The 57,671-nt window shown below is 56.5% G+C and carries 43 protein-coding genes (2 of these 43 cut by a window edge); 27 read left to right on the forward strand and 16 right to left on the reverse strand.

Annotated elements, in window-relative coordinates; genetic code table 11:
* On the reverse strand, positions 1-271 hold the 5' portion of the coding sequence (locus ACFQDM_RS09625; RefSeq protein WP_377378469.1) for a (R)-mandelonitrile lyase. 188 nt of this gene lie to the left of the window's left edge; only the first 271 of its 459 coding nucleotides appear in the window; its start codon is at positions 269-271; its stop codon lies off the left edge, out of view.
* Positions 272-566: 295 nt separating this feature from the next.
* On the opposite strand from ACFQDM_RS09625, the gene ACFQDM_RS09630 reads away from it, so the two are divergent.
* The 16 genes from ACFQDM_RS09630 to ACFQDM_RS09705 all read left to right on the forward strand — a co-directional run bounded on the left by ACFQDM_RS09630 (position 567) and on the right by ACFQDM_RS09705 (position 18,222).
* Positions 567-1,778 carry an NAD(P)-dependent alcohol dehydrogenase gene (locus ACFQDM_RS09630; RefSeq protein WP_377378471.1) on the forward strand — a complete coding sequence of 404 codons (1,212 nt, stop codon included), beginning with the start codon at positions 567-569 and terminating at the stop codon, positions 1,776-1,778.
* Between the two features lie 141 nt (positions 1,779-1,919).
* A complete protein-coding gene (locus tag ACFQDM_RS09635; protein ID WP_377379121.1) occupies positions 1,920-2,270 on the forward strand; it encodes a cyclophilin-like fold protein in 351 nt (116 codons plus the stop codon).
* A gap of 31 nt (positions 2,271-2,301) precedes the next feature.
* Positions 2,302-3,459 (forward strand): Gfo/Idh/MocA family protein, encoded by a 1,158-nt coding sequence (locus tag ACFQDM_RS09640; RefSeq protein WP_377378473.1) that lies wholly within the window; start codon positions 2,302-2,304, stop codon positions 3,457-3,459.
* Positions 3,460-3,477: 18 nt separating this feature from the next.
* On the forward strand, positions 3,478-5,166 hold the full coding sequence (locus ACFQDM_RS09645) for a carboxylesterase/lipase family protein (RefSeq protein ID WP_377378475.1): 1,689 nt from the start codon (positions 3,478-3,480) through the stop codon (positions 5,164-5,166).
* A 57-nt stretch (positions 5,167-5,223) separates the two neighbouring features.
* Positions 5,224-5,637: a (R)-mandelonitrile lyase gene (locus tag ACFQDM_RS09650; RefSeq protein ID WP_377378477.1), complete on the forward strand. Its 414-nt coding sequence runs from the start codon at positions 5,224-5,226 to the stop codon at positions 5,635-5,637.
* A gap of 146 nt (positions 5,638-5,783) precedes the next feature.
* Positions 5,784-6,734, forward strand: coding sequence for an alpha/beta hydrolase (locus ACFQDM_RS09655; protein WP_377378479.1), 951 nt, complete (start codon positions 5,784-5,786; stop codon positions 6,732-6,734).
* A 374-nt stretch (positions 6,735-7,108) separates the two neighbouring features.
* Complete coding sequence (locus tag ACFQDM_RS09660) at positions 7,109-7,351, forward strand: hypothetical protein (protein ID WP_377378481.1); 243 nt, start codon at positions 7,109-7,111, stop codon at positions 7,349-7,351.
* Positions 7,348-7,593, forward strand: a complete 246-nt coding sequence (locus tag ACFQDM_RS09665; protein WP_377378483.1) for a hypothetical protein — start codon at positions 7,348-7,350, stop codon at positions 7,591-7,593. The genes ACFQDM_RS09660 and ACFQDM_RS09665 overlap by 4 nt, the downstream gene beginning before the upstream one ends.
* Before the next feature lie 20 nt (positions 7,594-7,613).
* Positions 7,614-9,317 carry an N-acyl-D-amino-acid deacylase family protein gene (locus ACFQDM_RS09670; RefSeq protein WP_377378484.1) on the forward strand — a complete coding sequence of 568 codons (1,704 nt, stop codon included), beginning with the start codon at positions 7,614-7,616 and terminating at the stop codon, positions 9,315-9,317.
* On the forward strand, positions 9,314-10,276 hold the full coding sequence (locus tag ACFQDM_RS09675; protein ID WP_377378486.1) for an alpha/beta fold hydrolase: 963 nt from the start codon (positions 9,314-9,316) through the stop codon (positions 10,274-10,276). Before ACFQDM_RS09670 ends, ACFQDM_RS09675 begins: the two co-directional genes overlap by 4 nt.
* Positions 10,273-11,790 (forward strand): FAD-dependent oxidoreductase, encoded by a 1,518-nt coding sequence (locus ACFQDM_RS09680; protein WP_377378488.1) that lies wholly within the window; start codon positions 10,273-10,275, stop codon positions 11,788-11,790. Before ACFQDM_RS09675 ends, ACFQDM_RS09680 begins: the two co-directional genes overlap by 4 nt.
* Positions 11,791-11,929: 139 nt before the next feature.
* Positions 11,930-13,762: a DEAD/DEAH box helicase gene (locus ACFQDM_RS09685; RefSeq protein WP_377378490.1), complete on the forward strand. Its 1,833-nt coding sequence runs from the start codon at positions 11,930-11,932 to the stop codon at positions 13,760-13,762.
* Between the two features lie 174 nt (positions 13,763-13,936).
* A complete protein-coding gene (locus ACFQDM_RS09690; RefSeq protein ID WP_377378492.1) occupies positions 13,937-16,273 on the forward strand; it encodes a protein kinase domain-containing protein in 2,337 nt (778 codons plus the stop codon).
* 136 nt (positions 16,274-16,409) lie between these two features.
* Positions 16,410-16,991, forward strand: a complete 582-nt coding sequence (locus tag ACFQDM_RS09695; RefSeq protein WP_377378494.1) for a MotA/TolQ/ExbB proton channel family protein — start codon at positions 16,410-16,412, stop codon at positions 16,989-16,991.
* Positions 16,988-17,428 (forward strand): ExbD/TolR family protein, encoded by a 441-nt coding sequence (locus tag ACFQDM_RS09700; RefSeq protein ID WP_377378496.1) that lies wholly within the window; start codon positions 16,988-16,990, stop codon positions 17,426-17,428. The genes ACFQDM_RS09695 and ACFQDM_RS09700 overlap by 4 nt, the downstream gene beginning before the upstream one ends.
* Complete coding sequence (locus tag ACFQDM_RS09705; protein ID WP_377378498.1) at positions 17,425-18,222, forward strand: TonB family protein; 798 nt, start codon at positions 17,425-17,427, stop codon at positions 18,220-18,222. Before ACFQDM_RS09700 ends, ACFQDM_RS09705 begins: the two co-directional genes overlap by 4 nt.
* A gap of 14 nt (positions 18,223-18,236) precedes the next feature.
* Here the strand turns inward: ACFQDM_RS09705 and ACFQDM_RS09710 are convergent, their stop codons facing one another.
* The 10 genes from ACFQDM_RS09710 to ACFQDM_RS09755 all read right to left on the reverse strand — a co-directional run bounded on the left by ACFQDM_RS09710 (position 18,237) and on the right by ACFQDM_RS09755 (position 35,106).
* Positions 18,237-19,346, reverse strand: a complete 1,110-nt coding sequence (locus tag ACFQDM_RS09710; RefSeq protein ID WP_377378500.1) for a cytochrome-c peroxidase — start codon at positions 19,344-19,346, stop codon at positions 18,237-18,239.
* 47 nt (positions 19,347-19,393) lie between these two features.
* A complete protein-coding gene (locus tag ACFQDM_RS09715; protein ID WP_377378502.1) occupies positions 19,394-21,904 on the reverse strand; it encodes a TonB-dependent receptor plug domain-containing protein in 2,511 nt (836 codons plus the stop codon).
* Positions 21,905-22,105: 201 nt separating this feature from the next.
* Positions 22,106-25,336, reverse strand: coding sequence for an efflux RND transporter permease subunit (locus tag ACFQDM_RS09720; protein ID WP_377378504.1), 3,231 nt, complete (start codon positions 25,334-25,336; stop codon positions 22,106-22,108).
* A 1-nt stretch (position 25,337) separates the two neighbouring features.
* The gene (locus ACFQDM_RS09725; protein ID WP_377378506.1) at positions 25,338-26,627 is read right to left on the reverse strand and encodes an efflux RND transporter periplasmic adaptor subunit; all 1,290 of its coding nucleotides are present in this window, start codon (positions 26,625-26,627) and stop codon (positions 25,338-25,340) included.
* On the reverse strand, positions 26,624-28,105 hold the full coding sequence (locus ACFQDM_RS09730) for an efflux transporter outer membrane subunit (RefSeq protein ID WP_377378508.1): 1,482 nt from the start codon (positions 28,103-28,105) through the stop codon (positions 26,624-26,626). Before ACFQDM_RS09730 ends, ACFQDM_RS09725 begins: the two co-directional genes overlap by 4 nt.
* Positions 28,102-28,584, reverse strand: a complete 483-nt coding sequence (locus tag ACFQDM_RS09735) for a GbsR/MarR family transcriptional regulator (RefSeq protein WP_377378509.1) — start codon at positions 28,582-28,584, stop codon at positions 28,102-28,104. The genes ACFQDM_RS09730 and ACFQDM_RS09735 overlap by 4 nt, the downstream gene beginning before the upstream one ends.
* A 118-nt stretch (positions 28,585-28,702) precedes the next feature.
* A complete protein-coding gene (locus ACFQDM_RS09740) occupies positions 28,703-29,263 on the reverse strand; it encodes an ECF-type sigma factor (protein WP_377378511.1) in 561 nt (186 codons plus the stop codon).
* Positions 29,264-29,471: 208 nt separating this feature from the next.
* Positions 29,472-30,881 carry an efflux transporter outer membrane subunit gene (locus ACFQDM_RS09745; protein ID WP_377378513.1) on the reverse strand — a complete coding sequence of 470 codons (1,410 nt, stop codon included), beginning with the start codon at positions 30,879-30,881 and terminating at the stop codon, positions 29,472-29,474.
* Entirely contained in the window at positions 30,881-33,997 is a 3,117-nt protein-coding gene (locus ACFQDM_RS09750; protein ID WP_377378515.1) for an efflux RND transporter permease subunit, read from the reverse strand. Before ACFQDM_RS09750 ends, ACFQDM_RS09745 begins: the two co-directional genes overlap by 1 nt.
* Positions 33,994-35,106, reverse strand: a complete 1,113-nt coding sequence (locus ACFQDM_RS09755) for an efflux RND transporter periplasmic adaptor subunit (protein ID WP_377378517.1) — start codon at positions 35,104-35,106, stop codon at positions 33,994-33,996. Before ACFQDM_RS09755 ends, ACFQDM_RS09750 begins: the two co-directional genes overlap by 4 nt.
* A 371-nt stretch (positions 35,107-35,477) precedes the next feature.
* Between ACFQDM_RS09755 and ACFQDM_RS09760 the strand changes: the two genes are divergently transcribed.
* The 3 genes from ACFQDM_RS09760 (at position 35,478) to ACFQDM_RS09770 (ending at position 39,548) form a co-directional block, all read left to right on the forward strand.
* Complete coding sequence (locus ACFQDM_RS09760; protein ID WP_377378519.1) at positions 35,478-36,869, forward strand: MmgE/PrpD family protein; 1,392 nt, start codon at positions 35,478-35,480, stop codon at positions 36,867-36,869.
* A 107-nt stretch (positions 36,870-36,976) separates the two neighbouring features.
* Positions 36,977-38,116, forward strand: a complete 1,140-nt coding sequence (locus ACFQDM_RS09765) for a class I SAM-dependent methyltransferase (protein ID WP_377378520.1) — start codon at positions 36,977-36,979, stop codon at positions 38,114-38,116.
* Positions 38,117-38,147: 31 nt separating this feature from the next.
* Complete coding sequence (locus ACFQDM_RS09770) at positions 38,148-39,548, forward strand: MFS transporter (RefSeq protein WP_377378522.1); 1,401 nt, start codon at positions 38,148-38,150, stop codon at positions 39,546-39,548.
* A gap of 101 nt (positions 39,549-39,649) precedes the next feature.
* Here ACFQDM_RS09770 and ACFQDM_RS09775 read toward each other — a convergent pair whose 3' ends face one another.
* Both ACFQDM_RS09775 and ACFQDM_RS09780 read right to left on the reverse strand, forming a co-directional pair.
* Positions 39,650-41,050, reverse strand: coding sequence for an MFS transporter (locus ACFQDM_RS09775; RefSeq protein WP_377378524.1), 1,401 nt, complete (start codon positions 41,048-41,050; stop codon positions 39,650-39,652).
* A 192-nt stretch (positions 41,051-41,242) separates the two neighbouring features.
* Positions 41,243-43,372: a TonB-dependent receptor gene (locus tag ACFQDM_RS09780; protein WP_377378526.1), complete on the reverse strand. Its 2,130-nt coding sequence runs from the start codon at positions 43,370-43,372 to the stop codon at positions 41,243-41,245.
* A 232-nt stretch (positions 43,373-43,604) separates the two neighbouring features.
* On the opposite strand from ACFQDM_RS09780, the gene ACFQDM_RS09785 reads away from it, so the two are divergent.
* The gene (locus tag ACFQDM_RS09785; protein ID WP_377378528.1) at positions 43,605-44,375 is read left to right on the forward strand and encodes an SDR family NAD(P)-dependent oxidoreductase; all 771 of its coding nucleotides are present in this window, start codon (positions 43,605-43,607) and stop codon (positions 44,373-44,375) included.
* Here the strand turns inward: ACFQDM_RS09785 and ACFQDM_RS09790 are convergent.
* Both ACFQDM_RS09790 and ACFQDM_RS09795 read right to left on the reverse strand, forming a co-directional pair.
* Positions 44,372-44,893, reverse strand: coding sequence for a VOC family protein (locus ACFQDM_RS09790; protein WP_377378530.1), 522 nt, complete (start codon positions 44,891-44,893; stop codon positions 44,372-44,374). The two genes, ACFQDM_RS09785 and ACFQDM_RS09790, sit on opposite strands and share 4 nt — an antisense overlap.
* Positions 44,890-45,729 (reverse strand): alpha/beta fold hydrolase, encoded by an 840-nt coding sequence (locus ACFQDM_RS09795; RefSeq protein ID WP_377378532.1) that lies wholly within the window; start codon positions 45,727-45,729, stop codon positions 44,890-44,892. Before ACFQDM_RS09795 ends, ACFQDM_RS09790 begins: the two co-directional genes overlap by 4 nt.
* Before the next feature lie 142 nt (positions 45,730-45,871).
* Between ACFQDM_RS09795 and ACFQDM_RS09800 the strand changes: the two genes are divergently transcribed.
* On the forward strand, positions 45,872-46,591 hold the full coding sequence (locus tag ACFQDM_RS09800) for a hypothetical protein (protein ID WP_377378533.1): 720 nt from the start codon (positions 45,872-45,874) through the stop codon (positions 46,589-46,591).
* On the opposite strand, the gene ACFQDM_RS09805 is transcribed toward ACFQDM_RS09800, so the two are convergent.
* The gene (locus ACFQDM_RS09805) at positions 46,588-48,099 is read right to left on the reverse strand and encodes an aldehyde dehydrogenase family protein (RefSeq protein ID WP_377378535.1); all 1,512 of its coding nucleotides are present in this window, start codon (positions 48,097-48,099) and stop codon (positions 46,588-46,590) included. The two genes, ACFQDM_RS09800 and ACFQDM_RS09805, sit on opposite strands and share 4 nt — an antisense overlap.
* Before the next feature lie 194 nt (positions 48,100-48,293).
* On the opposite strand from ACFQDM_RS09805, the gene ACFQDM_RS09810 reads away from it, so the two are divergent.
* The 6 genes from ACFQDM_RS09810 to ACFQDM_RS09835 all read left to right on the forward strand — a co-directional run.
* Positions 48,294-49,805 carry an aldehyde dehydrogenase family protein gene (locus ACFQDM_RS09810; RefSeq protein WP_377378537.1) on the forward strand — a complete coding sequence of 504 codons (1,512 nt, stop codon included), beginning with the start codon at positions 48,294-48,296 and terminating at the stop codon, positions 49,803-49,805.
* Positions 49,806-49,835: 30 nt separating this feature from the next.
* On the forward strand, positions 49,836-51,002 hold the full coding sequence (locus tag ACFQDM_RS09815; protein ID WP_377378539.1) for an FAD-dependent monooxygenase: 1,167 nt from the start codon (positions 49,836-49,838) through the stop codon (positions 51,000-51,002).
* Positions 51,003-51,022: 20 nt separating this feature from the next.
* A complete protein-coding gene (locus ACFQDM_RS09820; protein ID WP_377378541.1) occupies positions 51,023-52,588 on the forward strand; it encodes an FAD-binding oxidoreductase in 1,566 nt (521 codons plus the stop codon).
* 153 nt (positions 52,589-52,741) lie between these two features.
* Positions 52,742-54,793, forward strand: a complete 2,052-nt coding sequence (locus tag ACFQDM_RS09825; protein ID WP_377378543.1) for a hydantoinase/oxoprolinase family protein — start codon at positions 52,742-52,744, stop codon at positions 54,791-54,793.
* A gap of 5 nt (positions 54,794-54,798) precedes the next feature.
* Positions 54,799-56,667, forward strand: a complete 1,869-nt coding sequence (locus tag ACFQDM_RS09830; RefSeq protein WP_377378545.1) for a hydantoinase B/oxoprolinase family protein — start codon at positions 54,799-54,801, stop codon at positions 56,665-56,667.
* A gap of 145 nt (positions 56,668-56,812) precedes the next feature.
* Positions 56,813-57,671, forward strand: the 5' portion of a protein-coding gene (locus ACFQDM_RS09835) for a 3-isopropylmalate dehydratase large subunit (protein WP_377378547.1). It continues 554 nt past the right edge of the window; the window shows 859 of its 1,413 coding nt (coding positions 1-859); it begins with the start codon at positions 56,813-56,815; its stop codon lies beyond the right edge, outside the window.

Consider the following 57,671-nt stretch of genomic DNA (forward strand, 5'->3'; position numbering starts at 1 on the left):
GTGTCCAGCCTGTACCACTGGTGATCACCAATTGCTGTCCGCCGGGATGTGAGTGCCAGGCCGTCCGTGCGCCGGCCAGAAATGTCACTTCCGACGATCTGATATTGTTCATGTTGGGGCCGAACACGGGTGTCAGAAAAACAGTTCCGGTGAACCGCTCTTCACTGACAAAACGACCTTCACGATCGTCTGCCTTGGTGAGTTCCATGGACTGAGCAACAGCACACGGTACTGTCAGCAGGATGGCGGCGGTTGCAGCGAGTCGTTTCATTCAGCAGACCTTTTGATCGTGTTTGAGCGGTGTTTTTTAAGATCGGACGTGTTCGCGGTGAACGTGGTCAGAATCTAGATAGAAAACGGCTCGCTTCGAGAGTGGCTCCGACAAGCCACCCATGAGCAAAGCTCATGAATGTGGGGCCGCTTCCACGAAGATTTATAAGTCAGGGTCATTAGCGGTGTGCGAGCCAGCACCATTATCAAACCAGGCCATCCAGGAATAATGCGCATGTGGCTGGGATCTCACTCAGCACAAATGGACCAACCTGTTACGGCGGCGGAGCGTGAGCATGTGCAAATCCTGTGATCAAAAATCAGAACGACTAACCCGTGACGGCAAGAGCCGCCGGGATTTTCTTCGCTCGGGCACGATTGCCGCGGCCGCAGCAACGCCGCTGGCAGCTTCCGTCATGAATGGATCAGCGTCCGCGCAAACATCTGGTCCGGCAGACTTGTCGGCGAGCAATGTCCAGGCCTGGGCGGCGTTTGATGAAAATGGCAGCTTCGCGCCTCATACCATTCCACGCCGGGCGGCAGGGGCCAAAGATGTTGTCATCGACATTATGTACAGCTCCATCTGCCATTCGGATATTCACACCTATAAAGGCGACTGGGGGCCTGCAAACTTCCCGCTCGTCCCGGGGCATGAAATCGTTGGCCGCGTTGTCGGCGTTGGCGCCGATGTTGTCAAATTCCGCGAAGGCGATATTGCAGGCGTCGGCACGATCGTCGACAGCTGTGGTGAATGCATGAACTGCAAGGCAGATCGCGAGCAGAACTGTCTGAACGGTACCACATTCACTTATGGCTCACCGGACAAGCATCTGGGCGGCGTGACGTATGGCGGCTATTCCAAAAAGATTGTGGTGGACGAAGACTATGTGCTGCGCATCCCGCCGGGTATGGATCTGGCAGGTGTCGCGCCAATGCTTTGCGCAGGTATCACCACATTCTCGCCCATCGTGCATTGGGACCTGAAACCGGGCGAACGGTTTGGTGTGATCGGTATGGGCGGTCTGGGGCATCTGGCCGTGAAATTCGCCGCAGCCAAAGGCGCTGAAGTCGTCGTCTTCACGACGTCTGAAGACAAGCTCGAAGATGCTAAGGCGTTCGGAGCCAAGGAAGCTTATCTCTGGTCCGACGAGCAAGCCATGGCAAGCCAGATGGCAAGTTTCGACCTGATGCTGGCAACGGTTCCGGTTGCCTTCCAGATGCAGCAGTTTCTGAGCATGCTGAAGCTCGACAAGACGCTCGTGAATGTGGGCGCGCTTTTCCCGATTGAGGGGGCACATGGCATGATGATGGGCTTTGGTCGGCAAAGCCTCGCAGGTTCAATGACAGGCGGTATCGCGGAAACGCAGCGCGTCATTGATTTCGCGGAACGTCATGGCATTTCTGCAGAGTACGAGCTGATCACACCCGATCAGATTGGTGAGGCTTGTAAAAAAGTCGTGAACAAACAAGCTCGCTACCGCTATGTGATTGATATGACGAGCGCATGATACGCGCTCATGCAGCACGGGTTCCGCGCTGACTTATGACAATAATTCATAAGAATAAGGAATTTGCCGGGACTAATCTCCCGGCTTTTTCATGTCCATCTTAACAGCGTCGCAGAGATATCAGGAGCTGACGTGGACAAGATGAAAATTCAGGTCATTCTCGAAAACGCAACATTGCAGGCTGTGATTGATGACACCCGCATCGGGCGTGACTTTCTCAGCCTGTTGCCGCTGGATTTGGAGCTCAGCGACTATCACGGCATGGAGAAAGTTGCTGATCTGCCGCGCCAGCTCGACACAACGGATGCCCCGCGAAGCTACACACCCAAGCCCGGTGACATCACGCTTTATGCGCCCTGGGGCAATATGGCGATTTTCTACAAATCATTTGGAACGACTGCAGGGCTTGTTCGGCTCGGCGCCTTTGATGGCTCTATCGAGCCGCTTCTGAAAGCGGACTCTTACAAGGCCCGCTTTCAGCGAGCTGAATGACATCATTTCTTTGATATGACTGAGGTTTATTATGACGCAGGATAAAATCAGAATTGGCATCATCGGATTGAAACCAGATGAAAGCTGGGCGGGTGTCGCTCATGTTCCATCCTTGAAGCTGTTGTCAGATGATTACGAGATCACAGGTGTCGCGAACAGCAATCTGGAAAGCAGTAAGGCCGCAGCTGAGGCCCTTGGCATACCGAACGCTTTCGACAATGCTGACGCTTTGATCGCATCACCTGACATCGATGCCGTCACTGTAACCATCACGGTTCCTCAGCACATCAAAGTTGTAAGGGCCGCTCTGAATGCTGGAAAGCATGTTTATTGCGAAGCACCGCTTGGCAATGGTCTTGCTGAAGCTGAAGAGATGGCTGATCTCGCGCGCTCGAAAGACCTTGTCGCTGTCGTCGGGCTGCAAGCGCGCGTTTCACCGCCTGTGCTCTATATGCGGAAGTTAATCGCAGAAGGGTTTGTTGGACGCGTGCTGTCATCGAGCCTGTCTGGCTGGGGTGGAAACTGGGGAGCGACGGCGAGCAACATTTCGCGGTTGGGATATCTGCTGGATAAGTCCAACGGCGCGACCATGCTCACCATTCCATTAGGACATACCATTGCCGCCGTCTGCGATGTCCTCGGGGATTTTACTGAAATCTCGGCTATGCTGGATACGCGCGTGAGGAACGTCAAATCGGAAGACGACGGTCAGATTCTTGAGCAAACGGCTCCCGACCAAATTCTGGTGACCGCTCGTCTGGAACAGGATGTGCCGCTGTCGATCCACTATCAAGGTGGCATGCCAAACGGCACCGAAGGGTTTGTCTGGGACATTCATGGTACAGATGGTGACCTTCGGGTTACAGCGCCTTTTGGTCACAGTCAGATGGCGCAATTGTCCCTGTCAGGCGCGAAAGCAGGCGACGGGGAATTGAAACCATTAGAGGTGCCCGAAACATATTGCGAAGGGCTGACCGCCGATCCTGTGCCGGGCAATGTGGCTCGTAACTATGCAAGGATGGCAAAGGACTTTCGCACTGGGAACAGAGCGGCCTCTACATTCGATGATGCCGTCGGTGTGCAAAGAGTCATCGATGCGATCGAGCGTGCCTCAGAAAGTGGTGCGCGGGTCCACCTCGAACCGCGCGATCGTCCACTGCCGTTGAACGCTAAGGATCACCTTGCATAAGAAAGAAGATGTCTGAACATGAATGGAAAACATGACCCCGCGTCTGGCCTCACCGGCATGCCGATGACACGACGCTCCATGCTGGCGATATCTGCCGCTAGTGCTGCTGCGGCTTGTGCCACATCGGAAGCAGTTGGTGGAAGCACACCAATTGCACGGACCGAGAAAGGGAAACTCCAGGGGGAGCGCCTTGGGAATGTGAACCGGTTCCTTGGTATTCGTTATGCGCAACCGATTAACGGAGCCAATCGGTTTGCGCCTCCGAAACCCGTCGATGCATGGTCCGGTGTGCGGGAAGCGCTCCGGTATGCCGACAATGCACCCCAGCAGGCAGCAGATCCAACCGGAGGGTCTCCGGTTACTCCCGCATTTGATCCGCCAGATTATGTTACTTCGGGCGACGATTGTCTTGCTCTGAACGTCTGGGCACCAGCGAATACCGATCGACGATTGCCAGTCATGGTCTGGCTACACGGTGGAGGCTGGACGAGCGGAAGTGGGTCATGTGCGATCTATGATGGGCAGAATCTCGCAAGCCGGGGTGATGTGGTCGTCGTCACCATCAACCATCGTCTGGGGGCCTCGGGCCTTACAGATTTTTCTCGGGTGCTTGGCGGAGCGTTCTCTGACTCGGATAATCTGAGCGTCAAGGACATGATTGCGGCGCTCGAATGGGTGCGTGACAATATTCAGGCCTTTGGTGGCGACCCTGATCTGGTCACAATCTTTGGTGAATCCGGCGGAGGCTGGAAAGTCAACACGCTATTGGGTAGTCCGGCGGCAAAAGGACTGTTCCACCGTGCCATTGTTGAAAGTGGACCTTTAACACGTTTTCATTCGCATGAAGATGCAGACGAGATTGCGCGGTCTGTTCTCGAAAGTCTCGGAATTACGCCCGAAACAGCGGATAAGCTGAACAGCATCTCTTTTGAAGACGTCCTCGCGGCGGAAGCAGCTGTCATGTCAGGAGCACCTATGTCGTTCCAGGCTCCCGGCTTTCCGACAGGTTTCTGGCCGGTCCTGAATGACACTCTGTTGCCAGAACATGTGTATGATCCGGAAGCTGTGGCATCCAGCCTGGATGTGCCGCTAATGGTCGGTCAAACAGGCACTGAATTTACGCTTTTCATGCTGGGAGACAAGGCTGCCTATTCTCAGACCGAAGCTCAGCTTGAGCAACGTGTGGCAGGCATGTTCGGCGCTGAAAATGCGACGAGAATTCTAGCGACCTATCGACGGGATTTTCCTGATTATGATCCGTCCGGTCTCTGGTTTCGGATCTTCTCGGATTACGCAATGGGGGCCCTCAGCTCCGAAGTGCTCGACCAGCGATCCATTTCGGGCGCTGCAGCCGTTTATGCCTACCGGTTCAACTGGCAGACACCTATTGAAGACGGAAAACTCTATTCACCGCACACCATCGAAATTCCTTTTGTCTTTGACAATGTTCGGACTGAAGCGGGTCAGGTTATGACCGGGGGCGGTGCCGAAGCTGCAATGCTGGGCAAGACGGTGTCAGAGGCATGGGTAACATTTGCTCGAACAGGCCGCCCAGGAAATAGCGCGCTGCCGGATTGGCCAGAATACACGACGGAAAGTCGAGCGAGCATGCATCTCAACGTGACCAGCGACGTCAAACCTTACATGGACGCCGATATGGTTGAACTTTTTCACACAATGCTCTGGTCCCGCGCCGGAGTGAACTAACCACGAGCGGCTCGCGATTACGCGCATCGAGTGCTCGCAAACTGAAAGGAATTTGGAATGAAAATCATTCGAAACGGATCAATGGAAGCCCAAAAGGGGCCTGCAGAAACCTTCACCGGCGATGTGCGTCTGGACTGGCAATTTGGCAGTGAAGATCCGGCGCGCGTGTCCGGAGCGATCGTGACGTTCCAGCCCGGTGCCCGGACGGCCTGGCATACGCACCCGCTCGGTCAGGCCCTGATCGTGACATCCGGTGTCGGCTGGACCCAATGCGAAGGTGAAGAACGCGTTGAAGTGCGCGCGGGGGATATCATTCAATGCCCGCCAAACCACAAGCACTGGCATGGTGCGACGTCGACGACGGCCATGACGCATATCGCGATTCAGGAGGTGCTGGATGGCAGCGCGGTGACATGGCTCGAGCACGTCTCGGACGAAGAGTATCTGAGCGGTCCGGTTCGCAAGGACTAGGTCGCTTCCAGCCTTAGCCGCGTTGAGGCGCAGCTGAGGCGGTACCTCTCAAGGAAAACAAAGAACAAGAGCTGGTGCTCTCCTCGGAGAGCACGCGGCACCGCTGTGCGCTTTTTCAGCGTGCATGCATGACAAAGGAAAGAATGATGGCCCAGGACAATTATATTTTCGAGTTGGCTGAAAACGTGACGCGAACGCCGGTCACTTATGAAACCCGCTACGGAATCGAGATCGCAGCGGACCTCTACAAACCGGCTGATTTCGATGAGTCGAAACGTTATCCGGCGCTCATCGTTGGCGCGCCATATGGCGGTGTAAAAGAGCAGGGGCCTGGCGTTTATGCCAATCAGCTTGCACAGAAAGGCTTTGTCGTTTTGACGTTCGACCCGTCCTTCAATGGCAATTCAGGTGGCTATCCACGTCATCTGTCGTCGCCGGATGTGTTTGTCGAAGACTTCATGGCGGCTGTCGATTTCCTGGGTACGCGTGATTTTGTCGAGCGGGAGAAGATTGGTGCGATCGGTATCTGCGGATCGGGTGGATTTGCGCTTTCAGCAGCAAAAGTAGATCCGCGGATCAAGGCGGTTGCAACGACTTCGATGTATGACATCTCCCGTATGCAAAAGCTCGGCATGAACGATTCCATGAGTGATGAAGAGCGCCAGAAATCACTCAAGCAGATTGCAGAGCAGAGATATGCGGACTTTGAGGCCGCATCGCCAGCGTTGACCGGTCGTGGTGCGCCTCTGGACTGGGATGATGACGCGCCCCAGGCTGCGCAGGAATTCGGCAGCTTCTATTCTCGTCCGCGTGGTTATCACCCAAACTCCATTACGCAGTTTACCGTGACCAGCACGCCAAGCTGGATGAATTTTGCTTTGCTGGATGATCTCGATTGGCTGGCCGGACGTCCGATCCTTTTGATTGCGGGTGAGATCGCGCATTCGCTTTATTTCAGCGAGGATGTCTATGAAGCTGCCGCTGAACCCAAGGAATTGTTTGTCATTCCGAAAGCGACCCACGTCGACCTCTATGACAAAACCGACGTCATCCCGTTCGATAAGCTGGTGAACTTCTTCAAGACCGCTTTCGAATAGACCGCAGTTCGCGACACCAACATATTGGGCGGATCCCTGTATCCGCCCTTTTTTATACCCGACGATCCATATTCCGATGACGTGAAGGCTTCGGAAGGCATGCGCTGTTCAGAACCATGCCAGGCCCGTCCTGCATGCCGTCTGATCGACATGGCGACCTTTAGTGAAGGTTTTTTCTCAGGGCGCAACTTGATTGCGCGGGCAATCTTTACTTGATCTGTCTTCAACTGTTTCGAACAGGTGGGTGACAGGGGCTGGCTGATCAGGTCCGTTATTTATTTTTCATTTCATTTCCCTCAGAACACGGCTTGTCAAAAAAACAGAACGTGTTTTAATTAATAAAAACAAGAAAACAATTATAGAGGGAGGAAGCGATGAGCATCGCAGAACTATCGCGTGTGCGAAAATCGATATTGCCACTGGGTGATGACACCTGGGAGAGCATTGCAAAGCGGGAATTCCCGGGCACGGATTCCAAGAAGGCCATTTCAGATCTTCAGAGCTGGAATCTGCATGTCTTCATGCGCGCACCCGCCCCGGAAGGCAGCCCGCGTGCTGGAAATCAGATCCTGCCAAGCGATGTCATTTTCGTCGAAGCGCCACTTGCCACGGCATGAGCGGCGCCGTGATCCAGCACATTCAGGTGGCAGCGGCGCATGATGGTGTCGCCGAGCTGATTGTCACGCTGCAGTTTGAAAATGGCGGTCGGTCTCTCGTGACGCTGGATGACTACGCTACGCACCGCCTGATGGAGTTGAGCGGCGTTGAAAAAGCCGAAGCGCTCGTCGGAACAGGCTGGGAGCATGTTCGAGACGCGCTGGCCGCATCATCTGCCCGCTACATGACAGAAAACATATAAGATTTTGAGGAAACGCCACAATGTATGATCTGATTATCCGAAATGGCACTATTGTTGATGGCTCCGGACTGCCGGCCTATCAGGCCGATGTCGCAGTCCGCGGCGACCGTGTCGCGCGGATTGGCCGTATTGCCGAAACTGGGGCAAAGGAAATTGATGCCGCCGGCAAAGTGGTATCACCGGGCTTCATTGATCCGCATACGCACTTCGATGCGCAGCTGCTCTGGGATGGGTATGCCAAGCCTGCGCTCACGCATGGTGTGACGACCATCATTCCTGGGAATTGCTCGCTTTCTCTGGCGCCCTTGAAAGCGGATCACCGCATGCGCCTGGTTGGCATGTTCAACCAGATTGAGGAAATGCCTTACAAGGCGTTCCGCGAAGGCGTTGTCTGGGATTGGGAGACATTCGCTGAGTACATCACCCGTATTCGCAAAGGTCTCGCGATTAATGTGGCGCCTTTGGTTGGCCACAGCGTGATCCGTCTCTGGGTGATGAATGAGGCGGCTACTGAGCGCACGGCAACCGATGAAGAAATTGCCGAAATGCAGTCTGTGCTGCGCGAATGCCTGGATGCGGGCGCGCTGGGCATGTCGACGAGCTATGTCGATATGGATGAGAAGCTCCAGCCGGTACCAAGCCGTTATGCCGATGCCCGTGAGGTGGAGGCGATGGCGGAAGTTCTGGGTGATTATGGCCGCATGCTTCAGATTGTGCCGGAATTCTATGATCCGGATTTGACGATTGCGCGCCTTGATCAGCTCGCGAAACTGTCGGTGAAATATTCCATCCCGACGACTTTCTCGCCGCTTTTTGTCAACAATGACAATGTGGACGCCGTTGAAAAAGTGATGGCGCGCGTAGACGAGCAGTTCGCTCGCGGCGCTCGCGTCTGGCCGCAGGTGCAGACACGCCCGATTGATATTTCCTTCTGCTTTGCCATTCCGAGCCTGCTCTTCATGCGCTTTCCGGGCTGGTATCACGTCATGCGGTTTGGTTCGATTGACGACATCAAGGCCGCATTCTCTGACAAGGCAAATCGCAAGAAGCTGATTGAGGAAGCCAAGGATTATAATGACCTCTGGCCGACTCTGTTGCTGCGTCTCGCTAAGACAGATGCGAACCAGAAATATGTTGGCAAAACGCTCGCAGAGATTGCCAAAATGCGTGGAACGACACCTGTCGAAGCGATGATCGACATCTCGCTCGAAGAGGATCTCGACGCTCACTTCCTTGCTGCCAATATGGGGCACAATGACAACGAAAAAGTCAGCAATCTGCTGAAGCACCCACGTGTGCATATCGGCGCCAGCGATGGTGGTGCGCACATTCTGTCATTCTCCACTTATGGCGACACAGGCTATCTGTTCGGACACTTCGTCCGTGATCTGAAGAAGATGCGTCTTGAGGATGCTGTGAAAAAGATCACGTCGGATACGGCAGCCATCTGGGGCATTCCGGAGCGTGGACGTCTTGAGCCTGGCTATGTTGCCGACATTACAATCTTTGACCCAGAGACGGTTGATCGCGGTGCTGAGAAGTTCGTCCAGGACGTGCCTGGTGATGGCAGCCGCTATGTGCGCGACTCCCATGGGGTCGATGCGGTCATCGTCAGCGGCGGCATCGCCTGGTCCAGTCAGGGTGGTTATCAGGAGAAGGACACGCGCGGCGCGGTTCTGCCGGGTGAGAAGGAGCACCAGCCTGAGCTGGTGGCAGCTGAATGAGTTGGGAGGGGGTGACGCAGCGGCGTGTCGCCACGAACGGGATTGAGCTCAACATTGCAGAAGCGGGCGAGGGACCGCTTGTGCTGTTGCTGCACGGATTTCCGGAATCCTGGTACTCGTGGCGACACCAGTTCGCGCCGCTTGCGGGTGCTGGCTATCATGTCGTGGCACCGGATATGCGGGGCTATGGCAAGAGCGATAAGCCGCACGAGATCACAGCCTATAATCAGGCAGAAGTCGTCAAGGACGCGATCGGTCTGATTGGCTCGCTAGGTTATGACGAAGCCATTGTGATCGGGCATGACTGGGGCGCGCCAACGGCCTGGGCCTGCGCGCTCAATCATCCGGACAAGGTGCGTGCAGTCGGGTGCCTGTCGGTGCCCTTCATGCCGCGCTCGCCGGTTCAGCCCATGCCAGCCATGCGTGAAATGTTCAAAGGACAGTTCTTCTACCAGCTCTATTTCTTTGATGAGGGCGTGGCTGAAGCCGAATTTGAATCTGATCTGCGCACGAACCTGAAAAAGTTCCTGGTCATGGCTGGTGGTGAAACAGACCTTACGAAGCTGCCTGTGAAAGGGCCGGATGATGACATGTTCTCAGGCCTGCCCAATCCGGACACTTTGCCGGACTGGCTGAGCGAAGAGGATCTGGATTTCTACACGGCTGAATTCAAGCGATCAGGCTTGCGTGGCCCGATCAATTATTACCGCAATCATGACCTTTACTGGGAACTCACCAAGGACGCACCAGAGCATATTGACCAGCCAGCCTTCTTCGCTGCGGGAACGAATGACGGTGTGATCATGATGGCAGGTGAGGCGCTTGAGGCCATGCCGAGCTATGTTCGGGATTTGCGCTCTATGGAGATGATCCCCGGCATCGGTCACTGGACGCAGCAGGAAGCGCCTGAAGCTGTGAACGCCATCATCCTCAAATTTCTGAAGGAGATCGATGGATGAGCGAAGACGTTCTTGTCATTGGTGCAGGGATTGGAGGGCTGTCCACGGCCCTTTCGCTTTCCCCGACGGGGCGGCAGATTACCATTCTCGAACGTGATCAGGCCCCGCCGAGCGATGATCCGGATGTCACCTTTCTGGATTGGCATCGTCAGGGGGCAGGCCATGTGCGCCAGAGCCATGCCTTTCTCGCCCGCTTGCGGACGATCATCAAAACCTCTCACCCAAGGCTGCTTGAAGAGCTGAAGGCCTTGGGGGTGCGTGATCTCACCTTCGATATGATGCTGACTGAAGAGCAGCTGGCGCAGTATCAGCCGGAACCCGAAGACGAAGACCTGACCATAATCACCAGTCGTCGTACCACGCTCGAACTGGCCATGCGGCGCTATGTTGAAACACTGGACAATGTGACGATCCGATCAGGCTTTTTCGTGCGCAAGCTCATCACGAAAACCGCGCCTGACGGGGTTGTCGACGTGCTGGGTGTGTCCGGAGAAGAAGGCGGCGAGGCACTCGAGCTCACAGCCGAGACCATTGTTGATGCGAGCGGCAAATCCGGCTTCCTCATAAAACAGCTGATGGATGAGGGCGCTGCGATTTCAGAAGAAAATGAATCGGCGGGCATTTTGTATTTCACCCGCCACTATCGATTATTGCCCGGCATGGAAGAGCCGTCCCGAACGGACAATCCGCCTGGGTCAGGCGATCTTGGCTATATCAAGTTCGGCGTATTCCCGGGCGATAATGGCTGTTTTTCCATTACGATTTCCGTGCCTGAAGTGGAAATAGAGCTTCGCAAGGCCATCATGAACCCTGATGTGTTTCATGACATTACGCTGCAACTGCCAGGTCTTGCGCCATGGACGGATGCGCGTCGATCCGAGCCGCGTGGGAAGGTGCATGGCATGGGAGATCTGATCAGTCGCTGGCGCGACATGGTGATCGATGAGAAGCCAGCGACGCGCAATTACTATCCACTTGGTGACACGCTGATCCGGACCAATCCGCTCTATGGTCGCGGCTGTTCTTTTGCTGCGGTCAGTGCAGACATGTTGCGTGAAACACTGGACGAAACGCGTGACCCGACCGAGCGGCAGATTGCGTATCATGCACGGCTGCGCAAGGAGCTTCGCCCTTATTATATCACCCAGCGTACCCAGGACCGGGCCGCGATCCGACGCGCAGAGCAAGCGCTGACCCCCGGCTACCGTAAGAGCTTTCGCGGCAAGCTGATAGAGAGCTTCTTTGACGATGGCGTCCGCATTGCGCTTCGTTCGGATGTTCGGCTGATGCGTCAGGCCATGCGTGGGTTTCACATGCTGGAACATCCTGACAAATGGCTTGGTAAGCCAGCGAATTTCGCGCGGGTGCTCTACTTCTGGGCGCGTGGCAAGAAACGGAATGCCAAGGCCTATCCGCCTATCGCTGGGCCCGACCGCGCCGAAATGCTGCGTCATCTGGCGGTCAATGAAACCATGGATATGGATCGATTGGCCGCACGCAAACAGGCAGCCTGACGGCTGCTTGTCCTGCGCGTCATCAGATAGTTCTCGCTTCAACTGTTGGAATTATGGCGCAAACAGCGTATGAGGGCGCCCGGAGCCTTATGTGCCGCGGTGTTTGCGTCGAGGTTTTCCAAATTTTCGAGAGAACCAGATGTCTGAAGACACGCGAATTGCGGCGCCATTGGCCACGGCGTTGCAGAAAAAAGGCTTTGATACCCTCACACCCGTGCAGAGCGCGGTCCTTGATCCGGAAATCGGTGAACAGGACTTGCTGGTCTCTGCTCAGACCGGGTCGGGTAAAACGGTTGCCTTTGGCCTTGCCCTTTCCAGCACACTTCTTGATGGCGCGCCTGTGCTGCCGGTCGCTGAAGCGCCGCATGCCCTCATTATTGCGCCGACGCGTGAACTGGCCCTGCAGGTGAAAAAGGAGCTGGAATGGCTCTATGCGCCAGCAGGCGGTCAGGTCGCGTCCTGTATCGGCGGGATGGATATGCGGGACGAACGTCGCGCGCTTGATCGTGGCCCACATATCGTGGTGGGAACGCCGGGGCGTCTTGTCGACCACATTCACCGTGGCTCGCTGGATATGAGCCAGCTCAAGGCGATTGTCCTCGATGAAGCTGACGAGATGCTCAATATGGGCTTTCGTGAGGAGCTGGAAGAAATTCTGGAGTCTGCACCGGAAGAGCGCCGTACACTGCTGTTCTCGGCAACCGTCTCCAAACCGATCGCGCGTCTGGCTGAGAATTACCAGAAAGACGCTTTGCGCCTCAACACGATTACAGAGCGCGAACAGCATGGTGACATCGACTATCAGGCCGTTGTGGTTGCGCCTGACGATGTGGAAAAGGCGATCATCAACCTTCTGCTTCAGCATGATGCGCCAAACGCACTGGTGTTCTGTGCGCGCCGCGAAGGCGTCAACAAGCTCACAGCGCGGCTGAACAATCGCGGCTTTGCTGTCGTTGCCCTGTCTGGCGAGTTCAGCCAGAAAGAGCGCAGTAACGCTCTGATCGCCATGCGGGATGGCCGTGCACGCGTATGTGTGGCGACTGATGTGGCGGCACGCGGTATCGACTTGCCAGGCCTTGATCTGGTGGTCCATGCCGATCTGCCAAGCAATCCGGAGACTTTGCTGCACCGTTCCGGGCGGACGGGGCGTGCCGGGCGTAAAGGCGCGTCTGTGGTGATTGTACCGGGTCGCGCGCGCCGCCGCGCCGAGCGCGTTCTGAAAAGCGCAGGCGTTTCCGCCAGCTGGGGCACTGCGCCGTCACCGGAAGATATCCGCAACTCACTCGACGCGCGCATTCTGGCCAATCCGGTTCTGGAAGACGGTGTCACGGAGCAGGAGAGCGATCTCGTCAACACATTGGTCGCACGGTTTGAGCCCTACCAGCTTGCTGCTGCCTTTGTGCGTCTGGCGCGGTCCGGTCAGTCTCTGCCGGAGGATCTTCAGGATCCGGGCGATGTGTCTGCACCAAGAGAACGAAGCCGCGACCGTGAATATGACCCGGATCGACGCGACCGGGAGCGCGAGCGCCCTGGTCGGTCTCGCGGACCTGACTTTGAAGACAGCGCCTGGGTGGCACTGGGTGTCGGACGTCGTCAGAGCGCTGATCCGAAATGGCTGGTTCCCATGCTGTGCAAGAATGGCGGTTTTCCGCGTTCCAGCATCGGCGTGATCAATATCAGCCCGAACGAAACACATGTCGAACTGCGCCCGCAGGCTGCCGACCAGTTGATGGAACGGGCAGGCGAGCGGCAGATTATCGACAAAAGTCTCTTCGTTCAGCGTGTGTCCGGACCATCAGAAACCATCACCAAAAGTGACATGCCTGATCGTGGTGAGCGACCGCGCCAGCGCCGCGCCTCACGTGACGATGAGGAATGGACAACGAAGCCTGCGCGGAAGGGGCCAAAAAAGCCTCGTGGTCCGAATGGTGAAAAGAAGCGTAGTCCGAAAAGAAAGCCGCGCGATAGCTGATCTCACCGTGCTGATGTCGCGTCGCTCGGCTTTGGCGGCGCGCACGTGCATATCATGCGAGGACTTCGGGCGTTTGGCGCTAGTCTGCTGACAATTCGGAAAAAAAGAGGCGCCTGCCTTTAAGTTTCCAGATGTCTGGTTAAGCTCTCACCCTGGGCGGTGAGAGTATATCAGATGAATTGGCAACGCGTCATTGAACTGACAGAGCGCGGCAACACACTTGTGGGCCGTGATCGCGATACATTTCTGGAAAGCCTTGTTTCTGAAGACGCTGAGGTGCGCGAGGAAGTGCTCAAGCACGTTGCCAGAAACGAGGAAATGGCGGGCTTTCTCCAGACCAGCATTCCTGGGGATGCCGGGCGCGAAGCCGATTTTCTGAATTCGGGCGATGTCATTGATGTCTGGCAGATCGATGAACTGATCGGTTATGGCGGGATGGGCCAGGTCTATAAGGCACGTCGTGCAGACGGGTTGTATGATCAGACAGTTGCTCTGAAGCTGGTCGACCGGACAGGTGAGCGCCTGCGTCAGCGCTTTCTGGAGGAACGTCAGCAATTGGCGCGCCTCGATCACCCTGGGATTTCCCGGATCATTGATGGTGGCGAAGCGCAAACCGGCGAACCCTTTCTCGTCATGGAGTATGTCGATGGTGTCGCCTTTGATGCCTATGTCGCGTCACGAAACCTGACGCGCAAGGCGGTGCTTCAACTGTTCTGCGACCTGATTGACGTTGTCGCGTATGCGCATGCCAATCTGGTGCTGCACAGAGATATCAAACCGGCCAATATTCTGGTGGATCAGGGCGGTAAAGTCAGGCTCATTGATTTTGGCATCGCGGCTCTGCTTGACGAAGACAAGAAGGTCGAGTCCGGACCGTTAACGCCGGCCTATGCTGCGCCGGAACAACTGAACCGGCAGAATGTCAGCGTGTCTGCCGATATTTTCTCACTGGGTGTTCTGCTTTGGAAGGTGTTGACCGGCAAGCTGCCTCATCGGGACACGTCTGGCGGGCTGAGCCTGCCGGACGAGGCTGGGCTTCCTGCAGAGCTGATGGCGATCTGTCGAAAGGCAACAGAAACAAGTCCGTCAGACCGTTACGCGTCTGCGGAGATGTTCGCACAGGATTTGCAAGCCTATCTGAGTGGACGGCCTGTCGCTGCTTACGCGTCGAATGGCGCCTATCGCTTTTCCAAATTCGTCCAGCGTCACCGCGTTGCGATGGGTCTGAGCGGTGCACTGATGGTGGCGCTGATTGCGGGATTGGCGGTGACCAACCATTTCGCGGCGCAAACGAGACAAGCGCTCGCCGAAACTGAAGCGACTTTGCGCCAGCTGCAGCTCTCCACCACCGCGCAGACGGCGTATACGGAAACCCTGCATCAGCTGTTCGGGGGTGAAGCTGATGGTGAGCAGGTCAAAGCCCGTATGCTGGAAGGAGCGGAAAAAGCGTATACCTATCGCGACAGCAACCCGGATCGCGCTGCGATGATTGCCTTGTCCGTCGGGCGCTATTTTGTGGACCGGACGGATTTTGTTGCGGCCAGATCGGTGCTCGAACCCTGGCTGACCGATGGATATGGACCAGATGAACTCAAGCCGCTCGGAAAGCTGAATCTGGGTGTTGCTATGGCCTATACCGGTAATCCGGAAGACGCGCTGCCACTGCTGAAGGAGGCGGACGCTGACTTTTCTCATGCCAGCGATACGCCGGGTTATGAGCAGATTGTTGCTCGCGATATGATCGCGCAGATCGAACGGAATGTAGAGAAACAGGCGGAACTGATTGATCTTCTGAACACGGCGCTGGCTGGCGAGCCTTCCGCCGCTGAGCGCGGTTATTATCTGAAAACGCTGTATATTCTGCATCTGCGTTTCGGGAATCTGGATGAGGCCTATCAGGCCTCACAGGCCAATCTTGAAGCGCTTGAAGCCGACCCATTCGCGAAAATTGCCGATCTGAATGCGGTTCGTTCGAATACGGCGAGCTTCGAGATTTTCCTCAATGAAGACTTCGAGGAAGCACGCAAACTGATTGATCGGGTACTGGAGAGCGCGCACGAGGTCGGCGATGGTCCGCAGCAGTCAACCGCCCGAAATCAACTGGCTCAAATCGCGACCCTTGAGGGGCGTTATGACGATGCAGCTGATATACTAACCAGGGAGATTGAAGAGACGGTCGGAACGTATTTCAAACCTGGCTCTTTTGATCATCTGGCGTTTCTGGCTGACCTGGTCGAGGTGATGGCGCTCAAAGGCGATTATGGCCGTGCGCGGGCTTATCTGCGGACGTCAGATGAGGCCATTGATGAGGCTTTTGGCGAGGCGGGTTTCTGGCATCCGAAGCTCGTCATGTCTGAAGCACTTTTGATTGCAAAAGCGGAGAGCCCTGCTCAGGCCGAGCAGTTCCTGCGAGAGCAGAATATGAGTTCGCAGATCGTTTCACGCAGTCTGATCGGCTCATATGGATGGCGTCGGCTGAAAGAGCTTGGGGTTGAAACGGACGCGCTCTAGGGTTGCTTTATTTGGCCTCCTCACGCTCTCCTGAAGGGTGAACGCGTTCGATTTCAGAGCGTTTGATTTCTGTACATGTTTGCTCTTGCGAGTTAGTCGCAACTGTGCTTTCCGCTAGGCAAGCAAGGGAAAGTGCATGCCTGTCTGGTCGATACTCACACAATTGCCGCTCGTCTTCTGTTCCGTTTTTGCGCTGACCATTATTCTGGAGCGGCTGAGCTTTTATGTCCGCTCTGCCGGTAAGCCCGAGGCTTTGGAGCCGGGTGGTGTGACCGTTTTTAGCGCTGAAGACGAGGCGAAGCATTGTTGGTTTCGTGACACCCTTCACGCCCTGATGGCCCATCGTGACGATGAACGCAGGCTGCGCGATGACGTGGTCAGCCTTTATCTGCAACGTGATATCAAACGGCTCAAAGCGCGTTTGTCCGGGCTTGCAACGCTTGCAGCGCTTGCACCCATTCTGGGCCTGCTCGGCACGATTGTCGGCCTGATGCACGCTTTCCGCGATATCGGACAGAGTGAAGGCCCGGTTGAGCCAGCCATGATCGCTGATGGTCTCTGGATTGCACTCTCCACGACAGCGGCTGGTCTTGTGATTGCCGTGGTTTGTCTGGTCGCACATGCGGCTTTTTCATCGCTGGTTCGACGTCGGACCGAAGGACTGACCTTTGTGCTGAACCGGGCCTCCATTGAAATGGAGGCAAAGCGCGCAGCATGATCAGAGCAGATGTCAATGGCATCGGGATCGACACCGAGGATCAGGTGCGCGTCGATATGACGGCAATGATCGATGTCATTTTTACCGTCATTGCCTTCATGATGATCGTCATCAATGTGCCGATCCACACACTGAATGTGGATGTGCCGGAAAGCGATGCAGCGCAAAGCTCTGACGCCAGCAAACCGGCGGTCCTGCATGTACTGGCAGATGATAAGCTCTGGCGCGTGGATGATGGTGATCCATTGGATCGCGCCGGCATTCTCGAGGCCCTGCGGGCGCGGCAGGATGCGAGAGAGGATGCCTTGCCGGTTCTGGTCTCGATCGACGAACAGGCGCCGGTGCAGCGCATGGTTGAGACCTTCTCCATGTTGCAGGCAGGCGGCTTTGAGCAGGTCTCGATCATTGCAGATACGGCTGAAGGGGGTGCATCATGAGCAGTGCGCGTTTCGGACTTGTCGGGTTTTCTGCGGCGTCCGTGGGTTTGCATGCGCTGGCCCTGACATCGGCTTATCTGCTGGTCGCACCCTCAATGGAGAAGGCCGTCGTTAGCGAGGTGGCGAACACCATCTCGATTGGTCTTCGCGCCAGCCAGGCCGGGCAGACGCGCGTGACGCAGCCGGTTGAGCCCAAGCCTGCGCCGCTCACAGCGCCGCCTGAACCTGTTGTTGAGCCAGTGATACAGAAACCCGTTGTGAAGCCGGTCACAAAGCCAGCGCCTGAAGCCATGCCTGTGAGTGAAGAGCAGCCCGTGCCTGACATGCCGGTCGAGCAGGTTGAGCCGGTCAAACGGCCAGAGATGCGACCTGTTGAACCAGCGCCCATTCCACAGCCGAGTGAGCGGATTGGTGATGCGGGCAAGAGCGGGTCAGCCGAAAACACCGTCAAAACCGTCGAGACAGGTGACGCTGATGAGGCCGGCGCACAGGCGTTGGAGGCCGGATATGACCTCACCGTCATGCGCGCGCTGAAAGCTGAAAAGCGCTATCCATCCATGGCCAAGCGGCGCGAGCAGGAGGGCAGTGTTCGCCTGAGCTTCACTATTGATCGTGCGGGTCGCATTGTTCGCGCATCAGGCATCGTGGTCGATGCCGAATGGCATGCACTCGAGCAGGCTGTGCATGATCAGCTCCAGCGAGCCGCACCCTTTGATCCGGCACCGGATGGGGTACGGTGGTCCGAGCGTCGCTATACGGTTTCGGTCAATTTTGATCTCAAAAGGGACGGTTAGAGCACCCCTTTTTTCTAAAGAGTTTCGAGAAAGGCAACGAGCGCGTCGCGTTCTTCGCTGGTTAGCTCCAGCGGTTTCAGACGCTCACTTGTTTGTGGAAACAAAGGGTCGTCCAGCTGCGAATCGCGTCGGCGAGGGCGTACGCCGCCTGCATTGTAGAGATTCACAATGCCACGAAGATGCGGGAACAGACCATTGTGCATATAGGGCGCCGTCTGTGAGATGAAGCGCAGACTTGGCGTGTTGAACTTGCCGACATCTTCAGCAAGGCCAGAGCGTTCGTATATGCCGCGATCCTGATAGCGCCGTCCATAATAGGTCAGGCCTATATTATGTGCGTGTCCATCGCTCAGCATCTGGCCATCATGACAGCTCATGCATTGGGCTTTTGTCCGGAAAAGGTGCAGCCCCTGGAGTTCCTGATCGGTCAGAGCGTTATTGTCGCCGCGTAGAAACGCGTCAAAACGGGTGTTCTGAACCAGCGTTCTTTCATAGGCGGAAATGGCTATAGCGACGTCTTCAAGTTTGATTTGTTGCTTGCCAACCGTGTTAGCAAACCAGTCTCGCCATTCTTTTCTGGTGTTCAGGCGTTCTTCCAGAACGGTCCGTGAGCCTGCCATTTCGATCGGGTTCAAAATGGGGCCGAGTGCCTGAGCTTCCAGCGTATCCGCACGCCCATCCCAGAAATAGGGCGCAGTCAGTGAAACACCGAGCAGGCCGGGAGCATTGCGTGTCCCCATCATGCCCTGGTGTCCAACAGCCTGACGGTCCGTTGCCGCAAATCCATGCTCTGGAACATGGCAACTTGCGCACGCAATGTCTTCATTGGCAGACAGCACGGGCGAGAAGAAAAGCGCCTCGCCAAGTTCGGCGAGGTCAGGGGTGGGCGACGTGGAAACCCGTGGCATGGCGGCCATTTCTGAGAAGTCTTCGTCTTCGCCTTCGGTTCGAATGATGACTGGCGCGGGCCAGGTGTCCGGTGAACCGGCATAAGCGGACCGAAGTTCCGCTATGTCATAGTCGGCGGCGAGCATCGAGCGTTCGACGGGCTCTGGGTATAGGTCGAGACCGATCGCCAGTGCGATGACGGCCAGGACCGAAACAATCAGGCCAATAAATTTCATAGCCTTTGTAGCAGCCCGAATGTCCGGGCTGCTCCTATGCTGATCGGTTAGTATCGATAGTTGAAGCCGAGCCAGACAGAGCGTCCCATCTGGTAGGGATTGCTGGATGTCGTTGCTGTGTGCGGCAGATCATCAAGCAGGTTCTCGACCCGTATATCCAGAACACCGCGGCCTGCATCTGTGTCAAAGATTTCGAGCGCTGCATTCAGGTTGACGGATGTGTAGGGATCAATCGTGATTTCATCGAACACATCATAGCGGACACCATCAATTTCGATGTTCTCATACGTATCATCGATGGTTTCATATTCGCCGCGATAATAGACGCCAACCGTCGTGCTGAGACGTTCCTGAAACCATTTGGATGACCAAATCACAGAGGCAAGGATCGGTGTCGCAAAGTCTTCGGTGTTGGTGATCTCGTAGAGCTCCTGCTCCGTGATGATACGGCCATCATAATAGAGCAGGTCTTCGACGAGCGCGTCTTCATCGATCTCGTCAAAATAGTCGCCAATACCGCCTCTGCGATGGGTTTCAGACCAGGTCAGAGACGCCGAAAGCGCATGGTTCTCATAGCTTCCACTCCACTCGGCAGAAACGCCATTATATTCGCTCTCACCGTTGTTGGTGACTGTATACAGCCGTGTCGTTGTACTGGTGCCTGTTTCCTCATCAAAGGTGACTGTATCAGAGGGGGAGCGCGCAAACTCATCCTTTCCATCGCGATGAACCGCCTTCAGTCGGAAATTGCCGTTGAAGGGGGTTGGGATTGTCAGAGCGGCTGTCAGTTCGTCGCTGAACGGGGTATCCAGCGCGGCCTGCGCATAGTCTGTTGAGCGAGTATGGCGGGTCAGATACCAATCACCCGGTGATACGACGCCATTTTCATCGACGACGGCATCGCGTTCATAGCTATAGCTGTCTGGATATTGAGAGCGGATGGCGTAAGCGACCATATTTTTCGCGTAATAGCGGTTCGCACCGAAGGTGAGGAACCAGTCCGGGCGGAACTGCCAGCTCGCGGACACACGGGGTGCGAGGTTATTATTGTCCAGAAAGCTGTCATGACTATAGCGCAGACCACCGCGTAGTGTGACATCTGCAATATCACGCTCATACTCCGCCCAGAGCGCTTCGTTCGTGACATCGACTTCGGCGTCATAGGCCTGATAAACCATACGGCGCGTCAGGAAGACTTCATCTTCAATGCATGCAATTGTATCGCCATTGCAATCAAGTGGGGATGCCACCACGCCGCTGAGGAATGCGTTGCTATCCACACTTCTGATTTTTTCGAGACTGGTGTCGCGAACTTCTCCGCCGAGCCGAAGCAGGCCAGACGCCAGAGCGCGCTCTGCCCTGAATTTCAGAGCGTAGTCCTCTTGCGTTTGGTCGAGATCGCCGAACCCTCCTGAAGTGCAATTGGTTCTGGAACACCAATCAACGGACGGCGCAGCAGATGGCCAGGAAAAGTTGTTCTTTCCATCCCATTCGCGTTCCGTATTGGATTTGGAAAATGAAAACTGGCCTTCCCAGTCCCAACCCGCGTGAAGGCCTGACAGTTTAAGGTATGACGACAGGCCATCGGAGTGGGTTTTCTGATAATCCTCGGTTCTGTTGTCACTTTCAAATTCGCCAACATACGGGCTGATGCTCACTTGCCCCTCAAATGTCAGGTTGGGGGTGATTTCATAAAGCGCTTTGAGCAGAAAGTTTTGTGAGGTGTCGCTGCTATCGAAAGGCGTCCCGTCATAGGTTTCATTCATCTGATAGCCGACATTCGATTGCGCGCGTGTGTAGCCGGCCAGCAAGCTGAAATCTTCAGTAACGGGAAGGTCTGCGGTGATTGAATATCTCTTGATGCTGAACTCCGGTTCAGCCTCTGCCACCTCGCCGTCCTCACCGCGATACTCATCTGCGACTTTATAGCTGACGAGGCTTTCGTCCTGGTAGGATGAGGTGATCGAAACCCCAAATTCCTTGCCTGGCTTTCTAAGCTCATACTCGACAACCCCACCGGTGAAGTCGCCATACTCTGCAGATATGTTGGAATCACGTACGGTGATTTCTCCAATCAGGCTCGGATCGACGTAAAAGGTCTGAGCCGTCTGGCCTGCGACTTCGTTGAGTGCTGCAGGGTTCGATTCTGTCACGTCTCCGATGGCATTCGCCTGAACGCCATCTACCATGATGTTATTATTGTAGTAATTGCCGCCGGAAATGACGAAATCAGATGGTCGGATGTTCTGCAGATCTGACTGTGTGACCCGATTGGAATTGAGGCTAAGCTGAACGTTTGGCAGCTTGCGTAGCAGCTCCGTCGTGTCGATATCGCCCTGATTTTCCGCCTCGATCGATTTCGCACTTATGGTCGAGGTGCCGGTATCGATTGGATCGAAACTTTCATAGGCCTTTGCCGGAGCATCGTCTTTTGCTTCGGTCTCGACAATGTCGATTTCACCGAGATCAACCGGTTCGGACGCCGTGCTTTGCGCAGATGCTTCGAAACTAGCCAGCGCGATCACGCCGACTGTGCCCATCAGCCAGACTCGTTTCATGTTTTCCCCTCTGATCGGTTTTGCCGTTACGGCAATGTGATGTGGGAGGGGGCGTACCAAGGTGAATCCATTTATGCAATTGCGAATAAGTCGCAATAACAAGAGTAAACGTATTTATTTTCAGATTCGTGCAATCAGCGGTGATGCGGACTGCTGGATTTCTCCATTGAGGGGAGGTCTTCCATCCCCTCAACAGCTCCTCTAGTCGAGGCTCGCGGCGTCGAGTTGATCGTCGCTCGTCAACAACAGGTAGAGGCAGGGAACAATCAGCAGTGAGAGAATGGTCGACATGACCAATCCGAAGACGATCGCGTAACACAGAGGGGCATACATCGGGCTGCCCAGTGCCAGCGGAACCAGACCGACAATGGTGGTCAGGGATGTCGTCAGGATGGGACGCAATCTTTGCGCTGCGCCATCAGCCGCGGCTTCCTGCACACTCTTTCCGGATTTGAGCTCTGTATTCATGGTGTCGACCATGACAATGCCGTTGTTCGCGACAATGCCGATGAGGGAGATCACACCGATCACGGCAAAGAAGGACAATTCAAAGCCGAACAGCCAGAAGCCAAGGAATGTGCCGATCAGCGCGAGTGGCATGGTGGTCATCAGGATGAAGGCCTGGCTGAACGATCCGAACACCAGCACCAGAACGCCGAAGACGAGGATCAAAGCAAGGACGAGCATAATGCCGGCTGATCCAAAGGTCTCGGCGGTTTCCTCTGCCTCGCCTTTGATCTGATATTCAAACCCATTCGGCCAGTCGGCGGACATCTCCTGCAGTTTAGGCTCGAAGTCGCTCAGAATGGCGCTGACACTTCTGTCTTCTGTCTTCGCGAGGACGGTGATGGCACGGCGGCCTTCCGCGTGGATGACAGAGGTCGGCGCTTCTGAAATGCGCGGTTCGAGCAATTCGAACAAGGCGACCGTTTCTCCCGACTGAGTGAAGGCGCGAACCGAGACAATTTCCTCCATGGTTCGCGGGCTACCGCCTTCGCCGTGTCGACTTTGCCAGTTCAGTCCCAGATGAATGTCGAGGTCATCTTCTGGCCCCAGCGTGACAAAAGTTCCGATTGGATCATTTGCCAGGGCAAAGCGGAGCTGAGCTGCGAGGTCCTGTTGGGTGAGACCAAAAAAGTCTGCGGCCTCACGAATGGGGACCAACGCGATTTCCGACTTCGAGGCACCGAGATTGTCTCTGACATCGCTGGCCCCTTCCACCTGTATCAACTCGTTCTGAACGGAACGTGACAGACGCTGGAGTTCAGACAGGTCATCGCCGGTGATCTCGATCTGGATCGGATCTCCTGTATTCGGGCCGCTTGCTTCCTCGGCGATCACGATGGATGCACCCGGAATGTGCTCGCTGACATATTCTCCGAGCTCCGAGCGCAGTTCATTGGCAAGCTCGAAACTGGTTGCGTCCCGTTCACTGCGTTCCTTAAAGCGGATCGAATAGCCGATATAGTTTTCGGCCTCGACAGGTTCGAGCGCGCCCTCGGTTGCGTAGGAACTCTTGCGGCCGACAAGTTTGATCACGCTATCGAAATACGTTTTCCCGGTCAGAATTTCGCCAATTCCATCTGCGACGTCCTGCGTTGCCTCCAGGGTCGTGGAAGGCGGAAGTTCCAGATTGATGCCGAGCGTCAGTCCGTCCGTCTTTGGATAAAGCGTCACCGGTATACGTGAGCCAGCGAAGATTGAGAGGACGAACAATAGCACCGCGCCAGCGACAAAGGCGCCTGCGATCTTTTTTGACCGAAGCGGAAGCGCAAGGCTCCAGCTTTCAAGGCGTCGTGAGAGCGAGCCCATAATGCGGTCGGCTGGTGTTTCTTTCACGTCTGCGCCGCGCTTGGCGACCGGACCCATCAGGAAACGCGAAAGGGGAACGCTGGCGAGAAGCGCAACGGCAAAGGCCATGATCAGACATGAAATCGCAGTGACCGGAAGGACGCGGATGAATTTTCCGGAAATGCCGCTGATCGCTGCGAGCGGGGCGAGCGCCAGAATGGTGGTGAGCTGGCCTGCAAAGGCAGGCATGCCATACTTTTTGATGGTCGCGAGTGCGGCCTGTCCGAAGGTCTTTTTCTGCGAATAAATCTCGTCATGAATGCCTTCCATCATCAGGATGAAGACATCGACCAGAAGGCCCAGAGCCAGCACCATGCCGATGATGACGAGTTCGTTCAGCGTGTATCCCAGTAGCCAGACAATCAGCATGGTTCCGGCAAATGAGATTGGAATGGAAAGCCCGGCAATCAGGCCTTCGCGCCATGTGAGAATGAGGAACAGGATGACGAACACGGCCACCATCGCCTGAAGTCCGTTGACGAAAACATTGGTGAGCGAATCCCAGATGTCTTCGGAATTATCCTGCGTCACCTCATAATTGAGACCGTTGGGCCAGCCAGAGCCGTTTCGCATGGTTTGGAGTTCTTCGCGAATGTCACGAATAACCTGAATGGTATCGGAGCCTGGCGATTTGGTGATGCTGATTTCGATGGTTTCTTCAAAGGCTTCACCGGACTTTGAGAAAAAGGCGCGGCTTTCCTCGGTTTCGAGCTGGCGTTCCACCGTCGCCACTTCACCAAGGCGAACCGGGCGGACATTTTCATAGCTGCCCAATCGCGTGATCGGCAGATTGCGAAGATCATCAATGGTCTTGAACTGGCCTTCCAGACGAACAACCGCACCAATGGTTTCACTGCGGATCTCGCCAAAAGGCTGATCCAGATTGGCATTGGAAATGGATTGGCGCACCAGCGAGGGGGAGACGCCGAGCGCCAGCAGGCGCTGAGGGTCCAGAAGGATCTGGACAATTTCCTTGCGCGAACCGCCAAGGTTCACTTCATTCACGCCGCTGAAGGTTTCCAGCCGGTCTTCAATCTCTTCGGCAATCTGGTTCAGCGTCGCTTCGGGAGCATCGCCGTAAAGCGCCACCGTCATGATCGGGCGGTCATCGACGGACACCTGCTGAATGCTTGGCGCATCGATGTCGGTTGGCAGGTTGGCCTCGGAATCAGCGACAGCGTCCCGCAGGGACTGCATGGACGAGTCGGTATCCTGATCGGCCTCAAACTCGACGGAAATGACGGAAAAACTATCAAAGGACGCAGACGAGAAGGTCTTCAGGCCTTTCAGTGTTGCGATCTCGTCCTCGATTTCCTGCGTGACTTGCTCCTCGACGGTTTGCGGGTCGGCACCCGGCCATTCCGTAGTGATGGTGGCCATCGGGATCTCAAGATCTGGCAGCGATTCCTTGGTCAGGCTGAGATAGGCAAACAGCCCGCCACAGACGAGCAAGACGGTGAACAGAACGGCAAACGTCGTCCGTAGGAAGAAAAAGCGCTCATACCAGCTGGCATTCGCGACTTCCCGGGTTTCTTTCACGCCATCACGTTCGATGAGCTCGCCGTTGGATTCCTTGCTCATCTCACTCACCTGATGATGCTGTATCGGCGGCAAGAATGCGCACGGCACTACCGTCAGAGAGGCTGGATTTGCCATCGGTCACGATCTGCTCTCCAGCCGTCAGTCCTTCGGTGACTTCCTGGAACTGGCGTCCGCGAAGCCCGAGCGTGACCGCACGGCGTTCAACATGCGATCCATCCGGGCCGAGGACGAAGACAAATGGTTCGTTGTTCTCAAAGCGTAACGCTGTCAAAGGCACGGCCACCGCATTCTCGGCATTCGGGCCAAGAATCCAGGTGGTGACAAAAGCGCCATCCTGCAGGCGCTCTGCTCCCTGAACCGTGCGAACTTTCAGTGAGAAGGTCCGGGTTTCCGGATCAACTGACGGGCTCTTGGAATAGACCACGCCGCGCACCTGATACGTCTCCGGTGCGTTCGCTGGCGCTGACGTGCTGACACTCAGGCCTTCCTGCTCTGGCACGATCAGCACCGGGCGTCCTACCTCAACGCTGCTATAGGTGTAGGAGGGCAGGTTCACCGTGATTTCGAGCGTCGAGGTGTCGACGATGACGACAGGAATGGTTTGCAGGGCGCTGGCCTCGTTCGTGCTCTGCACCTGCTGTGGAGAGAAATACTGGCCCTGTTCGATATTGAGCCGCGCAAGAACGCCATCGATCGGCGAGGTGATCCGCGATTCCTCGACGCCGACATTGGCGCTGTCGTACTGAGCTTTCGCCGCAGCGATCTGAGCAGATGTGCCAGCCAGCTGGCGTTCAGCCTGTACTTTGGCTGCGCGCGCCTGTTCCAACTGCACGCGTGCTTCTTCGACTTCCTGGGGCGAGGCAGAGGTTTTCTCGAGCAGAACCCGGAACCGCTCATAAGTGTTCTCTGCCAATTCGAGAGAGGCTTCTGCTTCTTCCAGTCGCGCTTCAGCGATGGCGCGTTGCGACTGGCTTTCGACGACATTGGCCTGTGCGTTTGCAAGTTCCGCTTCCGGACGGTCCTGCTGTTGATAGGCGATAAGCTGGCCTTTTTTAACCGGATCGCCCTCCTTGATGTCGGGATCGATATAATCCACACGCCCGGCGCTTTCGAAGGTCAGAAACTCACGTTTGACCGCGCGCGCGGTGCCCTCGCCAAAGACAAACGTTTGCACATCACGTGTCTCTGTTTCGACAACACGCACAGTCGTTTTTGGCTCAGAGGCCTGCTCGGCCTGCGTCGTTGTCGAGTCCGGCTGGCCGCTCTCGCTGCCGCACGCGCTCAGCAAGGCAGCAAGACACGCAAGCGCGCTCAGTTGAAGATGTTTCACGGTGTGTCCTCCGATGAGGGCTGAGAGTCTGTCGCAGTGGGAGACAACGCGCCGCCGCCAAGTGCCAGATGCAGGTCGATCCTGTTTTCGAGGCGTGCGCGGCGTGCTTCAAGATATGCGCTTTTGGCTTCCAGAGCGCGCTGCTGGGATTCCAGCACGTTGATATAGGGCACCAGGCCCTCCTGATATCGGTTCATATTGATGCGTTCGGCTTCGGATGCGGACTCAAAGGCGCGCAATTGTGCGGCTTCGCGCTCTGCAAATAGCTGCTCAAAAGCGAGCGCGGTCTCAACTTCCAGAAAGGCATTCAACACGGCCTCCGCATAGGCTTCAGCAGCCTCGCGTCGTGCGGCATCAGCAATGTTGATATTGGCGATGATGCGACCGCCCTGAAAAATAGGCTGGACGAGTTGCCCGGCAATCGACCAGACCGAGAAATCATTGTCGAGCAGGTTTTCAAGCTCAGTGCTTTGCGTCCCGTAGGACCCCGTCAGCGAAATGGATGGAAAAAAGGATCGCTCGGCCGCTTCGAGGCGAAAGACAGACGCGCGCAACGCTTTTTCTGCCGCCAGCACATCAGGCCTTCGCTGTAGCAGTTCGGATGGAAGGCCCGCCGGAATTGGCTTCAGGCGCTCCGGGAGTTCAGAATCCACTGCTATATCGCCCGTAGGGTAGTCGCGGAGCAGAAACTGTAATTGCCGCTTTGCGCTTTCCAGCGCTTGTCGCCTTTGCTGAAGGCCGGCACGCGCGCTTTCAAAGTTTGAGATCGAAAGTTGCTTATCGGCTGGCGCCCCAATCCCGATATCGGCGCGGTTGGACAGTTGTCTTGCCGTCTCTCCGAGTGCCGCAACCGTTTCTTCCGTAAACGCGACCTGTTGCTGGCCTTCGACTACGGCGAAATAGGCTTTTGCGGTTTGCGCAGCGACAGACTGGCGGACCGCGCGAAGGGACTCTTCGGCGGCGAGCAATTCCTCGACGGCCGCTGCTTTCTGGTTCGCGATACGGCCCCAGAGATCGATTTCCCAGTCGACATTCAGCTGAAGCGCAAAATTGTCATTCTCGAACGAGGTTGCCGCATTCTCGCCGCCGCCAAGAAAGCCGCCGAGGCCAGAGCCTGCCAGAGATTGCTTGCGCCGAGAGGCGTTAAAGGCACCGGCAAGCGTAGGCAATCGGTCGGCGTCCACCAGGCGTACCTGCTGATAGGCTTGTGCCGCCTGCGCTTCGGCCTGCGCGATTGCGGTGTTTTCCAGCAAGGATTCAGCGATCAGCTGGTTCAGAACCGGATCATCGAACGACAGCCACCATTCACCTTCGACCCGGGTTGGGTTTGCCGGGGCGGCCCAGTCCTGTGGAATGGCAATGCCATCAAGCGCGGGTGTCGTGTCCGGCTTTGTAACGCAGCCGCTCGCGCAAAGTGCAAGACAGGCTGCTGATGCAGACAATAGCGGTTTGCGGAGCAACGAAGTGATCGTTTTCACGTTTGTGCATCCGTTTTCAGTTTGTCTGCTACGCCGCGCCACATCGCCAGTCCCAGTTCGATATATGTCTCCAGCTCGCCCATTTTTCTGCGAGCCTCTTCATTGTCGAGTTTTGACTTGCAGGACTGAATGAAGGTCAGACGCTGCTCCAGGTCCCGGACGCTTTTTTCCGCAAGCTGACCATAAGGGGATTGGCGCAGGATAAAGTGCTGTTCGCGCTTGCCGCGTAAACCGACCCGCTGGATCAGCTGCTTTTCCTCCAGAAATCGGGTGTTTGTGCTGACGCTTGCTTTGCTGACATCCAGAATTCTCGCGATATCGGCCGCAGAAAGTGGCTGGCTCGCCAGCACCAGAACGGCCCAGATCTGCCCGGAGATGCGCGGCTCTCCATGCATGTGCGCACGAAGGCCAAGCCATTCGATGAATTCGATCTCGTGAGGTGCGAGATCCACCTCTTCAGACATTTCGTTGATCAGCATTCGACAGGTTCCGTTCTGGTTCAGTCATGACTGAACAGACTGAACGCTGTAACGACCCTATCTGCTTATGGTTCCTTTTTGAACGCTGGATTTGTGACGTTTTGTAACGGTCAGCCTGTCAGGCTTTGCTCAGTCCCAGCTGTTCTGCGAGCCATGACCGAACATCGTGCAGATCCCTGCGCACGGTACGTTGAGACATGCCCAGAACTTCTGCGGTCTCTTCTTCACTCATCCCGGCGAAATAGCGCGCATCAAGAATGCGTAGCCAGCGAGGGTGTTTGATCTCGAGTTTTTGCAAAAGATCAGAGATTTCGATGATCTGTTCCGGGGATTCTGCATACTCTGGAAACAGTCGTTCGGCTGTGTCTGCGTTCGCCTTGCTTGCGCCGTTCTGAGCCTGTCGCACGCGTGCGCGAGCGTAGTCTGTAATGACGTGACGGATGGCGAGTGCGGCACTGCTCATGAAGTGTTCGTCGGAAACAAATTGCTTCTGCGTACGAAGCTTCAGATAGCTCTCATGCAACACATCGATCGTCATGAGAGAAATCGTCTGTGGTGAGCGACGCCGCTTGGAGCGCGCAATCCGCAGCAATTCTTCATAGTGATTGTCGAACAGCATGCCCGCCAGCTTTTGCTGATCTTCGCCGTAAGCTGCGGATGGATGGGAGGACTCATCCATAATCTGCTTCCTTAAATCTGACGTCTGAAATGGCTTTGGAAGCGAGCCTACAGCCCGAATAAAGAAAGTCGAAAACTTTTTTGGCCGGTTTTGTGTGCCTGGACCGTAACTATAGGTGTAATCGCGCAGCAGGGGACGCACGCGGTCGCAAAAGGGGAGACGCTTTCGAGCCGTCTCCCCTTGTTTTTTGTAGTCGGGTATCGACCGGTCAGCCGGCTGCGTTTTCTCCGGAATAGCCAAGCGCGGCATAGAGCTCCACGACGCTTGAGGCGAGTTGTGCGCGTGTGTTGATGATGGATTCGCGACGTGAAATCAGCGTTCTCTGCGCATCCAGCACATCGATGAAGCTACTCAGCCCTTCGCGATAAAGTGCATCCAGTTGCCGGTAGGCTGACTCGCTGCGTTCAACACCGATCTCCTGCTGTTCCAATTGACGCTCCAGCGCGTCAATCTGGGTCAGGGCGCTCTCGACCTCCACGACAGCTGTCAGAATGCTGGATCGCCAGCTCACGAGCGCAGCTTCGGCGCGGATGCGCTGGGCTTCGACTTCGGCTTTGCGGCGACCGGCGTCAAAAATCGGCAGGTCCAGACTCGCTCCGACGCTCAGGATTGCTGACGACAGGAGGTCGCCATTGCCTGCCGACGCAGATATTTGTCCCGGCAAAGTGAGCGACGGATAAAGGTCTGCCTCTTCAACGCCAATGCGCGCCAGTTCTGCAACAAGCTCAGCCTCGGCGGCACGGACGTCCGGACGATTTCTGATCAGGTCCGCCGGAATGCCGGGGTCAGGATAAGATGCAAACACCGGTACCGTTTCGTCGATCTCGTTCAACTGGGTATCGACAGGTTCGGGATACCCGGCACGAAGGAGATTAAGCGAGAAAAGCGCCGTTTCGCGTGCGGCTTCGAGGGTGAAGCGCTGCGAGCGACTTTGGGCAAGGTCAGACGCCGCACGGTCGACATCAAGTGCCGGTGCGATACCGACTTCAAATCGTGCATTTACGATGTCGAGTGTGCGCTGCTGCAGCTCCAGTGTCGTATCGAGCAGGGCGAGGCGGGCACTGGTGCGCTTCAGTTCGATGTATTGCTGCGCGGCTGTCTGTGTGATCAGGCGCTGAATGTTCTGAAGATTGAAATAGGCCGCTTCGATCGCCGCTTGTGCAGCTTCGAGCTGACGCTGATTGCGACCGGCGATATCAACGTCGTAACTCAGGCCCAGCCCAAGTGACGTATTGTCACTGAGGCCATCGCCGTCCGACAGATCAAAGCTGAGATTCTCGTCCAGAAAGGCATCCAGCGTCGGAAAGAGATTGGCGCGTGTGGCAATCTCCTGCTGTCGCACCAGTGCAAGGTTCAGGAATGCGCTTTCGACATCCAGATTCTCGGAACGAACCGCTTCGAGCAACTCGGTCAGCGCCGGATCATCCAGCGTTTCCCACCAGGCCTGAACGGTCGCGTCAGGCTCTGGCATGTCCCAGCTTTCGGTGTGGTTCTCACCCACATAAGCGGGCGGCGTCTCGATCGCTGGGGCGACCGGATCAGGGCCAACAACCATGCATCCTGCGAGAGCCAAAACAGACGTGCCGCCCAGGCAAAGGGCCGTAATTCTACGCAACATCAGACGGTATTTTCCCTGCTTTGGTCGTGAGCATGGTCGAGCTCTTCTTCCAGCTTGGCATGATGCGCGCCGCGGGTTGAGCTGAACTGAGCAACCCAGAGATACAGGATCGGTGCGAGGAAGAGCGTGAACAGCGCGGCAAGGCCGAGACCGCCAAAGATCACCCAGCCAATTGCGAGGCGCGCTTCAGCACCTGCGCCAGACGACAGGATGAGTGGCAGAGCACCCAGCGCGGTCGACAGCACGGTCATGGCAATCGGGCGAAGGCGGACCGTTGCGGCTTCAAAGACGGCATCGCGAACGCTCCTGCCTTCATTGCGCAGCTGGTCGGCAAATTCGACAAGCAGGATTCCGTTCTTCGCCATCAGCCCGACCAGAAGGACAAGGCCGATCTGCGAATAGATGTTCAATGACGTACCCGACAAAAGCATGGCGTAGATGGCCGCCGCCAGACCGAAGGGCACCACCAGCATCACCACAATCGGGCTGGTCAGGCTTTCAAACTGGCCCACAAGCACGAGGAAGACGATGACCAGCGCAAAGCCAAAGGTCAGAAGCATGTCATGCGAGGTTTCCTGAAGCGTTTCCGCTTCGCCTTGCAGCAGCATCTGAACGTCATCGGGCAGGGTGGCGTCCGCTATCCGCTCGATCTCCAGCACCGCTTCTGCAAGCGGAACGCTGGTCGCAATGTCAAAGTCGAGATCCATGGCGCGGCGTTGCTCGATCCGATTGAGCTCTGCGGCGACCCCTTCTTCTGCAATCGAGGCCAGGCTCGAAAGCGGGATCAGATTGCCGGAGTTCGACCGGACAAACAGATTGTGCAGGTCGGATGGTGATTGAATGGTCCGCGATTCCGCTTCGAGCATGATCGGGATGGCCTGATCACCAATGCTCAGATCGATGAGGTCTTCGCCGCCGACCATGGACCGCAGGGTCAGTGAGATTTCGCTCAGCGGGACATCAAGATCTGCGGCGCGTGCCCGATCCACATTGATCGAAAGCTGAGGCTGCGTCGGCTGGTAGGAAATCTCCGGATTGGAGAGAATGGTCGACTGCGCTTCAACCGCGTCTGACAGCTCACGCGCTGCGCCATAGATATAGCTGTAGTCATTGCCCGTCAGCGCAACGCGCAGACCCGTCCGACTGCCGCCGCGCCTTTGCAGGCTGGAGCGTCCGAAGACCGAGACATTGGCGCCCGGAATATCGGCCATTGGACCACGAAGTTGGGCGATGATGTCAGACTGGCTCAAGGTGCGCTCTTCCCATGGCGCGAGCCGCGACGAAATCAGGAGACGGTTAGGGTCAAATGCACCAACGACCGTATAAACAGAGGTAATATCGCCGCTGTCGACGAATGGCTGGAGCCGGTCTTCGATCAGCCGCGCCTGACGTTCCATATAGAGAATGCCGACACCGTCCGGGCCCGTTGCAAAGATTTCGACCGAGCCGCGATCTTCCGGTGGGACGAGCTCATTTTCCAGATTCATGAAGGCAAGGCCAGCGCCGCCCGCGGCCAGAATGCAGATCCCGACAACCACTACCGAGAGTTTCAGGCACCATTTCAGGCAGCTGGCATAGATGTTCTGCAGGAACAGGCCGAGCCGCTCCAGAGGTGACTTCTTCTCTTTCTTCGTCGGATCAACGAATTGAAATCTTGCAGCGATGGCGGGCGCGAGCGTGAGCGCGACGAAGGATGAAATGATGACCGAGAAGGCGAGTACGAAACCGAACTCGCGGAACAGGCGGCCCGTTTCGGACGGGAGAAATGAGATCGGAACAAACACAGCCACAAGCACGGCTGTCGTGGCTATGACCGCAAAAAACACCTGTTGGGTGCCGATTGAGGCCGCAGCGTATTTCTTCAGGCCGAGTGATTGCTGACGCTGAATATTCTCCAGAACGACAATCGCATCATCCACGATCAGGCCGGTCGCAAGGACGAGCCCGAGCAGGGTGAGCAGGTTCAGCGAGAAGCCCATTGCCCAGATGCCGGCGAGCGTGCCCACCAGCGCGACAGGAATGGCAACGCTTGGTACAATCGTGGCCTTGAAGGAGCCTAGGAACAGCCAGATGGCCGCGACCACGATCGCAACGGTGATCAGAAGGCTGGTGACGACCTCTTCAATGGACTTGCGAATGAAAACGGCTTCTTCGGAGGTGATGCGGATGCTGATATCGTCATAGCGGTCATTCAGCATCGGAACGCGCTCCCGAACGGCATCCGAGATGTTGATGGTGTTCGATTGAGCCTTGCGCACAATGCCGAGACCGATCGCTTCTTCACCATCCACACGCAGCAGGCTTTCGGCATCGGCGGGCGCGAGCAGCACTTCGGCGACATCGCCGACTTTGACCGGGTCGCGAATGACGACATTCTTGACGAGTTCGGGTGTCGTCGCCGCGGCTTCTGCACGGACGATCAGCTCCTGATCAGCGGACCGGAAACTACCAACTGGCACGTCATAAGGTGCCTGACGCAGAGCGTCTGCCACGTCACTGATGGTGAGGCCGAACCGGTTGAGGCGCAAGGGATCGATCAGCACGCGCATTTGCTGCTGACGAATGCCAAATTCTTGAATGGAGGCGACCCCATCAACGGCCAGAAGTTCAGGGATGATGTTCGTATCGACGATGCGGGTCAGCTCATCGAGTTCCAGCGCCGTGCTGGTAACAGACAGGCGCATGATGGGCTGAGCATCATTGTCGGCTTTGGCGACTTCGACATTCTCGACCCGGTCCGGCAATTGCCGTGTGACCCGGCTGACCGCTTCGCGGACGTCAGCCGCAGCAGTGTCGAGGTCGATGCCCGGATTGAATTCAGCGCGGATGCGGCTGTTGTTTTCTTCACTCTGTGACTCGATCACCCGAACACCGGAGACACGGGCGACCGCGCCTTCAAGGATGCTGGTGACTTCGGCGTCCATGGTTTCCGGGGCGCCGCCAGGCAGGTTTGCGCGCACGGTCACGATTGGCCGGTCGACATCCGGCAGTTCGCGCACGTCCATATCCAGCAAAGCCGCAAGCCCCGCAATCACGATCATCAGATTGAAAACCGCAATCAGAAGCGGGCGTTTTACCGCCAGTGCAGCGATGCCGCCTCCACCAGAACGCTTCATTGGGTTGCTCCCATGACGTTCGGTGTCTCTGTGTCACGGCGCATCGTGGTCTCGACCGTTGGCGCCGTATTGCCAAGACCTTCAACCTTTACGCCTTCGCGCATTTTCTGAATGCCTTCTGCAACGATCAGGTCTCCGGGCTGAACATCGCCCTTCAGAAGCACGCGGCCTTCCTTGCGAGAAACAATCGTGATCGGGACGCGCTTGGCGGCATCACCTTCAACGGCCCAGAGATAGGCGCCATCGCCGCCCCAGCTGATCGCGGCCTCAGGTACCTGAGGATAGCTGTTTCCGGGAATGCTGAGCGTCATGCGAAAGCTCATGCCGGGGCGGAGCTCGTCTGATGCGTTTTCCACGGCTGTCCGGATGGTGAAGGTCCGTCGCTCGGGCTCAATCCGCGTGTCGAGCGTTTCGACGGTCGCCATGATCTCCTGTTGTTCCGCCGCAAACGGCGTGATCGGGATCTGCGTGCCTTCCTGAATGCGGCCGAACACCTGCTCAGGGACGGAAAAGTCGACTTTCAAAACGCCCCGATCATCCAGCTGAGTCAGAACGGTGCTGGTTGTGACGCGCGCGCCCGGATCAATATCCGTCAGCCCGACATATCCCTCAAAGGGGGCAAAGACGGTTCGCCGCGAGAGCGCTTCTTCAGCAAGCTCCAGATCAATACGCGCGGCTTCCACTGCGGTGCGGGCCTCATCAATCTGGCTTTCTGAAACCGCTTCGGGCACGTCAATGCGTTCATAGCGCTGAAGCAGCTGTTGGGCGTCCTTGAGGGTTACTTCCGCGCGTTCGACGGCAAGTCTCTCATTTCGGCTGTCGAGCCTTGCCAGGACCTGACCGGCTTTCACCTTCTGGCCAGGTTGAAAATTGATCGACTGAACCTCGCCATTTGATTCCGGGTAGATCGTAGCGGCCAGGCGTGCGCGTGCCGTACCGACCGACTCAATGTTCTGGACATCTTCGCCGGTACTGACTTCCTGCAGCACAACGCGTATCGCCGAAGATTCAGGACGTGCAGGTTCGGTCTGCGATGAGTCAGAACATCCGGTCAGAACAGCGCAGAATGCAGCCAGAACACCGGAAAGTAGAATTGCACGCTTAGCCAAAAGGGATCGCCTTGTGTCGTTAGTTTTTCAGTCTCTCGTCTCCCCCCGCGGACTTTGGCTTTCCTCTAGGGGAGAAACCATAAAGTTGTCGAGTTCGTTGACGGTCCGGATCGTCATTTGAGCCAGAAATGTGGCAAGAATTTCAACACTTGAGCACAATGTTCTTACGCTAGGGTAGAAACATGGTGCTGATGTATCAGTGTGTACGCAAATGCGGCGGTTTTCGCTCTGTCTTCACGAAAAGTTGAATCAGGTGGATCTGGAATGCCCGGATTTCATCTTCGCTGGCCGAGAATGCCGCAGAATTCGTTTCCGGCAGGTCTGAGTCAGACTGACGCTCCCTCATGAGATCATACAAGGGAGGACACAGTATGGCACTTTCCGGGGGAATACCGACAGCGACAGAGCTTGCAGCCGAGCAGCGCCGCTCCTGGCTTCCGGCCTGGGGAGAGTTTGCGCACCGTCTCGCCTTTGGCGATTTGCCGGGGGCTGTGATGGAACACGCCAAGCTGGTTCTGCTCGATACGATCGGTGCCATTATTGCTGGCATGCAAGAGCCTGAAATGAAAGCTCTGGTCATGCGCACAGAGCTGACAGGCCATTCAGCCCTGATCGGTGGTGCTCAGACGGGGGCTCCACAGCAGGTCGCGCTTTTGAATGGCACGGCGGGCACTATGCTTGAGATCGACGAAGGCAATCAGTTCGCCCGTGGTCATCCGGCAATACAGGTGCTGCCTGCGCTTCTGGCGGTCGCCGCTTCCGAGCGATTGTCCGGACAACAGCTCATTCGGGCGCTGGTCCTGGGGTATGAATTCGGTGCACGGCTGGGCGCTGCGTCAAAATTGAATGTGGCTATGCACCCTCACGGGACATGGGGCGCACCGGCTGCGGCTCTGGCCGTCGCAGCTTTGAGGGAAGCATCGCAGCCCTCTCTCGTGCAGACTGTGAATATCGGATCGAGTTTTGCCCTATCGACCAGTCGACGGACCATGCTTGAAGGCGCGACCGTCAGAAACACCTATTCAGGTTTTTCAAATCTCATGGGCATTCTTGCCTCTGATTTTGAAAGGTCTGGCTTTACCGGTGAGGCAGATGGTGTGGCATCTGTTTACAGCGGCATTGTAGCCGATGAATTTTCGCCTGATGTCATGCTGAATGGCCTCGGCAGGGATTGGGAGATTGCCCGAAACTATTTCAAGAGCCACGCGGCGTGTCGCTACACGCACAGTGCGCTTGATGCGCTCCTGCAGATCATGAGCGATCACGCGGGGCGCCTCGTTGCAGATGCAATCGAAGCGATTGAGGTTGATACTTATATCTGGGCGGCACAGCTCAATAATTCGGACCCGGACAATATGCTGGCAGCAAAGTTTTCGCTCCCCTTTGCGCTGGCCACGACGATTCAGCACGGCGAGCCAAATCTGAATGCATTTCGCGCGGACGCGATTGCTGATCCGGTCACGAGAAAGCTCTCCCAAAAGGTGAGGCTCCGGGAGGATGTCAGCATGACAGCCATGTTACCGGACAAACGGCCTTCGCGCGTTTGTGTGCATCTGAAAACCGGAGAGGTGCTCTCTGCGCAAACATTCACAAACAGAGGGGATGCCGAAAGTCCCTACAGCCGTGACGACATAATTTTGAAGTTCAGGAAGAATGTTGCGCCCGTCTGGGGTGAGGGAGCCTGCGAGGCCGTCATCGACGACGTGATGTCTATTGATCAGGCGAAAAACCTCGGCGCTCTGAACGAAAAGCTGTCACTCTGACACGCTCGCGCGATGTTCTGATCGTCAGGTGAATACAAGCCTGAGCAAAATTGTCAGGTTTCTTGACGCGCTCATGCTCGTCCCATGCGCAATCTTGGGAGGTGCATATGACGTTTTTTGTCAAACGCGATGAAGTTCAGCCGTCTGCAAAGCACTATAAGGACATGCCGCTCAGCCAGCGTGGACGCGCCGGCATGGACATCCTTGGTTCCATGCAGGTGTTTTCCTCCAGCACGTTGAGAGACACATGGAAAGATCGGTTCGAAGCAAATCCTGAAGTGGCCGAGCTTGATCAGATGGATACATCCGGAATGGATCGGGCATCACTGCGCGATCGGCTCGTCAGGGGGCGGACGATCGCTGAGTCCGATCAGTATTATCGCCTGGAGCGTTTCATTCAGCGCTATGTCGCTGAAGAGAATTTCAACCGGGGTATTCCAAGCGTTGAAGAAAAGCGGGACATGTTCGCAACGTTTGGTGCTCCGCCTTCAGGGGAGCCAAAGGGGTCTCTTGATCTGAATGAAGCTTACCAAGCGCCGGCCTATACGACCACAGAATGGCATCTGGAACCGGGCGGCTGGGACGGCTACGATCTTTACCCGGCCATGTTTGCCCATGCCGTCGGACCGCGCGTTTTTGCGCGTGGCGGATACGCCTATGCCATGGTCGGCGAAGATATTCGCAAGCACCGCATGTTTTTTGTCGATCAGTTCCCCAGGTCATCTTACGAGCGGATTGTTGAACTTGGCTGCGGTGCGTGCACCACGCTCATGACCGTGGGGCGCGCATACCCGGATGCCGAGCTGGCTGGCTATGACACCTCGCCCACGCTTTTGAAGACAGGGCACTCTTCGGCAGAATTGCAGGGCATGAAAATCGATCTGAAGCGTGAGAGCGCGGACGATGTCAGCGAGCCGGATAACAATTGCGATCTCGTCTATTCCTATGCGCTGCATCACGAGATTCCCAATTCGGTCAGCGAAAAGGTGCTGAGAGAAGCCTTCCGCATTCTGAAGCCGGGCGGTGACTTCATCATGTCGGACCTGCCGCCATTCCGCGCTGTTCCGTCTTTCAATGGCGTTCTGATGGATTGGGAGTCTGCCCATCGCGGCGAGCCTTTCTTCACGCAGGCCGCACTGATGGATCTCGATCAGACCATGCGTGACATCGGCTTTGTGGATGTCGAGAGCTACGGCATGGGCGAGCACGCCTATCCCTGGATCACGAAGGGGCGGAAGCCGGAATAATCATAACAAAATCAAATTGGGCGATCTTTATATGTCTACACAAGCAAATCTGGAGACGGCTGCTGATCCGGCGACCATGCTTCATGCAAAAGAAGGCCGTGTGACCTGGCTGGTTGCAGGTGGCTGGGGCATGGGCAGCTTTGCCGCTTCCACCATGTACCAGGCCATCGGCATCTTCCTGATGCACTATTTCGTCGAAATCATCGGTATTGCCGCAGTGACGGCGGGCGCGCTTCTCAGTGCTGTCCGGCTTTATGACGCTTTCATCGATCCTCTGGTGGGGACGGCAAGTGATTACACCAAGTCACGATGGGGACGCCGCAGGCCCTATATCCTTGCAGGCGGGCTGATTTCTGGTCTCTCCTTCATCCTGCTATTCAGCCTGCCGACCGCGGAAACCACACCGGCGATTGTCTGGATTGTGCTGGGTGTGCTTCTGATCAACACAACCGGCTACGCCATTCTGACGATCCCCTATCTGGCCATGCCAGCAGAGATGACGGACAAACCAAATGAGCGGACCTTTATTGTGTCTTTCCGCGTCGCCGGTATGGCGCTTGGGCAGATTTCCGGAGCGACCATCACATCACTGGTCATCGCAGCATTCGGAGGCGGTCTGATCGGGCATAGTGCCATGGCCTGGGTCACCGCACTGATCATCATTCTGGCGGCCATCGTCTGTTTCTGGCTGACGGGGCGCGCACCGAATATTGAGCGGGCTCCACCGCCGCATATGTCGATCTGGCAGAAATGGTCATCCGCGCTGTCAAACAAGCCGTTTCTGCTTCTGCTGCTGGTGAAGATGGCCAATCTGACGGGCGTGCATTTCTTCTTTGCGCTGATCCCGTTTCTGTTCGTCTCACACCACGGACTTGGCTATGAAGTCATCGGTTTCTTTTTCCTGTTTCAGGCCATGGGCATGTTTGGTAGCCAGCCATTCTGGGTGCGGGTCGCCAAGCCGCTCGGCAAGAAAGGCCTTTATTTTCTGGGCGCCGTGCTCTGGTCAGCCTGCGTAGCTTCGCTGGCGCTGGTCGATCCGGCAGGCAGCATGGCGGTGATCGCTGTTCTGGCGTTCACCCTTGGTATTGCGGCAGGATCTCTCCTGCTGGCGGGACAAGCCATGTTGCCGGATGCCATCGCCGCAGACTTTGAGAAAACCGGCCAGCGTCGGGAAGGCCTTTTTGCAGGTGTCTACACCACCGTGGAAAAGATATCAGGCGCCTTGGCGGCGGTTCTAATCGGCGCGAGCCTGACCGCTATCGGCTTTGAAGGCGGCGGTCATGGAGGTGGAGATGCCGGTGAGATGGCCTCGGCCGGGTCAAATGCGATCCTGTGGCTGGCGCTCATTCCTGGCGTATTCCAGTTCTTCAGTGCGATACCGCTCTTCTTTTATCACATCCCGAAGAAAGAAGAGGCACCTCAGTCCGCCTGAGGAACACCCTCTTCGATAGAAACAAGAAAGGCGCGCTCTGTCATCGGAGCGCGCCTTTCCTTTTGTGGTCAGTTCCTGAGGATTAAGGGGTAGGAAACCGCTCAGGACGTGACCGGACCTTCTGCTTGTTTCATCGCTCTGTTGAACGCTGGCATCAGCGTCAGGCTGAGCAGGAAGAAGCTGATCGGGACGAGGGAGTATGCGATGGTGATGCCGAGCAGTGCGCCATCTGTCTGCGCAACCACGCCTGTCTTGGAGGATTGGAACCCGGCAACCGACAGAACGATGCCTGCGACCATCGGGCCGAGCGCGAATGCAAGCTTTTCGACCGCAGACCAGACGCCCGCATAGCCACCTTCGACAGCGGCTTTCCCGCTGCGCGGACCAACATGCACCGTGTCTGTGAACAGTGACGTGATCAGCAGCACAAAGCCGGAATTGGTCACACCAATCAGAGCGCCGCGCACCAGAATGAGGAAATCCTTGCCGGTAATCTGGCCGAGCAGTGGAAGCGTCATTGAAATGTTCTCGCCAAGGTCGATGAACAGCCAGCTGATCGTCACCAGACACCATCCAAGGGTAAGAATGGCAAACAGGCCCTGCTTGCCGAGTTTGCGTGAAAGGCCGGGCCAGAGCGGCTGAGCTGACAGGCCGATGATCGACATGGCCAGCACAAAGCTTGGAAGAAGCGCGATATTTTCGGCCAGATAGATGAACACGAATGCGATCACCGTATAGCCGACCGACTGGCCAATATTTTGCAGCATGTGAACGCCAAGCAGAATACGAAATGGCTTGTTCTGCGCCGCGGCTGCGAGTTGTGAGCGGAAGGTTGGAATTTCGGCATCATTGGCGTGCGTGCCTTTCAGGAGCGGGCGAAGCAACAAGGCGCTGGCCAGCATGGTGCCGCCGCAAATAGCCGTAAAGACAAGCGCCATCTTGAACCAGCCTGCGGCGCCGCCTCCAAACCAGAACACCATGGGCTGGGCGAGACCAACGCCGAGGATCACGCCGAATGTCAGGAAGATCATACGGAAGACCAGAAGCTTGGTGCGTTCATGGGTGTCCGGTGTCAGCTCGGCAGCCACAGCGAGATAAGGCACAGAGAAAGCACTGAACGCCGTCATGGAGAGGGCGAACATGACGCCCATCCAGAGCGCAGCGATCGTTACGGACGGAAAGTCTGTGAAACTGAACAGGATCAGGAAGCCCAGCGCTGTAGCAAGCGCGCCTGTGACCAGAAATGGTGTGCGACCGACATGCGGCGCGGCGCGGTCAGACCAGGCGCCCATGAGCGGGTCACAACAAATCACCCAGAGTTTCGGAATGAGGATGACGAGCCCTGCGATCCAGGCCGGAATGCCCAGCATGGTTGTCATGAAGACCGGGAGCAGGGCCGCGGGTGTATCCCGGAAAATCTGTGCCCCAGTCTGGCCGATACCGTAGCGGACCATCGCGCCCGCGGTCAGCGTTTCGTTCTTCGCCTCATCATATGTGTTCATTTCTGGCCCATCCCTCGCCGGTGAAATGCAAATGCGAGATGCACCGTAGGCAGGCTGCGTGATTCAGATGCTCTGAAGACGAGAATATCCACTGTGCAGATATTTCAGGGGTTGCGGGCAGGCCGACTGCAAAAGAAAAGCGCCCGGCTCTTGTCCGGGCGCTTAATTTTTTATCGTATGATCCAAATTGGATCAGAAACTATAGCGAACCGTTGCGAGCACGCTGCGTGGGTCGATTGCGTAGCGCGGGTTCACGAAGGAGAAGCCGAAACCGGTCTGCCAGCCTTCTTCTTCCAGCAGGTTTTTGCCTGCGATCTGGAAGCGCCATGCATCGACTTCATAGGCAATATAAGCGTTGAGCAGATCCTGGGCCTTCACGAAGTCGATCGGGAAGTTATCCGGCGTCGAATAGTAATCATCGCGATAATTGTAGTCAGAACCAAAGCTCAATGTCCCTGGTCCAACCGGCAGGTCGACATCGAAACCAACCGAATACTGATAGTCCGGAAGGGATGGCAGGGCCTTATCGAGGATCGAGGCAACCTCGGAATCCGTGCCGGTATATTCGCCGTCATTCAGTGCGCCATTGCCCCAGAGAGAAATATACTCATTGACCAGCCAGGTTGCTTCAAATTCGATGCCCTTGATTTCAGCGTCATAGTTTTCCACGAGCCAGCCGCCATCATTCAGGCTGACAGCCTGTTGGCGGTCCTCGATCTCATTGAAGAATGCAGACACGTTGAGGCGCAGCACATCGAGGAAGTCGGCTTTCATGCCGGCTTCATAGGCTTTGGTCAGCTGCGGGGAAAACGGTTCTGCCAACTGGCCCGGTGTGGAAGCAAGCCCGTTATAGCCCCCGGACTTATACCCTTCGCTATAGGAAGCGTAGAGCAAGATGTCGTCGTTGAGCTTGTAATCAACGCCAACCTTCGGTGTGAATTTCGAATAACTGTCCTGGCTCGTCACATCGACGCCGCCATACACCGCATCAAGTTCTTTGTCTTCCGACGTGTAACGCCCGCCGACAATCACATCGAGCTTGTCGGTAAAGCTGTAGGTCACCTGGCCATAGGCTGCGATGTTGTCGGTCTTGATGGCGTAATTGCCTGCAGACGGTGCAAAGAAGATCACCGAGTTCATCTCCTGATCAGCGTCTTCTGTGAAGTAATAGAGGCCGGTCACGTATTCGAGCTTTCCATCCATCACGTCACCGGAAAGCTGGAGCTCCTGGCTGAACTGGGTCTGGCTGGAATCGCTGTCACGTTCAAAAAGGGCGATGTAATCGCCTGGTGCCCCGCCGAGATACTCAGCCGGAACGCCGCCGGAGAAATCCTGAAACCAGTAATCTTCCAGTTCGGAATATCCGGTGATGGATTTGAAATTGTGGTCGCCAAAGCTGTAATTCAGCGTGAAGGATGCACCGGATTGCTCCAGTTCAGCATCAGATTCCAATGGGGTGAGGACCGTATAATAATCGCCGCTAATCGGCACGATATTGCCGTTGTCATCGGTCATTGTGTTGACGGGCCACTGACCGTCTGAATCCCCTTTGAAGTGATACACATTCAGACGCATATCGAAATTGTCGTCCTCATAGATCACATCGCCAAGGATACCGAGCTGGTCTTCCGCGCCGACATCCTTGTTCAGTGTCGCGTTATACTGGCGTCCGCCATCGCGTGACTTGATCAGGCCGCCAATGGAGCCACGCCATTTGCCATCTTCTGTCAGCGGCGCGGAAAAATACCCTTTCAGGCGCTTTTCATTCCAGCTGCCATAGCCCACCTGGATCGTGCCGGTTGTGTCTTCGGCAGGCGACTTCGTGATGATGTTCACCGCGCCAGCCGATGAGTTCCGCCCATAGAGAACGCCTTGTGGACCGCGCAGCACTTCAATGCGTTCGATTTCAGCAAATTCCAGCAACGCGCCCTGCAGGCGCGCCATGTAAACATCATTCAGATAGAGCGAGACCTCTGACTCGGACATCACATAGCCGCCATCGGTAATACCGCCGCCACGAATATATGGCTTCAGAATGGATGTGCTGCCTGTGCCTGCGTCGAATTTGACGTTTGGCGCGATCCGCGAAATGTCAGCCGTCGACAGAATCTGGCGCTTTTCCATGGTTTCGGCGTTCATGGCTGTGACCGCGGCCGATACGTCCTGAAGACTTTCTTCCTTGCGCTGCGCTGTGACGGTAATCGTGTCCAGCTTGCGGCTGGCATCTGCCTCGGTGGACGCTTCCTGAGCGATCGCACTGAGCGAACCGAAAGATAGTGCGGTTGCCAGCAAAAGTGATGTTCCCAACGTCGATGAACGCATGACTTTTCCCCTCTGAATAATCCAACTGCCTGACTGCTCATGCATGTCAGGAAAGTCGTCTGGCTCAGTTCAGAGGTTGGAATGGGGAGGATCGAAGCGGCGAGTTCCGATTTATTCGCCACACGGATGAAAGCGCCTTGCGCCGATTTTCCGCGCATAAGATTTGATAGGATTTTCTGAAATGTCGGCTGATTTTTGATCAGCGACGTCGGTCAGAAGAGGGGATTGGCTCATGTCTGAAGGAAACAGTCTCAAAGGCCGCGTTGGCGTGATCACGGGCGCAGCAGGCGGCATTGGTCGGGCGGTCGCGCACATGCTCCATGCCGCTGGTGCGCAGGTGATCCTGACCGACCTTGATCAGACATTGGCAAATACCATCGCCTCAGAACTCGGTGATCGGGCTCAGGCGATGATGCTGAACGTCGCAGATGAGCAGGATTGGAAACGGGTCCTCGCAAGCGTTGTTGCCGATCATGAAAAACTCGACTTTCTCGTCAATGTCGCCGGGTTCTATCAGCCCAATATTCCCTTTGAAGACATGCCACTGGACGTCTGGCAGCGACATTTTTCGGTCAACTCCGATGGAACCTTCCTCGGCTGTAAACATGCGATCCGGTACATGAAGCAAACGGGTGAGGGCGCCATTGTGAATCTGGGATCGGGCATGTCGATCAAGGCCAATCCCATCGGTGCAGCCTATTGTGCCTCCAAAGCATCGGTTCTGATGACCACGCGCTGCGCAGCGGCGGCAGCAGGACCTTATGGCGTGCGCGTCAATGCTGTGCTTCCGGGGGCGGTGGACACGCCCATGTTGCGAGGCAACATCACGGATGACACTTCACCGGAAGCCTATGCCCAGCAAATGGCGAGCTATTCCGCACTCGGAAGGATTGCGACGCCAGATGATATCGCTCGCGCTGTGATGTTTCTGGTCGATCCGGCCAATGCCGCGATTACCGGCATTTATATCGATGTGGATGGCGGTAATCTGGTTGGTGCCTAGCCGTCACGCTTTTCGGCATAGTCGAGTTCCGGGCGCTCACGTTCCTGCTCTGCCGGGTCGGTTTCGACGAGGTTGAGCAACACGCCGTCCGGATCTCTCAGACAGACTTCGAGTTGCGAGCGATGCTCCATCCGGAACGCTTCCGGTTCGGGTGACCAGCTTGCTCCGCTGGCCCGAAGTTTGGTCAGCGTGCCCATCATGTCGGCGACATAAAACACAAGTGCGACTTCACCGATCCGCGCAGGACCTTCTGCGACGGGCAGGCTTTCAGCCTTTTGACGCGGGTCCAGTTCAAACAATCCAACCATGCCGAAATTTGGTCCGGGTGGTTTCAGGATGGCGACGCGGAACGGATAGTGCTCGGCAAAGCCAATAATGGAGGTGGCTGACGGGTGTTCGAGTTCGATCTCGATATAGGTCTCGATAAAACCAAGCGCCTGATAGAATGCTTTCGAGCGTTCCAGATCACGAACGAAGATGGTGCCTCGAATGACGTTGGAAACAGGACGCTCCGTCATTTTGCGCTGGCCGCTTGTTTCTGAATGTAAGCTGCAACCGCATCTGACCAGGCTTCAGGCTGCTGGTCGACGATATCGATACCGCCGCCATCAAGTTCTGCGAATTCAAAGTCCGGGCGGATCTCATGTGCTTTCTTGGCGAGCGGATAGATCTGATCGCCTGTGTTCGTCAGGATCAGAGACGGCACGGTCACCTTTTTCAGGGCTTCGTCATGGCGATACTGATAGGCCGCGTGGTGGCCGTACCAGAACTTGCCGCGTCCCATTAAAGCCTGCACGACATAGTCGCTGATACGTTCTGCCGGAACAGTGTCATCGGCGAAGGTCTCGCGAATGGTGAAAAGCTCCTGCATATGCCCACCTTCCGGCTGCGCGGCATATTTGATTTCCCATTGGTGCAGGGTGCGCATGAATTCGGCGCGCTCATCCTCGGTAATGGGCAGTGGGCCGTTGATGATCAGGGCCTCACACATCTCTAGAAACAGAATTGCGGCTTCTGTTGCGACCAGCGCGCCGGTGTGGTGACCAAGGAAAAATGCCTTATCCAGACCCAGTGCGTTGAGAACCGGGGGCACGACCTGTGAATAGTCGGTCACCGTTGCGACGTCCGGTGTCGGATCGGAGAAGCCAAATCCCGGCATATCAATGCCAATTGCCTGAATGCCTCGCCGCGCAAGCGGTTCGTAAACCAGATCGAATTGGCCAGAGGTCATGGGGGCCTGATGGAGCAGGATCAGCGGTAAGCCTTCGCCCTGGACCTGATAATGGATCTGGCCAAAGGGGCCATCGACATAAGCGCGGCGCGGAAAGGGCGGTGTGAAGGTTCGATTAGGCATGGATGGACGTTAGCGAAACAATTCGGACTGGCATGTGGTTTGGTCAAAACTCTCCAATAGGCGGATAGACCGGATCGACCGATTGTCTGCTCGGGATGAATTCGCGCCAGATTTGATCTGACCGGGTTCAGGAGGAGCGGGCATGTCAACGAAACGACGTCACTGGGGACAAATTCTCTATCAGGCAGAAGGACAGGTCTCTGGCTATGAAGACTTTTCCATGGATGTGCGAGATGATGGCCGTACGATCCGGTCATATTGCGAAATGGCGGAAAATGACCTGACGCGGGATGCGAGCTGGACACTCGATACCGCACATAAGCCGGTGGAGGGTCATGTGCGCGTTGTACAAAACGGTTCGCTCGCAGGTAGCGCATGGTATCGCTGCTCGCAGGCGGGGACAGAGTGTGAATCGCTGACGCCGGGGATGGGGCGCACGTCACAGAAGCTCGCTGTTTCGCCGAGCTATCTTGGACTTCATCCACTCGTCGGAGATGGTCTGATTGCGCTTGCACGCGGGATTGATAATGCCGGTGAAGAGCGCATGGTCGAAAGCGTCACCTGCTCCTATGACGAGAATGGCGGGACCAGTCTTGTCGCGCTTCCGATTCAGATTGGCGTGACGTTTGCCGGACCTGAAGACATCACCGTGCAGGCCGGTACGTTTCCGTCCTATCATTATGAGCTGAACTGGCAGCCGCAATGGCCGCGAGCAAAGCTTTGGGTCATGCAGGAAGACGCTGTTTTTCTGCGCCTCACCTGGTCTCATGTTTCGGCGCAGTATGATCTGGCAAAATATGGTGTCAGCAATCGTGCCAAATCACCCCAGTTTGACGGCCTGTTTCTGGACGACCTGATTTAGGCTAGCCGGACACTGATGGCCTTGGTTTTGAGATACTCATCAAGGCCTTCCTTGCCGAGTTCACGGCCCCAGCCGGACTGGCGATTGCCGCCAAAAGGTGTTTCGGCGCTGATGGCGGCATGGGCGTTGATGGCAACCTGACCGGAGTCAATCTTGCGGGACAGGCGAATGGCCTTGCCGATATCTTTCGACCAGACACTGCCAGAAAGTCCGTAATTCGTGTCATTGAGCGCGGTATCAAGCGCGGCTTCATCGTCCCCGAAGGGCAGAATGGTCATGACGGGGCCGAAAATCTCTTCACGAGCGATCCGCATATCATGTCTGCAATTGGTGAAGACGGTTGGTTCCACCCAGTGCCCCGGACCGTCCAGCGCCTTGCCGCCGCGGTGAAGTGTGGCGCCGTCGGCTTTTCCGGCCTCGATATAGCCCAGCACTTTTTCTTTCTGTGCAGCGCTGATGAGCGGACCGACAAACACGCCCTGGTCAAACCCGTTTCCGACCTTGAGGAAGTCGATGGTCTGATCAAGCTTTTCGAGGAACGAGGCCATGATGTCCTCATGCACAAAGATGCGCGTTGCGGCCATGCAGTTCTGGCCAGACATACCGAAACAGGCAATGGCGGCAGCAGGCGCCGCTTCATCAAGGTCGGCGTCCTTCATGACAACGAAGGGTGATTTGCCGCCGAGCTCGAGAGAGACTTTCTTCAGATTTCCCTTGGCCGCATCAAGGATGAGGCGCCCCGTCGCCGTCGATCCAGTGAAGGAGATTTTGTCCACACCGGGGTGTGCGGCAAGCGCTGCGCCCGCATCGGCGCCATATCCATGCACCAGGTTCAAAACGCCATCAGGCAGTCCGGCCTCATGCGCCAGTCGGACCATGAGTTCGGTTGTCAGAGGCGCAAGTTCCGGGGATTTCACCACGACCGTGCAGCCAGCCGCGAGCGCCGGTGCCAGTTTCATCAGGAAAATACCTGCCGGTGAGTTCCAGGGCGTAATCGCGCCGACAACGCCAATCGGCTCTCTTTGAGTGTAGACCAGAAAATCCTGATCATCACGTCCCAAGGGGTGGGCGGGTATGGTGTCGCCCAGGATCTTGGTCGGCCAGCCAGCATAGTAAGACAGAAATGATGGAAAGCCCTGCAGCATGGTTGGATAAGACCAGCTTCGCGGTGTGCCGCTTTCTGATGTTTCGACGTCTGCCAGCAAATCGGCATTTTTTGCGATTTTCGCGGCAAAGCGGTTGAGAATATCCGTCCGCTTCGGGGCGGGCATGTCCTTCCAGCCGTTCTCAAATGCATGCCGGGCTGCATGCACGGCTGCGTCAATGTCTACAGCGCTGCCGCGGGCCACGCTCGCAATGTCGACCTCAGTTGCCGGGTTCTGAACCAGAAAGGTTTCGCCGGAGGCGGCAGGTACGGCCTGCCCATTGATGATGTGATGGTGAGGGCCGGACAGAAAAGCAGCGGTGGTGGTCATGGTCAGAATACCTGCGGCGTCAGAACAGATCAAATGCGATCCGATTTAGCGAGATCAAAGCCTGAATTGCGCGCGGCAGTTTTTATTCTGATCGACTAGCGGAGAGGTTCGTGATTGGCGCTCAACCTTAGCCATCTTCCTCGTAAGACTTTCCAGGCTTTGAGACAGCTGCACGCCATTCCGACCGGAATGACTGAGCTGTCGCCACCACGAAGGGGAATTCTGGCATGTTGGATATTGCTTCTGTTGAACCGAGCACAGAGGGCGCAAAGGCCTTCCTTCAGCGATCAAAATACGACCTGCTGATCGGTGGTGACTGGGTGGCTGCCTCCGGTGGTGAGTATTTCGAGACGATCGATCCGGCGAACGGCAATGTGATCGGCAATCTGGCGCGCGCAAATGCTGCTGATGTCGACAAGGCCGTAGCAGCCGCACGCAAGGCGTTTTCCTCTGGTGCCTGGCCTGCCATGACACCGGCGGAGCGCTCGGTTCTGCTTCACAAGCTGGCAGACCTGATCGATGCGAATATCGACGAGCTGTCAGAGCTTGAAACGCTGGATCAGGGTAAGCCGCTCTTCGTCGGGCGCTGGGCAGAGATCCCGGCTGCGGCGCAACAGTTTCGCTATTTCGGCGGCGCCGCCAACATGATCGAAGGCTCTACCATCCCGACCTCGGTAAACTATCAGCCGGAAGGCAAGAAGGTGTTTGCTTATACGCGCCGCGAAGCGGTCGGCGTTGTCGGTGCAATCGTGCCGTGGAACTCGCCGCTCATTCTGACGGCGATGAAGCTGGCGCCAGCTCTGGCGGCGGGCTGCACGATTGTGCTCAAGCCTGCTGAAGACACGTCCCTGACGGCGATACGCCTTGGCGAGCTGGTCACGGAAGCGGGTTTCCCGCCAGGTGTCGTCAACGTGGTGACAGGTTACGGTCATGAGGCAGGCGCCGCGCTGGCCAGCCATATGGATGTCGACAAGATTGCGTTCACCGGCTCAACGGCAACGGGTCGAATGATCATGGATGCGGCCAAGACCAATCTGAAAAAGATTTCGCTTGAGCTCGGCGGCAAGTCTCCGTCCATCGTGTTCGATGATGCTGATCTCGATGCAGCCATTCCAGGTGTTGCGAATGCGATCTTCTTCAATGGCGGACAGGTCTGCGTGGCTGGATCTCGCCTTTACGTCCAGCGCGGCGTTTTTGACAAAGTGGTCGAAGGTGTCGCCGAAATCGCAAAGAATATGAAGCTTGGCCATGGCCTGGATGCAAGCACGCAGCTTGGTCCCCTGGTGAACCAGCGTCAGGCCAGCAAGGTCGCAGATTATGTCGCTGGCAGTAAGGCGGACGGCGCCGACGTTGTCTTCGGTGGTGAGCTGATCGGCAATAGCGGATGCTTTGTGTCGCCTGCTGTTGTGTCCAATGTTCACTCTAACATGAAGATCGTGAAGGAAGAGGTCTTCGGACCGGTGCTCGTCTGTACGCCTTTCGATGATGCGTCAGAAGTCGTCGATCTGGCCAATGACAGCGATTACGGTCTTGCTGCGGGTGTCTGGTCAGAAAGCCTGTCCACCGCGCACCGCATGGCCGAAGCCCTGAAATCCGGCACGGTCTGGATCAATACCCACTCCATGTTCGACCCAAGTCTGCCAATTGGCGGGATGAAGCAGTCCGGCTGGGGACGCGACAGCGGTCAGGAAGCACTGAACGGGTATCTCGAAACCAAAACAGTTTGCGCGGTTATCTAGGATCCGCTTGGCGGTTGGAGAGGTCATTCCTTGGACAAGCTGAATTTTGCTATCGTCGGAGCAGGTCTTGGCGGGCTCGCGGCCGCCAATCTGCTGTTGAAAACAGGTCACCGGGTCCGCGTCTATGAGCAGGCACCTGAGATCGGCGAGGTTGGGGCAGGCATCTCCCTTCCGCCGAACGCAGCCAAGATCATTGCCGCCATGGGGCTGGGCGATGAGCTGAAGGTACGCGCCAATATCCCGGAGAAGGGCGTTCTGCGAAACGGCAAAACGGGTGAACTCATTCAAACCTCGCCCTTTGGGCAGGCGGTGAAACAGCGTTTTGGTGATTTCTATTATCAGCTTCATCGGGCCGATCTGATCAGCCTGCTGACAGAAGGCGCACTGGCGCGCGATCCTGATTGCCTGGTCACAGGACATTGCCTGTCGAGCTATGAGACAGACCCATCAGGTGTGACACTCAAATTCGAGAATGGTGAAACAGCAAGAGCCGACATTCTGATCGGTGCGGATGGTGTCCGTTCAAAAGTCCGCGCGCAGCTGGTGGGTGCGGATAAACCTGAATTTACAGGCTATGTGGCGTGGCGTGCACTTATTCCGCTGGATCGACTGCCAGCCGAATATGCCCGCCCGCAATCCAATGTCTGGATCGGGAAAGGGCGAAACGTCACTTTCTACCCGCTCCGTGGCACCAGCCTCCTGAACTGCGCGATGTTTGCGTCGGACAGTGAATGGACCGCTGAAGGGTGGAATTTGCCAGCGCGTATGGAAGACATTCACGCAGCATTTGAGGGGTATCACCCCAAGGTTCAGGCCGTCATCGACGCGATCGATCCGGCCCAGTGCTTCCAATGGGCGCTCTATGGGCGGCCACCGATCGAAAAATGGATCAATGGCCGTGTCGCGCTCATGGGTGATGCGGCGCACCCGATGCTGCCCTTCCTCGGACAAGGGGCGTCGATGGCGTTTGAAGATGCTGCCGTTCTGGCAAATGCCTTTTCTGGTCTGGTGACGATTTCCGGGGCCTTGCAGGATTACCAGAAGACGCGTCCGGAACGCGCCAACTGGGTTCTGACAGAATCGGCAGCGGCCGGTCAGCGCTTTGTTAGCCCTGCCCCTACCAAACAAACCTTTGGCAAGGACGGTGCCATGCAGATGGACAAGCTGTTTGGCTATGTCCCGCCCGTATTTGCCTGAATTTCGATTGGACGGATGTGATGCAAACAAGTGACCTCCTCAACCAGTTCGCCACGATTGTCGGCGCTGAAAACCTTCTGACGTCGGACATAGATCGCAGTTTCTACGGAACAGATGTCTATCGGTCTGGCGAGCTGGCTGCCGCTGTTGCGCGTCCGGAAACGACCGGCGAAATTCAGGCCCTGGTGAAACTGGGCAGCGAACATGACATGGCCATTTTCGTGCGCGGGGGCGGCGCATCCTACACCGATGCGTATACGCCAAGCCGGCCCAACGGACTGATCATTGATAGCGGTCGACTGAAGTCCATCGAGATCAACGAAACCGACATGTATGTCACGGTTCAGCCCGGTGTGACCTGGGAAGAGCTGGATGATGCGCTGAAGCCAAAAGGGCTGCGCGCGCCTTTCTGGGGGCCGTTTTCCGGTATTGCGGCGACGATCGGCGGCTCTGTTTCGCAGAACTCGCTCAGCCATGGATCTGGCGTCTATGGGTGTTCGGCTGAGTCGGTTGTTTCCATGGATGTTGTGTTGGCCAATGGAGATATCCTGACGACAGGCAGTGCTTCGCACCAGAAGACATCGTCCAATTTCTTCCGTTTTACGGGGCCTGATGTCACGGCGCTCTTTACCGGTGATGCGGGCACACTTGGTGTAAAGGCTTCCATCACGTTGCGCCTTATCCGTCGCCGCCAGTATCAGGGCGCCGAGTCATTCTCCTTCGAGACGTTCGATGCGATGAAAGACGCTATGGCGGAAGTGGCGCGCGAGGGGCTCGCGGACGAGAATTTCGCGCTCGATCCTGCACTCCAGCAAGGCCAGATTGCGCGTCAGGATTCAGGCGCAATCTTCAATACGGCCTGGGAAGTTTTTAAGGGTAGCTCCAACCCGGTCAGCGGCGCAGTGACGTTGACAAAAATGGCTGCAGCTGGGCGCGACTTTCTCAAGAAAGGCGCTTACTCCTGCCACTTCCTCGTCGATGGCGTGGGTCAGGGTGAGGTACGTGCGCGAGCGACAGCCCTTCGTGAGATCTGCATGAAATATGGTGTGGTGATCGCCAACACCGTGCCGACCGTTGTCCGATCCATGCCGTTTGCCCCTTTGTTCAATATCCTCGGCCCGCAGGGCGAGCGTTGGGTGCCCGTGCACGGCATCATGCCATATTCGGTGGCAAGTGATTTTCATAAAGCGTGGGTCGAACTCGTCGCGCGCGAACAGGCGATGATGGACAAGCACGGCATCACGCTGGGCGGTATGTTCTCGACCATGTCGACGAATGCATTCCTGTATGAGATCGCATTTTACTGGCCGGATGAGCGTTCGATCTATCACAACACGGTCCTGCCGGACGATCATCTCAAGTCCATTCCGGCGTATGATCAAAACCCTGAAGCGCGCGCATATATGGATGAGCTGAAGAACAAGGCCATCGCGCTTTATGGTGAGTTCGGCGCGGTCCACTTCCAGATCGGAAAGGCATATCCGTTCCTTTCGACACGAAAGCCGGAAGCTGCGACCGTCCTGAAGCAGTTGAAGACCAATTTTGATCCACGCAATGTCATGAATCCGGGCGCTCTCGGGTTTTAGACGGGGCCAGCGGCGTTAAAAATTCGCATACCGGTCAAACTTCAAAATGAGACGGCTGCTCATAGGCAATCTTGCTGAGCTGACTTCGTAGCCTTCATCGGCACGCAATCTGTGCGGATGGGGCACTCGAACACGCAAGTCTGGCGAGGTGATATGAGTTATCGATTGGGCGTGGACGTCGGGGGGACCTTTACCGACCTCCTTCTTTTCAATGAAGCTGATGGCCAGTTCTGGCGACACAAGACGCCATCAACACCACATGACAGTTCGGTTGGTATTCTGACCGGCGTTGAAGCGATCTGTGAGACGGCTGGTGTGTCACCGTCGGACGTGGATGTGCTGCTGCACGGAACGACCGTTGCAACGAATGCCGTTCTGGAAGGCAAGGGCGCCCGTGTCGGCCTGATCGTCACGGAAGGCTATCGCCAGATGATGCAGATCGCCCGAAGCTTTGTGCCAGGCGGACTGGCAGGCTGGATTGTCTGGCCGAAACCAGAGCCCATGGCCGCGCTCGAGGATACTTTCGAGATCAAGGGACGCATGAACGCGCAGGGCGGCGAGCTTCGACCGATTGATGAAGCCAATATCCGCGCGCAGCTGGAAAAGCTGAAGGCGCGGAATGTGGAAGCGATCACCGTCTCGCTGATGAACGCCTATCTGAATGGCGCGCATGAACGGGCAGTTGGCGATCTGATCGAAGAGGTGCTGCCGGGCGTTCCATATTCGCTCAGTCATGAAGTGCTTCCGGAAATGCAGGAATATGAGCGTACGCTGACAACCGTTGCGAATGCCGCTGTTCGCCCGGTCGTAGGTCGCTATGTCCGCAATCTGCGCGAAAATCTCGTCAAATCCGGCATGAATGCACGTCTGTCCCTGCTGCGATCAGATGGCGGTCTGATGTCGTCTCAGAAATCTGAAGAGCATCCGGTGAACCTGCTGATGTCGGGTCCGGCGGGTGGTGTGACAGGCGCGATCTGGGTCGGCAAGAATGCGGGCATCAAGAACATTCTGACGCTCGATGTTGGCGGCACATCGACCGATGTGGCCCTGATCGAAAACCTTGAAGCGCGACGGGTCCGCACCACGGAGGTGGGCCATTTGTCGGTTCGTGCATCTGCGCTTGATGTCAAAACGGTTGGGGCTGGTGGCGGTTCGATTGCCTATGTGCCTGAGTTGACGGGCGCATTGCGTGTCGGGCCTGAATCCGCGGGCGCCGTGCCTGGGCCGGTGGCTTATGGCAAGGGCGGTACGCAGCCGACTGTGACAGATGCCAATGTGGTGCTCGGCTATCTGCCGGAATCCCTCCTTGGTGGTACGTTCGAGCTCGATCGTGAAGGCGCCAAAAAGGCCGTTCAGACAATTGCCGATGCGCTCGGCATTGATCTTTACGCAGCCGCGCGAGGCATCATCGACATCGTCAATGAGAACATGTTCGGCGCGCTTCGGATGATTTCCGTCCAGCAGGGTTATGATCCGCGTGATTTCGCCGCCATGGGCTTTGGCGGCGCTGGTCCGCTGCATATCAACTCTGTTGCCCGCCTCATGGGCAGCTGGCCCGCGATCTCACCTGTTTCTCCTGGCGTGCTTTGTGCTCTGGGCGATGCGACGACGCGTATGCGGACAGAGGCGGCGCGGTCCTTTTCCAAGCTGGCATCGCAAACCTCTCAGGAAGAAATCGACAAGATCCTCTTCGAGATGGCGGATGAAACCCGCAAGGAACTGATGGAAGAAGCCGTCAAGGCTGAAGACATCACCGTCGCCTTTGAAGTGGACGTTCGATATTCCGGTCAGGCCTTTGAAGTGCCAATGGAAGTCACGCCGGAAGAGCTGAAAGAGAAAGGTATTTCCTGGCTGACGGATCGCTTTGACGAAGAGCACCGTCGTCTCTTCACCTTCAATATGGATAGCGAGCACGAGATCGTAAACCTGCGCGCGGTTGCGCTGGGGCCGGTTCCCGATCTCGCTGCCGCCAAACTGCCGGTTGGCAATGGCGATCCATCTGATGCGAAAATCCGCGATCATGAGCTCTGGATGGACGGTAAAATGGTGCCTGCCGTCATCTATGACCGCAGCAAACTGAAGGCGCAGGACAAGATCCCGGGGCCTGCCATCATCGTCGAAATGGATTCCACCACGCTGGTCGAGGGCGACTGCGAAGCGGTGGTCGATCCGGTCGGCAATATTCTCATCACACCGAAGGAGTAAGGCGCATGGCTCAGATCATTGAGGCAAACGACGCACCCTTCAAGAAGATCGACATTGATCCGGTCACGCTGGACATTATCGAAAACGCTCTGCGCAATGCGCGCGTGGAAATGGACGCAACGCTCGTCCGCACGGCCATGTCGCCAGGTATTCGCGAGCAGGGCGATGCCTTTCCGCTGATTGCCGACCATAAAGGCCGCATGATTGTCGGTCAGTTCGGCAGCTATATCGGTCCGTTCCTCGAAGGCTATGAGGGCACGGTAGAGGACGGCGATCTGATCATGCTGTCAGACCCATACTCGGTCGGCGGCGCAATCAGTCACTCCAATGACTGGCTGGTGCTGTTGCCGGTCTTCAAGGATGGTCGGTTGATCGCCTACACCTCCATGTTTGGTCACCAGTCCGATATTGGAGGCAAGGTGCCCGGCTCCATGCCGATTGATGCGACGTCCATCTTTCAGGAAGGTGTCCGCATTCCGCCGATCAAGCTTTACAAGCAGGGTCAGTACAATGAGGACGTCTTCAAACTCATTATGCACCAGGTGCGGACACCCGACTGGTGTTCGGCTGACCTGAACGCGCTGATCGCATCCTGCCGCGTGGCAAAGAACCGTGTGGTCGAGATGGCTGAACGCTTCGGTGACGATGTGTTTGTGTCTGCCTGCGAAGAGTTGCTGGAACGAAACTACAAGGCGATGAAGGCGCTGATCGCGGAGTCCATCGGGCACGATCCGGTGTTCTTCGAAGACTATATCTGTGACGATGGCATGGGGTTTGGTCCGTACAAGATCAAATGCACCATGTGGCGAGAGGGCGATAAGGTGGTGCTCGACTTTGAGGGCACCGACCCGCAAAGTCCGGCCAGCATCAACTTCTTCCTGAACGAAAACATGCTGCGCATGTTCTTCGGCATCTACATGATCATGGTCTTTGACCCGCAGATTCTGTTTAATGACGGCTTCTACGATCTGATCGATGTGCGCATTCCGGAAGGCTCGCTTCTGAAGCCGAAATTCCCGGCCGCTCTGTCAGGTCGAACACACGCGTTGGGTCGTATTTTCGATATTCTGGGTGCGCTGCTGGGCCAGAAAACGCCGGAATTCCTGAACGCAGCTGGTTTCTCCTCGTCGCCGCACCTGTTCTATTCAGGCTTCAATAAGAAGGGCGAGTATTTTCAGCTCTTCCAGATCGGCTTTGGCGGTATTCCGGGACGCCCGCTCGGCGATGGTCCGGATGGCCATTCGCTCTGGCCGGGTTTCACCAATGTGCCGAACGAGTTTCTGGAGCGGTATTTCCCGATGGTCATCGAGAAATACGAAACAGCGCCGGATAGTGGCGGCGCAGGCCTGCACCGCGGCGGTAATGGCATTCTGATGTCCTATCGCTTCCTCGAGCCCGGCGAGATCGCCATCCATGATGACCGCTGGTTCGTGCCACCATGGGGCGTGAATGGCGGTGAGCCCGGCGTGCGCGCGCAGAAGGTTCTTGAAAAGCCGGATGGCACAAAGACCATCCTGCCGAACAAGGTCGAGGATCTGACGGTCGAGGCTGACGACATTCTGCACTTCATCACATGGGGTGGTGGCGGCTGGGGCGATCCGCTGGAGCGTGACCCGGAACTCGTCGGAAAAGAGATCCGTCAGGGGCTCGTCACTCCGGAAGGTGCCCTCAAATACGGCGTCGTCGCAGATGAGGACGGCGTTGTGGACGGCGATGCCAGCGAAGCCTTGCGGGCGAAAATGAAAGATGAGCGCGGTGAACTGCCCGTCTTCAATTTCGGCCCGGATATCGAAACGCTGCGTGCTAATTGTGAAGCGGAAACCGGACTACCGGCGCCCGAACAGCCGCAATGGCATCGCGTTGCCGCAGAATAGGAATAGCTGAAAGCACCGTTTTCTCCCCGATCATGTGTGTTTCAGCTTTTGAGGGAGTCGCTGCCCCCGAAGATGGCGACCTTCTTCTTTGCGCCTGGTGCTTTTCAGCGCCAGGCGCCTGATTTTGAGAGGATCACGAAAAGATATGTCTGCTCCCAAGACATTGTACGAGAAGATCTGGGACGCTCACACCGTCCGGCCGGAAACCGATGAGGCACCGGCCATTTTGTATATTGATCGTCATCTCGTTCACGAGGTGTCGTCACCTCAGGCGTTTACGCAATTGCGTGAGCGCGGCATTCCTGTCGCTCATCCCGAAAAGACGATTGGCGTCATCGATCACTCGACGCCCACCCTGCCGCCGGGCCTTGATGGTCTGCGCGCCTTTGCCAATAAGCGTGCGCGCGATCAGGTCGAGCTGTTTCTGGAAAACTGCCGTGCCAATGGCATCGGCCATCATGACTGGGAAAGTGATCAGCGCGGGATTGTCCATGTCATGGTTCCCGAGCTTGGCGAAAGCCGTCCGGGCCGGACCATTGTCTGCGGCGATAGTCATACCTCAACCCATGGCGCGTTTGGCTGTCTCTCCTTTGGGATTGGCACGACAGAAGTTGCCCATGTGCTTGCCACGCAATGTCTCTTCCAGCGCAAGTCAAAGACCATGGCGGTCGACACAACCGGCGTGCTTGCCGAGGGTGTGAACGCCAAGGATCTGGCGCTCTATTTTATTTCGAAAGTCGGCACGGATGGCGGGGTGCGCCATGTCATCGAGTATCGCGGCACGGCGATTGAAGCCCTGTCGATGGAAGGACGCATGACGCTCTGCAATATGTCCATCGAGGCAGGCGCACGGTCTGGCATGGTCGCAGGCGATCAGACGACGCTCGATTGGCTCAGAGCCTGCTCAAAGCCGCCGTCAGATGCAGAGCTTGCGGAATTGGCGCGTCGCCTGCCGGAGCTGCGATCTGACGATGAGGCTGTGTTTGACAAGCGTGTGACCATTG

This window comes from Ponticaulis profundi (assembly GCF_042659465.1).
GTDB lineage: Bacteria > Pseudomonadota > Alphaproteobacteria > Caulobacterales > Hyphomonadaceae > Ponticaulis > Ponticaulis profundi.

Bases quoted from the DNA above. Each gene is read 5' to 3' on its own strand.
- ACFQDM_RS09675 (WP_377378486.1), top strand. From the start codon at position 9,314: ATGAGTTGGGAGGGGGTGACGCAGCGGCGTGTCGCCACGAACGGGATT.
- ACFQDM_RS09745 (WP_377378513.1), bottom strand. From the start codon at position 30,881: ATGTTGCGTAGAATTACGGCCCTTTGCCTGGGCGGCACGTCTGTTTTG.
- ACFQDM_RS09630 (WP_377378471.1), top strand. From the start codon at position 567: ATGTGCAAATCCTGTGATCAAAAATCAGAACGACTAACCCGTGACGGC.
- ACFQDM_RS09800 (WP_377378533.1), top strand. From the start codon at position 45,872: ATGTCAACGAAACGACGTCACTGGGGACAAATTCTCTATCAGGCAGAA.
- ACFQDM_RS09760 (WP_377378519.1), top strand. From the start codon at position 35,478: ATGGCACTTTCCGGGGGAATACCGACAGCGACAGAGCTTGCAGCCGAG.
- ACFQDM_RS09710 (WP_377378500.1), bottom strand. From the start codon at position 19,346: ATGAAATTTATTGGCCTGATTGTTTCGGTCCTGGCCGTCATCGCACTG.
- ACFQDM_RS09665 (WP_377378483.1), top strand. From the start codon at position 7,348: ATGAGCGGCGCCGTGATCCAGCACATTCAGGTGGCAGCGGCGCATGAT.
- ACFQDM_RS09790 (WP_377378530.1), bottom strand. From the start codon at position 44,893: ATGACGGAGCGTCCTGTTTCCAACGTCATTCGAGGCACCATCTTCGTT.
- ACFQDM_RS09825 (WP_377378543.1), top strand. From the start codon at position 52,742: ATGAGTTATCGATTGGGCGTGGACGTCGGGGGGACCTTTACCGACCTC.
- ACFQDM_RS09690 (WP_377378492.1), top strand. From the start codon at position 13,937: ATGAATTGGCAACGCGTCATTGAACTGACAGAGCGCGGCAACACACTT.
- ACFQDM_RS09720 (WP_377378504.1), bottom strand. From the start codon at position 25,336: ATGAGCAAGGAATCCAACGGCGAGCTCATCGAACGTGATGGCGTGAAA.
- ACFQDM_RS09655 (WP_377378479.1), top strand. From the start codon at position 5,784: ATGGCCCAGGACAATTATATTTTCGAGTTGGCTGAAAACGTGACGCGA.
- ACFQDM_RS09740 (WP_377378511.1), bottom strand. From the start codon at position 29,263: ATGGATGAGTCCTCCCATCCATCCGCAGCTTACGGCGAAGATCAGCAA.
- ACFQDM_RS09735 (WP_377378509.1), bottom strand. From the start codon at position 28,584: ATGCTGATCAACGAAATGTCTGAAGAGGTGGATCTCGCACCTCACGAG.
- ACFQDM_RS09765 (WP_377378520.1), top strand. From the start codon at position 36,977: ATGACGTTTTTTGTCAAACGCGATGAAGTTCAGCCGTCTGCAAAGCAC.
- ACFQDM_RS09670 (WP_377378484.1), top strand. From the start codon at position 7,614: ATGTATGATCTGATTATCCGAAATGGCACTATTGTTGATGGCTCCGGA.
- ACFQDM_RS09660 (WP_377378481.1), top strand. From the start codon at position 7,109: ATGAGCATCGCAGAACTATCGCGTGTGCGAAAATCGATATTGCCACTG.
- ACFQDM_RS09795 (WP_377378532.1), bottom strand. From the start codon at position 45,729: ATGCCTAATCGAACCTTCACACCGCCCTTTCCGCGCCGCGCTTATGTC.
- ACFQDM_RS09700 (WP_377378496.1), top strand. From the start codon at position 16,988: ATGATCAGAGCAGATGTCAATGGCATCGGGATCGACACCGAGGATCAG.
- ACFQDM_RS09770 (WP_377378522.1), top strand. From the start codon at position 38,148: ATGTCTACACAAGCAAATCTGGAGACGGCTGCTGATCCGGCGACCATG.
- ACFQDM_RS09780 (WP_377378526.1), bottom strand. From the start codon at position 43,372: ATGCGTTCATCGACGTTGGGAACATCACTTTTGCTGGCAACCGCACTA.
- ACFQDM_RS09830 (WP_377378545.1), top strand. From the start codon at position 54,799: ATGGCTCAGATCATTGAGGCAAACGACGCACCCTTCAAGAAGATCGAC.
- ACFQDM_RS09680 (WP_377378488.1), top strand. From the start codon at position 10,273: ATGAGCGAAGACGTTCTTGTCATTGGTGCAGGGATTGGAGGGCTGTCC.
- ACFQDM_RS09750 (WP_377378515.1), bottom strand. From the start codon at position 33,997: ATGAAGCGTTCTGGTGGAGGCGGCATCGCTGCACTGGCGGTAAAACGC.
- ACFQDM_RS09685 (WP_377378490.1), top strand. From the start codon at position 11,930: ATGTCTGAAGACACGCGAATTGCGGCGCCATTGGCCACGGCGTTGCAG.
- ACFQDM_RS09820 (WP_377378541.1), top strand. From the start codon at position 51,023: ATGCAAACAAGTGACCTCCTCAACCAGTTCGCCACGATTGTCGGCGCT.
- ACFQDM_RS09695 (WP_377378494.1), top strand. From the start codon at position 16,410: ATGCCTGTCTGGTCGATACTCACACAATTGCCGCTCGTCTTCTGTTCC.
- ACFQDM_RS09635 (WP_377379121.1), top strand. From the start codon at position 1,920: ATGAAAATTCAGGTCATTCTCGAAAACGCAACATTGCAGGCTGTGATT.
- ACFQDM_RS09785 (WP_377378528.1), top strand. From the start codon at position 43,605: ATGTCTGAAGGAAACAGTCTCAAAGGCCGCGTTGGCGTGATCACGGGC.
- ACFQDM_RS09810 (WP_377378537.1), top strand. From the start codon at position 48,294: ATGTTGGATATTGCTTCTGTTGAACCGAGCACAGAGGGCGCAAAGGCC.
- ACFQDM_RS09775 (WP_377378524.1), bottom strand. From the start codon at position 41,050: ATGAACACATATGATGAGGCGAAGAACGAAACGCTGACCGCGGGCGCG.
- ACFQDM_RS09645 (WP_377378475.1), top strand. From the start codon at position 3,478: ATGAATGGAAAACATGACCCCGCGTCTGGCCTCACCGGCATGCCGATG.
- ACFQDM_RS09705 (WP_377378498.1), top strand. From the start codon at position 17,425: ATGAGCAGTGCGCGTTTCGGACTTGTCGGGTTTTCTGCGGCGTCCGTG.
- ACFQDM_RS09650 (WP_377378477.1), top strand. From the start codon at position 5,224: ATGAAAATCATTCGAAACGGATCAATGGAAGCCCAAAAGGGGCCTGCA.
- ACFQDM_RS09715 (WP_377378502.1), bottom strand. From the start codon at position 21,904: ATGAAACGAGTCTGGCTGATGGGCACAGTCGGCGTGATCGCGCTGGCT.
- ACFQDM_RS09640 (WP_377378473.1), top strand. From the start codon at position 2,302: ATGACGCAGGATAAAATCAGAATTGGCATCATCGGATTGAAACCAGAT.